Source organism: Paenibacillus sp. S-12 (assembly GCF_030363895.1).
In the GTDB taxonomy this organism is placed as follows: Bacteria; Bacillota; Bacilli; order Paenibacillales; family Paenibacillaceae; genus Paenibacillus_B; species Paenibacillus_B alvei.
This window is the reverse complement of record NZ_JASIUF010000018.1, coordinates 115343-173013: the sequence shown is the minus strand read 5'-3', so window position 1 is coordinate 173013 and position 57671 is coordinate 115343. Positions and strand designations below refer to the sequence as shown.

Annotated in this window: 49 protein-coding genes, 5 tRNA genes, 2 pseudogenes and 1 other annotated feature (2 of these 57 running past the window's edge); of the genes and pseudogenes, 42 read left to right on the top strand and 14 right to left on the bottom strand. The window is 44.4% G+C overall.

All coding sequences use genetic code 11. The annotated features are described in order from the left end of the window. Positions 1 to 941: the 5' portion of an ABC-F family ATP-binding cassette domain-containing protein gene (locus NO352_RS18190; RefSeq protein WP_005542544.1), read on the bottom strand. Its footprint begins 1030 nt before the window's first position; only the first 941 of its 1971 coding nucleotides appear in the window; the start codon lies at positions 939 to 941; its stop codon lies beyond the left edge, outside the window. Between the two features lie 320 nt (positions 942 to 1261). Between NO352_RS18190 and NO352_RS18185 the strand changes: the two genes are divergently transcribed. From NO352_RS18185 to NO352_RS18125, 13 genes are all read left to right on the top strand, one after another. Further along, positions 1262 to 1984 (top strand): 5-formyltetrahydrofolate cyclo-ligase, encoded by a 723-nt coding sequence (locus NO352_RS18185; RefSeq protein ID WP_005542543.1) that lies wholly within the window; start codon positions 1262 to 1264, stop codon positions 1982 to 1984. 93 nt (positions 1985 to 2077) lie between these two features. After that, on the top strand, positions 2078 to 2578 hold the full coding sequence (locus NO352_RS18180) for a MogA/MoaB family molybdenum cofactor biosynthesis protein (protein ID WP_005542542.1): 501 nt from the start codon (positions 2078 to 2080) through the stop codon (positions 2576 to 2578). A gap of 127 nt (positions 2579 to 2705) precedes the next feature. Continuing rightward, positions 2706 to 2975, top strand: a complete 270-nt coding sequence (locus NO352_RS18175; RefSeq protein WP_005542541.1) for a twin-arginine translocase TatA/TatE family subunit — start codon at positions 2706 to 2708, stop codon at positions 2973 to 2975. A gap of 77 nt (positions 2976 to 3052) precedes the next feature. Beyond that, positions 3053 to 3835 (top strand): twin-arginine translocase subunit TatC, encoded by a 783-nt coding sequence (gene tatC, locus NO352_RS18170; RefSeq protein WP_005542540.1) that lies wholly within the window; start codon positions 3053 to 3055, stop codon positions 3833 to 3835. Between the two features lie 301 nt (positions 3836 to 4136). Further along, positions 4137 to 4418 carry a co-chaperone GroES gene (groES, locus tag NO352_RS18165; protein ID WP_005542539.1) on the top strand — a complete coding sequence of 94 codons (282 nt, stop codon included), beginning with the start codon at positions 4137 to 4139 and terminating at the stop codon, positions 4416 to 4418. A gap of 127 nt (positions 4419 to 4545) precedes the next feature. Beyond that, positions 4546 to 6183, top strand: coding sequence for a chaperonin GroEL (gene groL / locus NO352_RS18160; RefSeq protein WP_005542538.1), 1638 nt, complete (start codon positions 4546 to 4548; stop codon positions 6181 to 6183). Positions 6184 to 6501: 318 nt separating this feature from the next. Then, positions 6502 to 6726, top strand: a binding site (T-box leader). A gap of 88 nt (positions 6727 to 6814) precedes the next feature. After that, positions 6815 to 8077, top strand: coding sequence for a tyrosine--tRNA ligase (gene tyrS / locus NO352_RS18155; protein WP_040735453.1), 1263 nt, complete (start codon positions 6815 to 6817; stop codon positions 8075 to 8077). Between the two features lie 56 nt (positions 8078 to 8133). Then, entirely contained in the window at positions 8134 to 8847 is a 714-nt protein-coding gene (locus NO352_RS18150) for a protein rep (protein ID WP_289356371.1), read from the top strand. Between the two features lie 1044 nt (positions 8848 to 9891). Next, a complete protein-coding gene (gene tyrP, locus NO352_RS18145; RefSeq protein WP_163975037.1) occupies positions 9892 to 11301 on the top strand; it encodes a tyrosine-tyramine antiporter in 1410 nt (469 codons plus the stop codon). Between the two features lie 77 nt (positions 11302 to 11378). Further along, complete coding sequence (tdc, locus tag NO352_RS18140) at positions 11379 to 13250, top strand: tyrosine decarboxylase (protein WP_289356369.1); 1872 nt, start codon at positions 11379 to 11381, stop codon at positions 13248 to 13250. Positions 13251 to 13326: 76 nt separating this feature from the next. Further along, the gene (pdxK, locus tag NO352_RS18135; RefSeq protein WP_289356367.1) at positions 13327 to 14154 is read left to right on the top strand and encodes a pyridoxine/pyridoxal/pyridoxamine kinase; all 828 of its coding nucleotides are present in this window, start codon (positions 13327 to 13329) and stop codon (positions 14152 to 14154) included. An 83-nt stretch (positions 14155 to 14237) separates the two neighbouring features. Beyond that, positions 14238 to 15614, top strand: coding sequence for a Na+/H+ antiporter NhaC (nhaC, locus tag NO352_RS18130; protein WP_005543959.1), 1377 nt, complete (start codon positions 14238 to 14240; stop codon positions 15612 to 15614). Positions 15615 to 15859: 245 nt separating this feature from the next. Next, the gene (locus tag NO352_RS18125) at positions 15860 to 16171 is read left to right on the top strand and encodes a YerC/YecD family TrpR-related protein (protein WP_163975031.1); all 312 of its coding nucleotides are present in this window, start codon (positions 15860 to 15862) and stop codon (positions 16169 to 16171) included. A 228-nt stretch (positions 16172 to 16399) separates the two neighbouring features. Here NO352_RS18125 and NO352_RS18120 read toward each other — a convergent pair whose 3' ends face one another. Beyond that, positions 16400 to 16504 carry a DUF6254 family protein gene (locus NO352_RS18120; RefSeq protein ID WP_005543954.1) on the bottom strand — a complete coding sequence of 35 codons (105 nt, stop codon included), beginning with the start codon at positions 16502 to 16504 and terminating at the stop codon, positions 16400 to 16402. A 281-nt stretch (positions 16505 to 16785) separates the two neighbouring features. Here NO352_RS18120 and NO352_RS18115 point away from each other — a divergent pair, with 281 nt between their 5' ends. Both NO352_RS18115 and NO352_RS18110 read left to right on the top strand, forming a co-directional pair. Further along, positions 16786 to 18474, top strand: a complete 1689-nt coding sequence (locus NO352_RS18115) for an alpha/beta hydrolase family protein (RefSeq protein WP_289356365.1) — start codon at positions 16786 to 16788, stop codon at positions 18472 to 18474. 134 nt (positions 18475 to 18608) lie between these two features. After that, on the top strand, positions 18609 to 19628 hold the full coding sequence (locus NO352_RS18110; RefSeq protein WP_005543948.1) for an alpha/beta hydrolase: 1020 nt from the start codon (positions 18609 to 18611) through the stop codon (positions 19626 to 19628). Between the two features lie 63 nt (positions 19629 to 19691). Here NO352_RS18110 and NO352_RS18105 read toward each other — a convergent pair whose 3' ends face one another. After that, positions 19692 to 21440: an ABC transporter substrate-binding protein gene (locus NO352_RS18105; protein ID WP_289356363.1), complete on the bottom strand. Its 1749-nt coding sequence runs from the start codon at positions 21438 to 21440 to the stop codon at positions 19692 to 19694. 116 nt (positions 21441 to 21556) lie between these two features. Between NO352_RS18105 and NO352_RS18100 the strand changes: the two genes are divergently transcribed. Both NO352_RS18100 and NO352_RS18095 read left to right on the top strand, forming a co-directional pair. Beyond that, entirely contained in the window at positions 21557 to 22096 is a 540-nt protein-coding gene (locus NO352_RS18100; protein WP_289356362.1) for a GNAT family N-acetyltransferase, read from the top strand. 142 nt (positions 22097 to 22238) lie between these two features. Next, positions 22239 to 24050: a flavocytochrome c gene (locus NO352_RS18095; RefSeq protein WP_289356360.1), complete on the top strand. Its 1812-nt coding sequence runs from the start codon at positions 22239 to 22241 to the stop codon at positions 24048 to 24050. Between the two features lie 72 nt (positions 24051 to 24122). Here NO352_RS18095 and NO352_RS18090 read toward each other — a convergent pair whose 3' ends face one another. Beyond that, positions 24123 to 24860 carry a GntR family transcriptional regulator gene (locus NO352_RS18090; protein ID WP_005543942.1) on the bottom strand — a complete coding sequence of 246 codons (738 nt, stop codon included), beginning with the start codon at positions 24858 to 24860 and terminating at the stop codon, positions 24123 to 24125. Between the two features lie 43 nt (positions 24861 to 24903). Then, the gene (locus NO352_RS18085) at positions 24904 to 25965 is read right to left on the bottom strand and encodes an oxidoreductase (RefSeq protein ID WP_005543940.1); all 1062 of its coding nucleotides are present in this window, start codon (positions 25963 to 25965) and stop codon (positions 24904 to 24906) included. A 323-nt stretch (positions 25966 to 26288) separates the two neighbouring features. Here NO352_RS18085 and NO352_RS18080 point away from each other — a divergent pair, with 323 nt between their 5' ends. The 9 genes from NO352_RS18080 to NO352_RS18040 all read left to right on the top strand — a co-directional run bounded on the left by NO352_RS18080 (position 26289) and on the right by NO352_RS18040 (position 35749). After that, positions 26289 to 27149, top strand: coding sequence for a MurR/RpiR family transcriptional regulator (locus tag NO352_RS18080; RefSeq protein ID WP_005543938.1), 861 nt, complete (start codon positions 26289 to 26291; stop codon positions 27147 to 27149). A 194-nt stretch (positions 27150 to 27343) separates the two neighbouring features. Beyond that, a complete protein-coding gene (gene murQ, locus NO352_RS18075; RefSeq protein ID WP_289356357.1) occupies positions 27344 to 28258 on the top strand; it encodes an N-acetylmuramic acid 6-phosphate etherase in 915 nt (304 codons plus the stop codon). A gap of 38 nt (positions 28259 to 28296) precedes the next feature. Next, a complete protein-coding gene (locus tag NO352_RS18070) occupies positions 28297 to 29724 on the top strand; it encodes an ABC transporter substrate-binding protein (protein ID WP_289356356.1) in 1428 nt (475 codons plus the stop codon). 90 nt (positions 29725 to 29814) lie between these two features. After that, positions 29815 to 30717 (top strand): carbohydrate ABC transporter permease, encoded by a 903-nt coding sequence (locus NO352_RS18065; RefSeq protein ID WP_289356355.1) that lies wholly within the window; start codon positions 29815 to 29817, stop codon positions 30715 to 30717. 20 nt (positions 30718 to 30737) lie between these two features. Then, positions 30738 to 31598 carry a carbohydrate ABC transporter permease gene (locus NO352_RS18060; RefSeq protein ID WP_289356353.1) on the top strand — a complete coding sequence of 287 codons (861 nt, stop codon included), beginning with the start codon at positions 30738 to 30740 and terminating at the stop codon, positions 31596 to 31598. Between the two features lie 336 nt (positions 31599 to 31934). Then, complete coding sequence (locus NO352_RS18055; protein WP_289356352.1) at positions 31935 to 32903, top strand: GNAT family N-acetyltransferase; 969 nt, start codon at positions 31935 to 31937, stop codon at positions 32901 to 32903. A gap of 2 nt (positions 32904 to 32905) precedes the next feature. Next, positions 32906 to 33610 carry a PIG-L deacetylase family protein gene (locus NO352_RS18050; RefSeq protein WP_289356351.1) on the top strand — a complete coding sequence of 235 codons (705 nt, stop codon included), beginning with the start codon at positions 32906 to 32908 and terminating at the stop codon, positions 33608 to 33610. Between the two features lie 34 nt (positions 33611 to 33644). Beyond that, positions 33645 to 34787 (top strand): exo-beta-N-acetylmuramidase NamZ family protein, encoded by a 1143-nt coding sequence (locus NO352_RS18045; protein ID WP_289356349.1) that lies wholly within the window; start codon positions 33645 to 33647, stop codon positions 34785 to 34787. Positions 34788 to 34828: 41 nt separating this feature from the next. Continuing rightward, on the top strand, positions 34829 to 35749 hold the full coding sequence (locus NO352_RS18040; RefSeq protein WP_289356348.1) for an N-acetylglucosamine kinase: 921 nt from the start codon (positions 34829 to 34831) through the stop codon (positions 35747 to 35749). 283 nt (positions 35750 to 36032) lie between these two features. Here the strand turns inward: NO352_RS18040 and NO352_RS18035 are convergent, their stop codons facing one another. Then, entirely contained in the window at positions 36033 to 36776 is a 744-nt protein-coding gene (locus NO352_RS18035; RefSeq protein WP_171419847.1) for a M50 family metallopeptidase, read from the bottom strand. Positions 36777 to 36950: 174 nt separating this feature from the next. On the opposite strand from NO352_RS18035, the gene NO352_RS18030 reads away from it, so the two are divergent. The 5 genes from NO352_RS18030 (at position 36951) to NO352_RS18010 (ending at position 43011) form a co-directional block, all read left to right on the top strand. Next, complete coding sequence (locus tag NO352_RS18030; protein WP_289356346.1) at positions 36951 to 38132, top strand: outer membrane lipoprotein-sorting protein; 1182 nt, start codon at positions 36951 to 36953, stop codon at positions 38130 to 38132. Positions 38133 to 38364: 232 nt separating this feature from the next. Continuing rightward, on the top strand, positions 38365 to 39564 hold the full coding sequence (gene alr, locus NO352_RS18025) for an alanine racemase (RefSeq protein ID WP_289356467.1): 1200 nt from the start codon (positions 38365 to 38367) through the stop codon (positions 39562 to 39564). A 264-nt stretch (positions 39565 to 39828) separates the two neighbouring features. Further along, on the top strand, positions 39829 to 40110 hold the full coding sequence (locus NO352_RS18020; RefSeq protein WP_019422582.1) for a CopG family ribbon-helix-helix protein: 282 nt from the start codon (positions 39829 to 39831) through the stop codon (positions 40108 to 40110). 3 nt (positions 40111 to 40113) lie between these two features. Continuing rightward, complete coding sequence (locus tag NO352_RS18015; protein ID WP_019422581.1) at positions 40114 to 40464, top strand: type II toxin-antitoxin system PemK/MazF family toxin; 351 nt, start codon at positions 40114 to 40116, stop codon at positions 40462 to 40464. Between the two features lie 318 nt (positions 40465 to 40782). Continuing rightward, the gene (locus NO352_RS18010) at positions 40783 to 43011 is read left to right on the top strand and encodes a Tex family protein (protein WP_289356344.1); all 2229 of its coding nucleotides are present in this window, start codon (positions 40783 to 40785) and stop codon (positions 43009 to 43011) included. A gap of 200 nt (positions 43012 to 43211) precedes the next feature. Here NO352_RS18010 and cmpA read toward each other — a convergent pair whose 3' ends face one another. Next, on the bottom strand, positions 43212 to 43331 hold the full coding sequence (cmpA, locus tag NO352_RS18005) for a cortex morphogenetic protein CmpA (protein ID WP_085981353.1): 120 nt from the start codon (positions 43329 to 43331) through the stop codon (positions 43212 to 43214). A gap of 233 nt (positions 43332 to 43564) precedes the next feature. Here cmpA and NO352_RS18000 point away from each other — a divergent pair, with 233 nt between their 5' ends. The 9 genes from NO352_RS18000 (at position 43565) to NO352_RS17960 (ending at position 49532) form a co-directional block, all read left to right on the top strand. Beyond that, positions 43565 to 44047 carry a SprT family protein gene (locus tag NO352_RS18000; protein ID WP_289356466.1) on the top strand — a complete coding sequence of 161 codons (483 nt, stop codon included), beginning with the start codon at positions 43565 to 43567 and terminating at the stop codon, positions 44045 to 44047. A gap of 87 nt (positions 44048 to 44134) precedes the next feature. Continuing rightward, positions 44135 to 44968: a uroporphyrinogen-III synthase gene (locus NO352_RS17995; protein WP_289356343.1), complete on the top strand. Its 834-nt coding sequence runs from the start codon at positions 44135 to 44137 to the stop codon at positions 44966 to 44968. A gap of 77 nt (positions 44969 to 45045) precedes the next feature. Next, positions 45046 to 45121, top strand: a tRNA-Asn gene (locus tag NO352_RS17990). A gap of 5 nt (positions 45122 to 45126) precedes the next feature. Continuing rightward, positions 45127 to 45215, top strand: a tRNA-Ser gene (locus NO352_RS17985). 338 nt (positions 45216 to 45553) lie between these two features. Further along, positions 45554 to 46936, top strand: coding sequence for a magnesium transporter (gene mgtE, locus NO352_RS17980; RefSeq protein ID WP_483311850.1), 1383 nt, complete (start codon positions 45554 to 45556; stop codon positions 46934 to 46936). 196 nt (positions 46937 to 47132) lie between these two features. After that, a tRNA-Glu gene (locus tag NO352_RS17975) sits at positions 47133 to 47207 on the top strand. A 49-nt stretch (positions 47208 to 47256) separates the two neighbouring features. Continuing rightward, positions 47257 to 47332, top strand: a tRNA-Lys gene (locus NO352_RS17970). 49 nt (positions 47333 to 47381) lie between these two features. Then, a tRNA-Leu gene (locus NO352_RS17965) sits at positions 47382 to 47467 on the top strand. A 613-nt stretch (positions 47468 to 48080) separates the two neighbouring features. Then, on the top strand, positions 48081 to 49532 hold the full coding sequence (locus NO352_RS17960; RefSeq protein ID WP_163975516.1) for a serine hydrolase domain-containing protein: 1452 nt from the start codon (positions 48081 to 48083) through the stop codon (positions 49530 to 49532). A 169-nt stretch (positions 49533 to 49701) separates the two neighbouring features. On the opposite strand, the gene NO352_RS17955 is transcribed toward NO352_RS17960, so the two are convergent. From NO352_RS17955 to NO352_RS17935, 5 genes and pseudogenes are all read right to left on the bottom strand, one after another. Beyond that, positions 49702 to 50082: a DUF6262 family protein gene (locus tag NO352_RS17955; protein WP_289356340.1), complete on the bottom strand. Its 381-nt coding sequence runs from the start codon at positions 50080 to 50082 to the stop codon at positions 49702 to 49704. Then, positions 50075 to 51854 (bottom strand): annotated as a pseudogene (locus NO352_RS17950) (tyrosine-type recombinase/integrase); the annotation flags it as partial. The pseudogene NO352_RS17950 and the gene NO352_RS17955, both read right to left, overlap by 8 nt. 129 nt (positions 51855 to 51983) lie before the next feature. Beyond that, positions 51984 to 53113: pseudogene (locus NO352_RS17945) on the bottom strand (tyrosine-type recombinase/integrase). A gap of 489 nt (positions 53114 to 53602) precedes the next feature. Then, positions 53603 to 54190, bottom strand: coding sequence for a chloramphenicol phosphotransferase CPT family protein (locus tag NO352_RS17940; RefSeq protein WP_268621373.1), 588 nt, complete (start codon positions 54188 to 54190; stop codon positions 53603 to 53605). 220 nt (positions 54191 to 54410) lie between these two features. Next, positions 54411 to 54539, bottom strand: coding sequence for a hypothetical protein (locus tag NO352_RS17935; RefSeq protein ID WP_289356339.1), 129 nt, complete (start codon positions 54537 to 54539; stop codon positions 54411 to 54413). Between the two features lie 554 nt (positions 54540 to 55093). Between NO352_RS17935 and NO352_RS17930 the strand changes: the two genes are divergently transcribed. Both NO352_RS17930 and NO352_RS17925 read left to right on the top strand, forming a co-directional pair. Next, positions 55094 to 55552: a hypothetical protein gene (locus NO352_RS17930; protein ID WP_005543897.1), complete on the top strand. Its 459-nt coding sequence runs from the start codon at positions 55094 to 55096 to the stop codon at positions 55550 to 55552. Positions 55553 to 55778: 226 nt separating this feature from the next. After that, on the top strand, positions 55779 to 56474 hold the full coding sequence (locus NO352_RS17925) for a BclA C-terminal domain-containing protein (protein ID WP_289356337.1): 696 nt from the start codon (positions 55779 to 55781) through the stop codon (positions 56472 to 56474). Positions 56475 to 56690: 216 nt separating this feature from the next. Here the strand turns inward: NO352_RS17925 and NO352_RS17920 are convergent, their stop codons facing one another. Both NO352_RS17920 and NO352_RS17915 read right to left on the bottom strand, forming a co-directional pair. Continuing rightward, positions 56691 to 57560: a polysaccharide deacetylase family protein gene (locus NO352_RS17920; protein WP_005543892.1), complete on the bottom strand. Its 870-nt coding sequence runs from the start codon at positions 57558 to 57560 to the stop codon at positions 56691 to 56693. An 88-nt stretch (positions 57561 to 57648) separates the two neighbouring features. Next, positions 57649 to 57671, bottom strand: partial view of a hypothetical protein gene (locus NO352_RS17915; RefSeq protein WP_005543890.1) — the 3' end only. The gene runs 196 nt beyond the window's last position; the window shows 23 of its 219 coding nt (coding positions 197–219); its start codon lies off the right edge, out of view; it ends in the stop codon at positions 57649 to 57651.

The window sequence follows — 57671 nt, the reverse complement described above, 5'->3', positions numbered from 1 at the left end:
TTCAAATCACCTAGCGGCTTATCGATCCGTTCCATCTTCTCAAGTGTTTTGCGGCGGCTTTGAGCGCGCTTTGTTGTGGAGGCGCGAACGATATTGCGTTGAACAAAGTCCTCGAGCTTGGCGATTTCAACCTGCTGCTTTTCGTATAGCTTTATTTGTTGCTCATACTCAGATGCCTTCAACTCAATATACTTCGTATAATTACCTGTATAACGCTTTGCCTGATGGCGTTCGATCTCGATTATCGTTGTTACCATCGCGTCCAGGAAGTAGCGGTCATGAGATACAACAAGGACAGCGCCAGGATAGGAACGCAGATAAGCCTCGAGCCATGTAAGGGTGTGAATATCCAAATGGTTCGTTGGCTCGTCCAACAGAAGCAAATCAGGCTGCTGGAGCAGGATACGAGCAAGTGCAAGTCTGGTCTTCTGTCCGCCGCTTAAAGTATGAACGTGGACGGCGTGAGGATCCATTTGGCCGAATCCCATTCCATGTAGCACACTGCGTACACGCGTTTCCATTTCATAGCCGCCATGCTGACGGAACCAGTCTTGCCGTTCCGCATAACGACGCAAGGTTTCTTCATATCGAGATTCATCCTCGGCTATCGCTGGATCTGCGATTAGATGCTCCAACTCCCGCAGTTCCTGCTCAGCCCCGGTAAGGTGAGCGAATACGGACATCATTTCTTCCCAAATCGATCGTTCCGAATGGAGACCGGTATGTTGGGCAAGATAGCCGATGCGAGTCTCCTTCGATTTGTATATGATGCCGTCGTCGGGTGTCAATTCTCCAGCAATCAGTTGTAGAAGCGTGGACTTGCCGGCACCATTTACTCCAACCAAGCCTATCCGCTCGCGTTCTAAAATTTGGAATGTAATGTTCGATAACACGGGGGTAATCCCGTAACTTTTACATATGCCGTTCGCTTGAAGCAGCATCGGTATCTCCTCCGTTTTGGGCAAACTAACATGTCTAAAGAGGTAGTTCAATCAATGAAGAATGTGGCATCCCAGACTGAACATATCCCTTTAAGTTTACATGAAAATGCGAAAAAGTGCGAAATCTTTACGTTTCCCAATATCTAATATAGAGTGGTGCGACAGTTAGTGCGAATGATTGTGTATAGCTGGCGGAAATGAAGCAAGGATGGTAAACTAAGGTTGAAAATGGTGAAAACAAGTGAAAATGCGAGTAAATGAGCATACATAGGTGATATACAAAACGAAGAGACTTTGCATTGTCCGAGGAGGGAGTTCAATTGGAGTCCACGGCAGATAAAGGCATACTTCGAGAACGATTCAAACAACGCCGTAAGGCGGTAATGGAGAAAGAATATTTTATATCCAGTACAGGGGCATGTCAGCTTGCTTCTGCTTATTTCATGCAGCTTCGAGCACAATTGAAGCGTCCACTTCGCATTTTTGGCTATTGGCCGTTTGGCAGGGAGTTGGACATAAAGCCATTGCTGACAGAATGCTTGCATGCCGGAGACAACATTTACTTGCCGCGCACGGTTCCATCTACTAGAACCATGACACTGCATCGTTGGGATAGCGAGACGAGGCTAATAGAAAGCAACTTTGGCCTTCATGAACCAGAACCCCAGTCAGGCTTGCTGCTAGTTGAAGAATGGGGAAGCCTTGACGTTATCATTGTTCCCGGAATTGCTTTTGACCGCACAGGGGGCAGACTCGGACTAGGGGCAGGCTATTACGATCGATTTTGGCAGACTTTTATGGAACAGGGTATGCATAATCAAAAAGACGAGGAGAATTTTTCTGTTGTACGGATAAGCTGCATCTATTCTTGGCAGATTACGGATGAAGTGCCAATGGAGCCACACGATATTGGTGTCGATCTGCTCATCTCCGAACAAGGCATTATTTTTTGTGAGCAAAGAAGGATTTTGGGGGAAGAACTCGAATTTGGATTGCAGCAGCAACCTGTTTACCATATAGAGCGGAAAGACGAACCCCTTTGAATAATGAAGAAATAGAGGGATATATCCAGTATATTGGTGAATAAAAGATGATTCCATAAACTTGGCGTGGCGATGGCGGAAGGAGGAGTGAACATGCTTTGGAAAGTGGCGATTTTAACAGCAAGTGATAAAGGTTCACGCGGCGAGCGAGAGGATACCAGCGCACAGGTTATCCGTGAACTGGTGGAAGAAGAGCTGCATGGTGAGGTTGTAGAGTACCGAATTGTGCCTGATGAGATTAACGATATTTCTGCATCATTAATTGAAATGGCAGACTATTTCCAAGCAGACTTAATTATTACAACGGGAGGCAATGGATTGGCTCCGCGAGATGTAACTCCTGAGGCGACAATGAAGGTCGTCGATAAAGAGGTACCCGGTTTGGCAGAAGCTATGCGATATGCAGCGATGCAGCGAACCCGCAAAGCAATGCTGTCTCGTGCCGTATGCGGGATTAGAGGAAAATCACTTATTATCAACTTGCCAGGAAGCCCTAAGGGTGTTCATGATCATTTGCTGGCGATTATTGATCAGCTGCCGCATGCTTTATATGCAGTAAGCGGGAATCTGAGCAGCGCGGATGAATTCGAGTGATTTGCCGAAACTGGAACGATTTTCATAAATTTGTTACAGTTCATTGGTATTTTCTACATATCTAGTATGTTATGATGAATATCATAGCATTTTATTTTATAGGGGCGATGAAAGGTGGAGTTACAAGGTGTTTAACGGAATCGGCGTTTCAGGTGTTCTGTTGCTGTTGATTATTGCCTTGTTATTGTTCGGACCGAATAAACTTCCTGAGCTGGGGCGCGCATTTGGCCGTACATTACGTGAGTTCAAAGCAGGTGCACGCGATATTATGGGGGATGACGAAGAGTCTAAGCCTGTGCGTAAGGAAGTGCAGCATGTAGAAGTAGAAAAGTCTGGACAGCCTTCGCCAATGGCTTCGACGACTAATTCCGAGTCTCAGCGGCGCTTGCCGGAGTAATGCTTCGTTGGTGTCACACCAATTGCTGTGACGCCTAATGAAGATTGCAACAATGAGATGAACAGGCTGGTGTAGGAATGTCGATTGAAAAGGAAGACCAAATGACGATAGTCGAGCACATTGTCGAACTGCGCAAGCGGATTGTTCTGATTCTAGTGGCTCTTGTTGTCGGACTCGTAGGCGGGCTTATCCTTGCCGATCCGATATATAACTATTTGCGAAGTGTCGAGCCAGCCAAAAATATGCCGCTGCATGGCTTCTCTCTATGGGATGGAATCAGCATTTATATGAAGTTTGCCTTTATTGTTGCTTTGGCAATTACGCTGCCGATTACGCTGTATCAGTTATGGGCTTTTGTCAGTCCAGGCCTGAAAGCAGCAGAGCGGCGCGCGGCACTTCGTTATGTGCCCTTCGTATTTTTGCTGTTTTTATTAGGGCTGTCATTTGCCTATTTTGTAGTCTTTCCGATGGCTTTTGAATTTACCTCATCGATTAATAAGCATATGGAGCTGCAAGCAACGTACGGAATTACGCAATATTTTTCGTTTATGTTTAATATTCTGCTTCCGATTTCGTTGTTATTTGAGTTGCCGGTAGTCATTATGTTTTTGACGCGAATTCGATTGTTGAATCCGCTGCGTTTGCGCAAGATGCGCCGCATTGCTTATTTTGTGTTGATCGTATTAGGTACGATGCTGTCTCCGCCGGATATTATCTCAGACATTTTGGTGTCGATCCCTCTTCTCGTACTGTATGAGTTAAGCGTGTTCTTGTCTTCGATCGTATATCGTAAGCAATTGGCAGAACAGCAAGCATGGGAAAAGGAATTCGATGAATCAGCAGACGCTACAATCGCCTAAGTCATAAATGCAGGCTAGAGAGAGTGTGATCAGAATTGCACTCTGTCTACCTGCATTTTTTGTTGGTAAAGACAGGACTTCATGCACTATGAGAGTAGGTTGCATATAAAAAGTTAAAAATTTTTAAGCGAATACCCCCTTGCATTCGAAAGTTAAAATCAGTATCATAAGAATTGTTATTAGCACTAACCACTATCGAGTGCTAACACATTACAATATTTGATGTGAAGCCATTGTCTGTACATAACGGGCGACGGATTCTTCACTTTATAACTCTTGTTTAAAAAGGAGGCTATTTTTCATGATCAGACCTTTAGGTGAACGCGTATTGATCGAGGCAATTGCGAAGGAGGAAACTACAGCTTTCGGAATCGTATTGCCGGACACTGCCAAAGAAAAGCCGCAAGAAGGCAAAGTTGTGGCAGTAGGTAACGGAGTGTGGAAAGACGGCCAACGTGTGGCTTTGGAAGTAAAAGAAGGCGACCGCGTGCTGTTCTCCAAATACGCTGGAACTGAAATCAAATTTGAAGGCAAAGAATATTTGATTATGAAAGAAAGCGACATCCACGCAGTAATCGGCTAATAGAGCCGTAGAGCGTATGCGCTCATTTTGCAATCACATGATCAGGTTCCTGAGTGGGAACCGCTGAATCACATACATGAAAATGAACGAATGAACATATTGATACGAATTGAGGAGGGTTTCACTAATGGCTAAGGATATTTTGTTCTCTGAAGAAGCACGTCGTGCGATGCTTCGCGGTGTAGATGCTTTGGCAAATGCGGTTAAAGTGACGCTTGGACCAAAAGGTCGCAACGTTGTATTGGAGAAGAAATTCGGTTCTCCGCTTATCACGAACGACGGTGTAACGATCGCGAAAGAAATCGAGTTGGAAGATGCATTCGAAAACATGGGTGCACAACTCGTTAAAGAAGTAGCTACAAAAACAAACGACGTTGCTGGTGACGGTACAACTACAGCGACTGTTCTGGCTCAAGCAATGATCCGCGAAGGCTTGAAGAACGTTACAGCTGGCGCGAACCCAATGGTTGTTCGCAAAGGTATCGAGAAGGCTGTGAAAGCAGCGGTTGAAGAATTGCACAGCATTGCGAAGCCAATCGAAGGCAAGCAAAATATTGCTCAAGTTGCGGCAATTTCTGCAGCTGACGAAGAAGTTGGTACGTTGATCGCTGAAGCGATGGAGAAAGTCGGCAAGGATGGCGTAATCACTGTCGAAGAATCCAAAGGTTTCAATACAGAGCTTGAAGTGGTTGAAGGTATGCAATTCGACCGTGGATACATCTCTCCATACATGATCACAGACACTGACAAGATGGAAGCTGTTCTGGACAACGCTTATATCTTGATCACAGATAAGAAAATTACGAACATCCAAGAAATCTTGCCTGTACTTGAGAAAGTCGTTCAACAAGGCAAGCAATTGGTTATCATCGCTGAAGATGTTGAAGGCGAAGCGCTTGCTACATTGGTAGTGAACAAATTGCGCGGTACATTCACTTGCGTAGCTGTTAAAGCTCCTGGCTTCGGTGACCGTCGTAAAGCAATGCTGCAAGATATCGCTGCATTGACAGGCGGCCAAGTGATTACAGAAGAGCTCGGCCTTGAATTGAAATCGACTACGATCGATCAATTGGGTACTGCTCGTCAAGTACGCGTAACAAAAGAGAACACAATTGTTGTTGATGGCGCTGGCAACAAAGCAGACATCGACGCACGTGTAAACCAAATCCGCACGCAATTGGAAGAAACAACTTCCGAGTTCGACAAAGAGAAGCTGCAAGAGCGTCTTGCTAAATTGGCTGGCGGCGTAGCAGTTATCAAAGTTGGTGCGGCTACTGAAACAGAATTGAAAGAGCGCAAATTGCGCATTGAGGACGCTTTGAACGCGACTCGTGCAGCAGTTGAAGAAGGTATCGTTGCTGGTGGCGGTACTGCGCTTCTGAACGTATATAATGCAGTTGCAGCTGTAAAAGCATCTGACGACGAGCAAACAGGCGTGAACATCGTCTTGAAAGCTCTTGAGTCCCCAGTTCGCACAATCGCTGACAACGCTGGCCAAGAAGGCTCCGTTATCGTTGAGCGTTTGAAAAACGAAAAAGTTGGCGTAGGCTATAACGCTGCTACAGGCGAGTGGGTTGACATGATCGCTCAAGGTATCGTTGACCCTGCGAAAGTTACGCGCTCCGCGTTGCAAAACGCAGCTTCCGTTGCAGCTATGTTCTTGACAACAGAAGCGGTTATTGCTGACAAGCCAGAGAAAGAAAAAGCCGGCATGCCTGATATGGGCGGCATGGGTGGCATGGGCGGAATGGGCGGCATGATGTAATAGAATCATTTTCGAAGTTAATTCGAAGATGAACGACCGCGCTTTAGCGGAAGATTCTATTTCTGATTGAATGACTCACGCTCAATGGGGTAACTTTATCGCATCGGGTTACCATCCCACCTTACAAGAGGCAATCTAGGTAACACACCGGATGAAAGAGGCTTCTCATACGTTCTTTTAGAACGTCATGGGAAGTCTTTTTTATAGCCTTCGTCCCGAGTTATTCATTTTCCGAACTCCTTCAATTTTTAAAATTACAAAAAAATGGTGTTGACAAACGGTTTTATAAGTTCTAAGATTGTCAGTAATCTAATATTGAATAACCCGATGAAAGAGCGAAGTAGCAATATTGTCCCTGTTCTCAGAAAGCCAGGGGTTGATGCGACCTGGTACACACAATGAATTGCGAATTACACTCTGGAGGTTCTTAGGTAACGCTAAGCGGATTGGCAATCGATATCATTGCCGAGAGTGGTATGAATAGTGGCTGCAGCACTGTTCATGCAAGCTGGGTGGTAACACGGTTAATTAATCGTCCCTATGTCTACAATAGACAAGGAGACGATTTTTTTGTTTTTCTAATCCATTTTTTATAACATATAAAATTACACCGAGGAGCTGAATCACAATGATGAACATTATCGATGAATTGGAATGGCGCGGCGCCATTAATCAACAAACGGATGCGGAAGGTTTGCGTAAATTAACAAGCGAGAAATCGATATCGTTATACTGCGGTGTTGACCCTACTGGCGACAGCATGCATATCGGACACTTGATTCCATTTATGATGCTGAAACGATTCCAGCTTGCGGGACACCGTCCAGTAATCTTGATTGGTGGAGCAACAGGCACAATCGGTGACCCAAGTGGCCGTACAACAGAACGTACCTTGCAGACGATGGATCAAGTACAGAATAACGTAGATGCGCTGACTGCACAAATGAAAAAGCTATTCCTGAACGAAGGCGAAACGGGTCTGCGCATGGTGAACAACTACGACTGGACTCATAACGTAACGATTCTTGATTTCCTTCGCGACTACGGGAAAAACTTCAGCGTCAACACGATGCTGGCAAAAGATATCGTAGCGAGCCGTCTCGACACAGGGATCTCCTTCACTGAATTTTCGTACCAAATTCTTCAGTCGATGGACTTCCATCACTTGTTCGTCAATGAAGACGTTCAATTGCAAATCGGCGGCGCGGATCAATGGGGTAACATTACAAGCGGTCTGGATCTGATTCGCAAAAAAGAAGGCCCAGAAGCCAAAGCATTCGGCTTGACGATTCCGCTCATGCTCAAAGCAGATGGTACGAAATTCGGTAAAACAGCAGGCGGTGCAATCTGGCTTGATCCGAACAAAACGACTCCATTCGAGTTCTACCAGTTCTGGGCAAACCAAGACGACCGCGATGTAATTAAATACCTGAAATTCTTCACTTTCTTGACGAAGGAACAAATCGACGAGTTGGAAGAAAAGGTGAAAACAGAGCCGCATAAGCGTGAAGCACAACGTGTGCTTGCTGAAGAAATGACGAAATTTGTGCACAGTGAAGAAGCATTGGTACAAGCTCAAAAAATTACAGCTGCTTTGTTCAGCGGAGATATCAAAGCGCTGACTGCAGATGAAATCGAGCAAGGCTTCAAAGACATGCCGACATTCCATGCTTCTAAAGAAGAGAAAAATATTGTAGACTGGCTCGTTGATCTTGGTATTGAACCTTCCAAGCGTCAAGCGCGTGAAGATATTACGAATGGCGCCATTTCCATGAACGGTGAGAAAGTAACAGATCTCGAGATGACAGTTACCGTAGACAATTCCTTCGACGGCCGCTTCATCATCATCCGTAAAGGGAAAAAGAGCTACAGCCTCGTGAAGTTGGGAGAATAGCTGCTACAGCTATTCTCTTTCCTTTATCTCCTTTATGTAGGGGGCGGGATAACCAAATGCCAGAATTATGGAAAAAATCGCTTCAAAGCGCTTATGTGAATCATCGCATTATAACAGCTGTTAATCGAGAAAAGCAGGTTAACTGGCTCATCGTCGAGCTTGGACTTGCTGATGTGGCTAGCGAACGGATAAATAAAGAGTTAGATCGGATGTTAATTGGATTCAATCGCTTGTGCAAGTACAAAAGTGTGAAGCAAGCATCGCTTGGTTACTTTCGTATGTTGGATATCGTGAGCGGGGAGAATGTATGCCATCCCACAATTCACATTTTGCTGCCAACGATTAAGAGTTACTTTCAAGGCAGATATTATATTAAGGCCGAGTCGTGGCTTGCCTTGTGGTGCAAGGCAATGGATATGGATTCTACGGATAATGTGACTGTGAACGTGAAGGTCGTAAGTGCGAAGGGAGAGCAACAGACGGTTATTCGTAAGATGGATCAAGGATTAAGCAGGCTGGTAGAGGATACAGGTCAACGAAGACAAATTCAGAACGAATCAAGTATCCATCTCGCATCGCGTCGGCTTATCGGGTATAGCAGAATGATGAAGGAATATATGGAAAGGCTGAATCCTGCTGTCGTGGTCGATATAAATCAGTATGATACAGAAGATACGATTGCGAATGCTGTATTTGAAATAATGCTCGATTGGTACCCAGGAATACGACATGAAAATGAGCGCATTCATCCATTCATAAACGGAATTTGAACGAGAATAGCAAAATGAGAAGAAGCAATTAGATAGAAGGATCGGATTTGAAATTTATCCGATTCTTTTTTTGTTCTATGGAGCATGTAACTGTTTAATAAAAACTGGATGTAGAGGGGGAACATTCAAATCAAGCTTTGCGCAACGAGCGTTTTTTTGAAAAAAACAAAAGAAAGAGATAAACAATCGAAAAGTTAGCTATGATTTATTTCACAACTAAAATATGACGATTGTCATATCAAACAAAGATTAGAGTTTATTTTAACGCATAGATCAGTCTATTTTTCAATGAAGGATTACCAAATTAAACCTGTTCGTATGTCTTCCAAATGATTCAATTGTTTCAATGGAAATTGATAAATATTTGAAATGGAGAAGGGATTATCAATTTCTGAGAGATTCACCTTTCTCTATCATCCATGTAAGCTTATCCTCCATGATGTATAAGTATTCCCTTTCGATTTTTCCTCAATCGCGATTTGCCATTCCAGATTTGTCCTCAATTGCGTTCAACCTTACGGAATAAGAACAAGTTCCACAACGCATGATAGTGATATCGCATGGTAGGCAACCAGCCCCTAGGTGTGATCTCATTTCATCATGGAAAGGATGTGGGGCCAATCACAAAAGATAGATAGTAGAATTGATGAAAAAGGAATCATATAAAAATACCACAAAACGCATTTATATTCATGAATTCACCCTGAAAATGCTTTTATCTATAGAAGCGCAAAACCTTTAAAGCCTTCATCGAATTGCTGGAAAAAGCTTTAAAGTATCTGTTAACAAGATTTTGGAAAATGACGAAAAAACCTTATGTGACAAGGTGTTGAATCGAATTGACAGAACAAAAAAATGAGGCGTATACTGACGGTGCAAGTTAATCGATTAACAAAACTATATAAATAATTCCATATGATCAAGGGGTGAGCTCGAAGCGTTTCAATTGATTTCCTATAGTTTCAATTCATACCTTATTCATTGATTTGAATAATTTAGGAAGATTGAAAAGGTTAGACAACTGAGAGAAAGAAGGATAGATCTATGGCCAATTCAAAAAAATTGACGCTGTTCGGGTTGATTGGTATCACGATGGCGTTCTTTGGTACTGTTCGTAGTGTGCCGACACTTGCCGCCACAGGCTGGACTCAAATCTTTTATATGTTGGTTGCAGCCGTATTATTCGCCTTGCCAATCGCGTTGATGTCAGCCGAGCTGTCAACAGGGTTCCCTGAAGAGGGCGGGCCGCAAGTATGGGTTAAAAATGCGTTAGGCGAGAAATGGGGCTTCGTTACCTCATGGCTCTTATGGGTACAAATGTTCTTCGGGATGGTAATGGTCGCATCCACAGTAGGTGTTCTATTCGGATACGTTATTAATGTTCCCGATTTATCATCAAACAATTACTTCATATTCGCAGTTATCCTAATTTCATATTGGGGCGTAACATTATTGAACTTAAAGTTCGATATGGTCAAAATTGCCGGTAACTGGGGCGCGATTATCGGGGTATATATCCCATTCGTTATCCTCGTTATCCTTGGCGTAGCGTATATGATGAAAAACGGCATTCGTCCTGAAGGATATTTGAGCAATTTCAAAGCAAGCGACTTGCTGCCGAATCTAAGTGATTTGGGAAGCTTGGCATTCTTGTCTGGTATCATCTTTATCTTCGCAGGTGTAGAGATTTCTTCTGTTCATGCGAATAACATTGAAAATCCGAAACGCAACTATCCGATCGCGGTAATCGCTTCCGTTATCCTGCTCGTTATTTTCAACCTGATTGCAGGTCTTACAGTAGCGAACGGTGTTCCAATGGGTAAAATGGAGCTTGCGAACATTACGCAGCCTTACCTGATCTTCTGTGAAGACTTAGGTATTCCATCCATCTTCGTTAATATTATTTCGGCCATGATTCTTATCGGTGTACTCGTTCAGTTGAGCGCATGGGTACTTGGACCAAGTAAATCGATGATCAAGGTTGCAGAGGATGGTAACTTGCCTCCATTCTTCCAAAAGAGAAATAGTAAAGGCATTCCGATTTCGTTCGTATTGATTCAAGCGATTGTCATCTCGTTAGTTTCCGTTCTTTATATTGTAGTACCAGATGTTAACAGTGCATTCTTGATTATCACGATTACAACAACAATTCTCTATTGTATCGTATACGCATTGATTGCAATGTCGGCAGTTCGTCTTCGTTACAAAATGCCGGAAGTCGAAAGACCTTTCCGACTTGGCAGCAAAGGCAATGGCTTGATGTGGTTCGTATCCTTGTTGGCCTTGCTTAGTGTAGGCATTACATTGGTTGTCAGCTTGATTCCGCCATCTGTCCTGGATCCAAGCCAAGCAACGGGTTACATCATTTATCAAGTTAGTGCAACTATCGTTATGGTGGGTATTGCCCTTATCATATATAAATTCAAGAAGCCAAGCTGGAAAAAAAGTGAATAATTTCACAGTTTGAACCTTCAGCAATCATTTTCAGTAATTCATTTATTCGATTTCATACACATCGGGAGGAATAGAACATGAACTATCAAATTCCGGAAGTTAACTTGAAAGCATTGTTCCTTGGCTCTAAAGGCGAGAACGTTAATCTTTTCAAAGAAGTATTGAATAAAATTGTGGACGAGCATGTTGGCTGGAGACAAAACTATCAACCGCAAGATTTGCCAGTCATCTCTCCTTTCGATAAAAGCTCTCAAAGCTTCCAAGATACTGCAGATCATATGCGCAGCGTATTCGACCAATTGTCTTCTAAGCTTCGTTCCGAATCGTTGCCATGGCATACAGCAGGTCGCTTCTGGGGTCATATGAACTCCGAAACATTGATGCCAGCGATTATCGCTTATACAGCAGCAATGCTGTGGAACGGTAACAACGTAGCCTATGAATCTTCTCCAGGTACATCCCAAATGGAAGAAGAAGTGGGACATCAATTGTGCAAAATGATGAGCTATCGCGAAGGACAAAGCTGGGGACACATCTGTGCTGACGGTTCCATCGCGAACTTGGAAGGTCTCTGGTATGCACGTAACATCAAATCTTTGCCGCTTGCTATTAAAGAAGTCGCACCTGAGCATGTAGAAGGCAAATCCGAATGGGAATTGCTCAACATGCCTACGCAAGAAATTATGGACATCTTGGACAAAGTTCAAGATAAATTGGACGATATCAAAGCAAAATCCGCACGCAGCGGCCGTTATTTGAACAAGCTTGGTAAATGGTTGATTCCACAAACAAAACACTATTCCTGGCTGAAAGCAGCCGACATTATCGGTATCGGCTTGGATGCAGTTGAAGCAATCGATGTAGACAGCACTTATCACATGGATATTGAGAAGCTGGAAACACGCATTCGTCAACTGGCAGCAGAAAATACGCCAGTCCTTGGGGTTGTTGGCGTAGTCGGAAGTACAGAAGAAGGTCAAATCGACCATATTCATAAAATGGTTGCTCTTCGCGAAAAATTGGCGAAAGAAGGCATCTACTTCTATATCCACGTTGATGCAGCTTACGGCGGATATGCACGTTCTATCTTCTTGGATGAAAATGATCAATTCATCGAATACAACAAAATCGATGAAGTATTCAAGAAACACAATGTCTTCACAGATATGAACTTGAAGAACGAATGGCTTACAGAAGACGTTTATGAAGCATTCAAGGCAATGAGCAAAGTTGAATCCATTACAATTGACCCGCACAAAATGGGCTATATCCCATATTCTGCAGGTGCAATCGTTATTCAAGATATCAGAATGCGCGACGCGATTTCTTACTTCGCAACCTATGTATTCGAGAAGGGTGCAGACATCCCAGCATTGCTTGGTGCGTACATTCTCGAAGGTTCCAAAGCTGGTGCTACAGCAGCGGCTGTATGGACAGCGCACAAAGTATTGCCGCTTAACGTAACAGGATTTGGTAAGTTGATGGGCGCAAGCATCGAAGGTGCTTACCGCTTCTACAACTTCTTGATGGACAGAACATTCAACGTGAATGGCAAAGTGATTAAACTTCATCCGTTGACTAAACCAGACTTCAACATGGTTGACTATGTATTTAACGAAGAAGGCAACACAGATTTGGAGAAAATGAACAAATTGAACCATGACTTCTTCGACTATGCTTCCTATGTGAAGGGCGGATTGTACAGCAACGAATTCATCACTTCGCATACAGACTTCGCAATTCCTGACTATGGCAATAGCCCATTGGAATTCGTCAACAGTCTTGGATTCAGCAGAGAAGAATGGGATCGTGTTGAAAAAGTTACAATCCTTCGTGCTTGTGCCTTGTCTCCATATGCTCATGACAAAGACGTATTTGAAGAATATGCGCTTAAGATTGAGAAAGCGATTCAAGACAAGCTTGAAAAAATCTACATGTACGAAATGTAAGATTCAAATTTATAAAATGGGATGCGTAACAATCTTAGGTTGTTGCGCATTCCTCTTTATCCAAGGGGTGCCGGATATGACAAACATCAAAAAGGTATTAACGGTTGCAGGTTCGGACTCTAGCGGCGGCGCTGGATTACAAGCGGATCTTAAGACTTTTGAAGAATACGGAACATTTGGCTTCTCAGCTATTACATCCATTGTAACCATGGATCCAGATAAGAACTGGCATCACGCTGTATATCCTATCGATCCAGAACTGGTGCGCGACCAGATTAAAACCGTACTCTCTGGGGGCAAACTAGATGCGATGAAAACAGGCATGCTCGGCTCGATTCCCGTAATCGAGTTGCTTAGAGAAGTTATTGATCAACACGATATCGCGAATGTCGTCATTGACCCTGTTATGGTGTGCAAAGGCGAAAACGAAGTTGTGCAGCCGGAAAACAGCCAAGCCATTCGAGAGCTTTTACTACCTAGAGCAACGGTTGTGACGCCGAATTTGTTCGAAGCGGGACAATTGGCAGGCATGCGCAAGGTAAGTACCTTGGACGACATGAAGGAAGCCGCGCATAAGATCTTCGAACTTGGGGCAAAACACGTTGTAATTAAAGGCGGCAAGGCGTTAGAAGATCAGAAAGCAATTGATTTGCTGTTCGATGGTAAAGATTTCACGCTTTATGAGGCGGATAAACTGGCAGCAAACCATAATCATGGGGCAGGCTGTACGTTTGCAGCAGCGATAGCGGCTGGTTTAGCCAAAGGTATGCTGGTCAAGGACGCTGTAGCAGCAGCCAAGCAATTTGTTACAGAGGGGATTCGAGGCGGATTTGCCTTCAACCAGTATGTAGGCCCTGTATGGCATGGTGCGTACAATAAGGCTGAACAACGCATGAATCGCTAAGACAGCATGATATATGTCCAATCTATAGACCCCATTTGCGAGCGCAGCATTGCAATAGATGGTCATGAAGGAGTTCGGCTTATATGAAAAAGGAAGAGGTTACACTGAAAGAAAGCTTATTTCTTTTAGTTGTTTTATTAGCCATTATAGGATTTTGCATTATCGGCTTAAGCATGGATCCACAAATTCCGATATTATTCTCCTTGGGAATTATTATCGTCTTCGCTAAAATAAAGGGCATATCTTGGGATCGCGTTCATAAAGGAATTTCGAACGGTATTACGCCCGGATTAATCCCTATTCTCATCTTTATGCTAATTGGAGCCTTAATCAGCGTGTGGATTGCAGCAGGAACAATTCCAACGATTATGGTTTATGGCTTTGGCATCTTGTCCGCTAAATATTTTTTGCCTTCTGTTTTTATCATTTGTGCAGTCGTTGGCATTACAGTAGGGAGCTCCTTCACTACGATCTCGACTGTAGGTATTGCCTTCTTCGGAATGGGGCAGATTATGGGATACCATCCCGCCATTACGACTGGGGCAATCATTTCAGGTGCATTCTTGGGAAACAACGTCTCGCCTTTATCAGATACAACGAACCTGTCCTCGGCTATTGGTGAGGTTGACTTGTTCGAACATATCCGTTATATGCTGCGGGTTGTCATTCCCGCCTTTCTGATTTCACTTTTATTCTTTGGAATTGTAGGTCACGCGAAGGTGCTGACGACAGGCGAACAAATTAATGAACTTGTTCAAACCTTAAATTCGTCATTTACTGTTTCGGCTTGGACCCTAATACCAGTGTTAGTACTTTTTCTATGTGCCTGGCGGAAAATTCCGGCCATTCCGACTTTGCTCCTAAGCATTGTCTTTACAATTGGAATTCTGTTCATTTATCATCCAGAGACAAGCTTGGCTAGTTTGTCTAAGCTTATGCAGGATGGTTATGTAGCGAACACAGGCGTTGAGAGTGTGGACAAGCTATTGTCTCGCGGCGGTATTCAAAGCATGATGTGGTCTGTTTCACTTATTCTGCTTGCCTTGTCTTTAGGTGGATTATTAGTGGAAATGAACATCATTAAAACAATTATTTCTCGTATTTCTTCCTTTGTCAGCACAAAAGGAAAGCTCATTCTAATGACAGCAGTTAGCTCCATGGGGATTAACCTGCTGCTTGGGGAGCAATATTTGTCCATTATTTTACCAGGTGAAGCGTTCAAGTCACAATATGATGCGATCAATGTCCAGCGCAAGGAAATGACAAGAATCCTCGCAAATGGAGGAGCGGCCTTTAATGCGCTTATTCCTTGGGGGGTTAGCGGAGTATTTATTACGGGGACGCTCGGCGTATCTACACTTGAATACTTACCATTTGCAATATTCTGTATTGCAGCACCACTGCTCAATATTCTTTATGGTTTCTTGAGAAAGTCTAAACAAGCGTCTAAAACGCTCTAATCGAAAAGTCGAAGAGAAAAAGTTGGTGTGCAGCCAGCTTTTTTTCTGCGATAGAGCACATCGCTTCTGTGAAATGCGTGGAATTAATTACTAATGAAAATCAATGCTATAATATGTTATACCTATTTCAGAATATCTGGAGAAAAAAATCACAAAACTGGATTCTGTCACATGAAAATGACCTTCTAATCCCACCTTCACACACGATGAGATTGGAATCAGCCATGACTCAAGGAGGTTAACATATGTTAATAGAAGAACTGCAAGGCAAATCATTAGATGAATTTTTCCAAGGAATTCTGTCTTTAGAGACAATTGAGGAATGCTATGCTTTCTTTGATGATTTGTGTACAGTGAATGAGATCAAGACGATGGTTCAACGCTTTCAGGTTGCCAAGATGCTGTACAACCATAACACTTACAGTGAGATTGAAGCAGAAGCAAACGCAAGTACAGCTACCATTTCCCGTGTTAAGCGTTCTTTGAATCACGGCAACCATAGCTATGAATTGATGTTCGCCCGGATGAAGGAACAAGCGGACAAAGGTTCAAAATAAGCTTACCAATCATCATTTCTTACGAATATATGTATCTTCGTACTAGGAAAACCTCTCCATACAGGCTTGCGCACCTTGAAGGTTCAACTTTCACATCAATTACTTTCTAGTTACATGTAAAGCAACTTCCATGCCCAAAAACCAATTAGGGGAGAAGGAGGGGGAGACTTAGCTTCGCTCAGTCATATGAGTAAGCGGATTGCTCTAGTCACCCCCAACCAATGCATGCTACTCCTCAACGAGCTCCTTGAATGACTTCACCTTGCCATGCGCATGCGGAGTTTGCTTGCGAATTTTATCGGCGTTTTCCCGGCGATGTTTCGGAATGGACATGAATGATAGCCTCCTCCTGAGATTAGCCAATCAGGCATCATAAGATCATGGCTAGATAGATACAAGCATCTGTCTAGCCAGCAGCATTCGATTTGAATGTGAACCGAATGTGTCATTAATATGAGCTGTATTGACAGCGGCTATCCCCGCCAATGTTAGGTGGTGAACGCATGTGGATTGTTTTGACAGAGGAATAAGTTGTATGATATTCTTTATTTAGATGTTTATCTAAATATCTAATGTTGAATGATCAGTATTCCAAGGGTCGGGGGATGATTCAGGTGAATAAATCAGCATGGAAATGGATGATGGCAGCATGCTTGCTGCTTGGAAGTGCCGTGCCTACTGCATTTGCAGAAGAGATGAAGCATGAAGCAGCAGTGTCTGAGAAGAAGGATGGGGCTATTATGGTTCCGCTTCGTCAAGCAGCGAATGCAATTGGTGCTTATGTAAAATGGGATCAGGGTACAAAAGAAACAACGGTTGCCTTTTCAGATCGAGTATGGATAGTGCGCAGTGGAAGTGTTGAATCTACGGTGAACGGGCAATCTTGGAAGCTGTCAGCGGCACCTAAATTGGAGCAGGGAATGTTGCTTGTTCCTTTGGACAGTATGCGCGAAGCGCTGCAAATTCAAGCAGAATGGATGAATGGGGAGATGCAAGCAGACAAATCGGATTGGAAGACGCTTGCTTCCCAATTCGTTATGCAGTTTGCTGCAGCCGCGGATCATCCAGAAGCGGCAGAACAGATTCAATCACACCTTACTCCCGCGCTTCAACAGGCAGGACAGGTTCATCCAATTGGCATGTTCGCTAAACAAGTCACAACCATGCTCGGAAAGCCAACCCAAATGATTCAAGCCTTGCAAAGCGAAAATGAAGTGCATCGCAATGTTACTATCTCATTCAAGACTGATAAAGGTGCGGTATTATCCGTGGTGCTTCGTTATGCCAATGATGGTTTGGTGGATGATATGTACTTCAACTTCACGCCGCAAGGTCAATATCAAGCCCCGTCCTACGAGGATAAGAACGCGTATCGGGAAGAGTCGATTGTAATTGGAGAAGGGCAATTCAAGCTGCCAGGCACATTAACCTTGCCTGTATCGGGTGAAGGCAGCTATCCAGTACTTGTGCTCGTTCATGGATCGGGTGCGAATGATCGCGATGAGTGGATCGGCGGAACCAAAATGTTCCGTGACTTGTCCGTTGGCCTTGCCAAACAAGGAATTGCAACGATTCGGTATGAGAAGCGAACACGCGAATACCCGTATCAGTCGAGTGCGATTCCGCGTTTTACAGTGAAGGAAGAGTCGACAGATGATGCCCTGCATGCGGTTGCATGGGCAGCCCAAGATAAGCGGCTAAACAAGCAGCAAATATTTGTGCTTGGCCATAGTCAAGGCGGGATGCTCGTACCTAGAATTCTTGCTCAGGATACGGCGAAGTCGATTCGAGGGGCTGTTATTGCAGCAGGCCCTTCAGGTCCGCTTGAAGATCTTATGTTGACACAATTCGAAGGACAAGTGGCTCGTGCGAAGGAAGCAAAGCTGCCTGAACAATCGATTGCCCAACTGGAAGCGCAAGTAGCGGCTTGGAAACAGTCGCTTCAAATCATTAAAAATAAAGAATACACAGTAGACAACTACCCGGCGAATTTGCCTCTGGGGACGCCTTCCTGGTGGTTTGATTTCCGTGACTATTACGGCGGGGAAATTGCAAAAAATCAACAGGTTCCAATGTTGCTTATTCAAGGGGACAATGATGTTCAAGTAGGCAAGGAGCATTTGGACGGCTGGAAGAAGGCGCTAGCGGCTCGCACCAATGTAGCGTATAAGCTATATCCAAAGCTGAACCATGTTTTTGTACCGTATGATAAGCCCTCTACGGGAGAAGAATATATGCTGCCGGGCAATGTGCCGCTTGAGGTTATCAATGACCTGTCGAAATGGATAAAATCTCAATCCTAATGTAATGTTCATTACACACGCATTTAGTATTGATTATTATGAACAAGAGTGCACTGTCTGATTCAAGGCGGTGCGCTCTTTGTACGTTGTACGTCATTCTGGATAAATGATGTACACAGAGGAGGATTTATAGCATGAGGCGTACGAAAAAACCACGAAAATTTATAATCAGTATTTTTATTACCTTCGTTCTCCTTATTTTTATTCCCTACATATTGGTGAACAGCACACCCTCATTAACCGCCCTATTCGTGAGAAAGTTATTTGAAACCCCAATTGCAACCCAGCCTGAAGGGTATGAATCGTTCAGCAGCCAAGTGCAGGCGCAGCGTGATTTGACTTATCCATCGAAGTATAAGGATAACCGATTCGATATATACTTGCCGAAAATGTCCGAAAGAACGAAATCATATCCGACCATTATCTGGGTGCATGGTGGCGCGTATGTGGGAGGGGATAAGAAGGATCTTGCGATTTTCTCCACTATGTTAGCAAGTCATGGCTATGCGGTATTGACGATGAATTATGAGCGAGCGCCAGAAGCCAAATATCCTACGCCTATTTTGCAGCTGGATGAATTTTATCAATATGTAAAGGCAAATCCGGAGCATTTCCCGATTGATGCCAATCGGCTGTTCTTTGCCGGAGATTCGGCAGGAGCACAGATTGCCAGCAATTATACAGCCATTCAGACACACTCAGATTTGGCACGTCAAATGGGAATGGAGCAAGCAGTACCGCGAGATACTATAAAAGGAGTACTGCTGTATTGCGGCCCCTTTGATTTAGAGAAGTTTCACAGTGCGGAATACGCATTGCCCATTCAATTTTTCCTGAATCAAATCGCTTGGAGCTACATTGGAGAGAAGAAATGGCACGAAGTCGAGAAGGTGAAATTAGCCTCAGTCGTCAACTTTGTGACCAAGGATTATCCACCAGCCTTTATTACAGACGGGAACAAAAACTCGTTCGAGGAGCACGGAAAAGAGTTGGCTGCGCGGCTCGAAGCTGTAAATGTTCCCGTTCATACCCTATTCTTTGCTAAGAATGAAGCCATTACTGAGCATGAATATCAATTCAAGCTGGATACGGAGCCTGGAATGATGGCATTGGAACAGAGCTTATCCTTTTTGAAACAATACGCAAGCAAATAAAAAAACAGGAGACAGTACAAATGAATAAGACAGTGCGCACTGTGCTCCTGGTGTTTATTTTTACTATTTCTCAACTTGTGGAGTCCATAATTTATATAAATCAGCAAATGCAAATGAATCATATTGAATATGCTGCAGCATAGGATGGATAGGATGCTCGTGCTGCGGGTGGTGCATGAACCCGATGCAGGCTTCGTCAACTAAGTATTGAACGATACAATCAATCCTTTTTTCCCTATCTTCTGTATTTTCATGCTGGAACAAAAATAACTGGGATTCAATCCATTCCAGTTGTTCAACACTCAAATAACGACGGAAAGCCAATGCCTCACTGCGGAAAGCAGCCAGCACCGAAAGATGCGGATCAAGCGAAGAGACCTCACCGGACAGGATGATATCCATGTCTTGATCGTTTGTCGGATTATGGACATCGTCGAAAGAGTAGGGGTGAAGTTCGATATAAATCCCGATACAAAGCGCTCTTTGTTGAATCCAGGCTGCTTCCTCCCATGCTTCTGGGACATCCAGCATATATAACCGCAGCTTTTCGCCGTTATAGGAGCTGTCGGTAAGCCAACTTTTTGCTCTAGCTAGACTTTTCCTGATCAGAGTGCTTTTCCACGGGAAAAAATGAGAGGCAGGGAAAAGCTCAGTTCGATCTAGCTCCTTCCACATAGCCTCCATGTCCAGCAATTCGATCAATGCTAATCGCAACATTCGATCCCGCATGATAGGGGAGTGCTTCGCATTGAAAATAGCAAACCGATATCCGAGCTCCGCGGTACGATCATTTGCTGGATTGAACTGAACTGTTCCAGTGCTCGGAATGTCATATTGGATAAGATGAGCCCGTTCCGGCGGCATTTGCCAACAATGAATCTCGTCTATATAAGCGCGCTCGCGAAAATACGGATCAAATGCATGCAGCACAATTCGATTTTGCTGGCTGGATACGATTCGATAAGGTCCAGTGCCAATAAACAGCCTATCCGCAGTCGCACTATTCTCTGGGAGGATAATCATCGGCGTTGACGCTAGATAGCGTCCGAACAAAGGATTCGAGCGTTGAAGCACAATGCGAACCATGAGTGGCGAAGGACAATCTATGGATGCGATATCCTGGACTAGCCAGCGATTGGGACAGGCTAGATGCATGAGCCGTTCCATGCTAAACTTGACATCCCGACTTGTCAAAGCGCGATGGTGATGGAACCATACCTGCTTGCGCAAATAGATCGTCCATGTATGCCTTTGCTCATCAACCTCCCATCCAATAGCCAAATGAGGCACAAGCTCATTCTGATCTGCATCAAAACGGAGCAGCGTATCTCCGATTAACGAGGCAAGCATTGAATCATAGGTGATTGATACGAACGCAGGATCAAGATTTGTTACTGGATAGGTTGTAATGGCATGTAACACATCTTTGTCTGCCGTTGCAGGTCGCAGCCCTAACTGCTCTTGAATAGGCTTTTGCAAATCACCGATCCACTGCCTTGGAAAAGGAAGTTGGAGGACATGAAGTAGTTGTTCCATGTCTTGATGCTGAAGGCTGTGCTGGATGGAATCAAGCAAATCATCATAAAAATCCGTAACAAAGCATATCTCGGATTGATTTCCCCTGCCTCGTCCAGGAGTATAAGTACAGTAATGCTCAGAAACTAGCTTATGCAGCTTTCGCTTGGCATTTTTGCGGCTGCAATGCCATACATGTTCCAGTTCTTGCAACCGCAGCGCTGCGGTACGGTTACGTTCACGCTCGTAGAGATAAGCGCGTAATGACAAATAATCCAATTGAAGCAATTCGCTCACCTCACTCTAAAAGGGGACATGTAAGCAAGGATTATACCCTTTTTTCCTCTTTTTGCAAGACTGATAATAGGGATAAGGCAATTATCTACTAAGAGGAAATGGGAGGAGACGTTCCTATGTTCACAACGCAAAGAATCCGATTGCGCAAAATGACAGAGCAGGATGTACAGGTGTATCATAGCTGGAGAAACGATGCAAGGGTGATGGAGACCACAAATCCATGCATGGATTTATATACCCCTGAGGATACCGATGCATTCGTTCGCAGCGTTATCCTCGGATCAGCGAATTCGAAATCATACATCATTGCTGATGCAGACACTGAAAAGCCCATCGGAATTATGTCACTTATTTCAATCGACTGCAAAAATCGCAATGCAGAGCTCATTATCGATATCGGAGAACCGGATTATTGGGGGAAAGGATACGGACAGGAAGCATTGCAGATTTTACTGCAATATGCCTTCTACGAGTTGAATTTGCATCGGCTATCCTTACGAGTGTTCGGTTTTAACGAAAGAGCGATTAAGCTGTATACGAAAATAGGTTTCAAGCAAGAGGGGATCGTGAAAGAAGCCCTATTCCGCAATGGAGCTTGGCACGATGTTATTCATATGGGACTGCTGCAATCGGAATACACAGTAAAATTTACATAGAAAGTGAAAAATATAACTATTCATTTGGTGAAAGTGATAACTTTCACTTTTAAAAATCAAAGTATATGCTACCATTATCCATGTACGGTACATCTTTCGCATGCGCAGCGAACCAGTATACACAGACGAGGGGTATCACAACATGAAGAGCATTCGCAAGGCTGGAACCTGGCTGCTGATTTTATGTCTTATCGTAATGGTAGCAGCTTGTGGTAATGGGAATGGAAGCAAGGGAGCGCAAGGCTCGGATGCGGCATCTCAGCAAGAACAGCAGGGCAAGACCATTACATCTGTCGGGGAAGGTGATGGGAAGCACGGTGCGATTAAGGTAGAAGTAACTTTTGAAAATAATGAAATCAAAGATATTAAGGTACTCGAACAGAAAGAGAATGAAGTTCTGGCCGAACCTGTATATAAACAGCTTAAAGAAAATATGATCAGCACCAATACGGCTGAAGTAGATGCGATCAGCGGCTCCAGTATGACAAGCCATGGTTTCATTGATGCAGTTAAAGATGCCGTATCCAAGGCAGGACTTACGCTAATTGCGAAGAAAGCCGATTCCTCCAATAAATCCGAGGAGCCTGCAGAACAAACCTATGACATCGTCGTAGTTGGTGCAGGCGGAGCGGGATTCAGTGCGGCCATCGAAGCGAAGAAGGCTGGTGCTTCCGTCGTCCTGTTGGAAAAGATGCCTACAGTAGGCGGCAACACGCTAATTTCCGGCGGGGAAATGAATGCAGCGAACACATGGGTTCAACAGAAACTTGGCATTAAAGATGATGTCGAATTGTTCATTAAAGATACATTGAAAGGCGGCGACAACGTCGGCGATCCAGAGATGGTGCGCACGATGGCTGAGAATGCTACCCAAGCAGCCGAATGGCTGAAGGATGAGATAAAGGTTGAATTTTTGCCGGATCACCTCTTCCAATTTGGTGGGCACTCGGTAAAGCGAGCGCTTATACCACAGGGACATACAGGAGCAGAACTGATTACGAAGCTGAAGAAGCACTTAGACGGAGCAGGCATTCCGTTGAAAACGAATACAAAGGCAGATAAACTGTTGACCGATGCATCCGGCAAGGTGATTGGCGTCGAAGCAACGGGTGAGAACGGCAGCAAGCTGACGTTCCATGCGAACAAGGGCGTTATTATTGCATCCGGGGGCTTTGGCTCCAATGTAGAAATGCGTAAGCAGTACAATCCAGAGTATGATGAGAAATACATGACAACAGACGCCCCAGGTTCTACGGGTGACGGTATTGTAATGGCACAAGCTGCAGGGGCGGCACTGACCAATATGGCGAGCATTCAAACGTATCCAATTTGCAATCCGAAGACCGGTGTAATTTCACTGGTAGCGGACAGCCGTTTCGATGGCGCAATCCTTGTGAATCAAAGCGGCAAACGTTTTGTAGAAGAGCTTGAACGTCGCGACGTTATTTCCAAAGCAATTTTGGCGCAAGAGGGAAAATACGCTTACCAGTTGTGGAATGAAGATATTGCGAATATTAGCAAGACTCATGAGGTACACAAGGACGAGTATGATATGCTTGTAAAAGAAGGCGTATTGTATAAAGCAGATACATTGGAAGAAGCTGCGAAGTTCTTCAATATCGATCCGGCTGCATTGAAGGCGACGATTGAACGTGTCAATGGCTTCGCGAAGGCGGGCGATGACAAGGACTTCCATCATCGTGCAGGTTTGAAGGATATGAGTAAAGGCCCTTATTATATTGAAAAAGCAGTTCCATCCGTTCACCATACGATGGGCGGTGTTGTCATTAACAAGACGACCCAAGTATTGAATGAGAAGGGACAGCCGATTCCAGGCTTGTTCGCTGCTGGTGAAGTAACTGGCGTCATCCACGGCAAGAACCGTCTCGGCGGCAACGCAGTAGCGGATGCCATTACGTTCGGTCGTATTGCAGGACAACAGTCTGTGAAGTAGCTGTAATAGATGAACACAAAAAAGGAAGCACTTCTCATTTACCAAAATAGGTGGAGAGTCGTGCTTCCTTTTTTATGACTCTTTATAATTCTTTGCGGTAATGACGGTTTCAAATTCAAAGGTTTCCGGCAGATGGTCGGCGTAAGAGTACTCAAAGGTGCGTCCGTCAGTCAGGTAGGCTACCTGTTCGACTCGCATCAGGTAGTCCTGATCCGTTACGTCCAGAAACTGCTTTTCCCTATCATCTGGACGAATTCCCTTGACTCGTACAATCGATGTTCCCACTTGAAGACCAAGCTTATTTTGAATGTGCGAGTATATCGACTGCTCTAATACCGTAACATCAACACCAGGTATGACCGAAATGGGCATCCATGTATGCTCCATTATCGTCGGGATACCGTGAATAATACGGAGGCGGATGATTTTATAGATAAAATCGCCGGCTGCAATCCCCAATTTTCTGGCCATAGTTTCGTCCGCACCGATAATCGCGAATTCGATGATCTTGCTTTCTACCTCACTGCCGTACACAGCTTTGGTACCGATTAAGGTCTGAATCATTCGCGCCTTTTCCTGCTGATGCCAGTCTTGAACCACCGTTCCGCTGCCGCGCCGGCGGATGATGTAGCCATCACGAACCAGCAGATCCAGTGCCTTTTTGATGGTAAGAGACGCAACGCCGAATTTTTCAGCAAGGATTGGGCTGCTTGGGATTTTTTCGTTGATTTTATACTCGCCGTCTAAAATCTGCTGTTTGATTTTTTGGTAAATGGCGAGATATTTTACTTGAGTTGACCCGCTTGCCATTTCCCTGCCTCCTTTGAGCTGGACTTCCTTTCTTAACTGCCCTCTAGTAGTTCACATGTAGAGCCTCAAGCTTGTAAACAGAAGGTGATGGTGCAGCAAATCCGTTTTCCAAGATTTCAATATTCGTTATCGCTTCTTCGTCTGTTACAAGTTTTGAAGCGCCATTTACGATAGTTTCATACGCTGCATCATAGAAACGGCCGTAATCGCCAAGTGGAGTTTTGATTTGTTTTTCAATCCAGTCACCGTTTGCGTTGCGGTATTTAGCAATACCATAGTACATCGGCGAATCTTCACCAAAGCCTGCACTTTCAGGCATAATGCCTGCTTTCAGATCATTTTCCTGCTGATCTTCACCGTATTTGATGAATGAGCCGTTTGTTCCGTGAACGATAAAGCGCGGATAATCTTTTGCTACAACATGGTTGGTTTTAAGTTTAATTTTTAATTGATATCCGTAATGAAGATCAACATCGAAATAGTTATCAACCGCACCTTCCACTTCATTATTGCGAATATCGTAGGTCACCGTATCCGGACGGCCAAATAGTGAAATCAAGCGATCCATCATATGAATCCCTAAACCGTAGAATGAACCTTCTTCTTTCGAACCTTCACGGCTGATTGAACCAGGACGGAAGTAATCAATATGCGATTCAACTTCAAGTATGTCACCAAGGAAACCTTGTTCAATAACCTGCTTCACAGCTAAGAAATCACCATCGAAGCGGCGGTTTTGGTAAGGCATAACGACCACACCTTTTTCGTGGCCTAAAGCTAGTAATTCTTTCGCATGTTCAACTGTATCGCAAAATGGTTTTTCAACGATAACTGATTTTCCAGCAAGTATCACTTTTTTCGCCAATTCGTAGTGCGTATGTGCAGGCGTACAGATCGTCACTAATTGGATTTCATTGTCGTTCAATAATTCGTCCAAATCAGTGGTGAAATTAACCCCCTTTTTCCGATATGGAGCAGCTAATGCTTCGTTCACGTGCCGAGCAAAAATTGTTTTTACCTTTATATGCTCACGCGTGTTCACGTAAGGTAAGTGATAACGGTTGGCTGATTTACCAAACCCGATAAAGCCCATTGTTAATGTCATGTTGTGTAACTTCCTTTTCGTAAATATTATTTATGTTTATTATATATATATATTTATAAAAGTATATAGTTTTGTTTTTGAAATTATATAAATAAGGTAAACCTAATTATTTTGGTTACTTAAAACGATATAAATGGTGAACAAGGCAATGGATGAAAAAGGCTACCTTTTTTTGAAACCTTTACCTGTATAAATTTTGGAAATTTTACAATTGTGCGATGAAAGTCATTGCATTCTGGTTGGATGCAAGCTAGAATAAAATATAATACCAAAATGATAGATTTATTTTGAAATAAAATTTCCGAATAAGTAGGGATAGACATATGTCGATACATGATAATATTTTAATCAAAATCCGTGATATGAAGGATAGCCTTACACCAGTAGAACGAATCGTGGCTGAGTATGTACTCGCTAACCTAGAAGAAATACCGCATTTGTCGATCAAGAACTTGGCTCAGCTGACGAAGACGAGTGATGCTTCCGTGCTCCGTTTCTGCAAAACGATGGGGTACTCGGGCTACCGCAGCTTTATTGTCAGCATCTCCGCATCGATTGGATCGATGGATGATGAACAAAAGGATCAGTATACGGACATTCAACCAGGGGATGATTTAGATACGATCATCTCGAATATTTCGCGCAACAATAGTAAATCCATCGAGGATACGCTTTGCGTAATTGATCGGAAAGAAATCGCCCGTGCCGTGCAGGTGCTGCGCGAGAGCAATCGGGTTGTGTTCTTCGGTATTGGCGCATCAGGACTTGTCGCAATCGACGGCGAGCAGAAGTTTTCGCGCATCAACAAAATGTGCCATGCTTATACAGACGGGCACAGCCAATTAACAGCGGCTACACTGCTTGATAAGGGCGATGTTGCGATTTTTGTCTCGAATTCAGGCGATACGATCGAGATCTTGGATACCTTAGAGATTGCCAAGAAAAATGGCGCCTGCGTTATCGCAATAACCAAGTATACGAAGAGTGAGCTGGCAGAGAACGCCGATATCGTGTTGAGCATCTCAACACCCGAGGTAACGATTCGCAGCGGTGCGATGGGATCGCGGATCGCCATGCTGACGGTAATCGATATTCTCTTTGCGGGAGTAGCAAGTGCGGAATATAAGAATGTGAAGAAATATTTGACGAAAACACATAATATATTGGCCAGCAAACATCGTTGATGCAGCATCAGGATGTAATGACAGACATCGGAAGGGGATAACCGCCGGTGTCTTTTTTTGTTGAAAAACAAAAATAAAACACCAATAATTTATTTTATAATAAAATTTTATTTCAAAAACTGTTGACCATGATGAAAATTAGGTCTAAGATGGGTGTATAAGAAAGTTATACAAAACAGGATAGGAGGATGGCTATGGATGAGTATCTGGCGGGTCTAACGACAGAAGAAATCAATCCAGAGACATTGGTGATAGACGAGTGCACAACCGATCAGATGCTGCGCCTAATGAATGAGCAGGATTCGAAAGTTCCGCAAGCGGTTGCAGCAGAGATTCCGCAAATTTCGAAAGCGGTTGACACCCTGCACCATGCGCTCAAAAATGGCGGTAAAATGTTCTATGTCGGGGCTGGATCTTCCGGCAGAATCGGCGTCCTCGACGCTTCAGAATGTCCACCCACTTTCGGAACTGACCCTTCGTTAGTGCAAGGACATATCGCTGGGGGAGACACTGCACTGAGATGGGCCGTTGAAGGCTGCGAGGATGATGCAGAGGAGGGAATGGCGTTAATTGAGAGATGCGGCGTGACGGACAAGGATGTGGTTATTGGCATCACAGCGAGCGGAAGCGCACAATTCGTCATAGCGGCCCTAAGAAAGGCGCGCGAAATTGGAGCGGCGACAATTGGCGTTGTGAATAATAAGCAATCCAAGCTAGAGAGCGTCTGCGATGTATGCATCTCACCTGTTGTAGGACCGGAAGTCATTATGGGATCGACAAGATTGAAAGCGGGTACAGCCCAGAAGTTGGTGCTGAATATGCTGACAACTTGCACGATGGTTAAACTCGGTAAGACTTTTAATAACTTGATGGTGGATCTTAAAGCGAGTAATATCAAGTTGCGTGATCGTTCTGTTCGGATTATCCAAGCGGCTACAGGGGTTGATGCGAAGACAGCGACCAGCTATTTAGAAAGCGCTTCCATGAGCTGTAAGCTTGCCATCATGATGATTAAGACAGGACTTGACGCTGCTGAAGCGGAACGGGCATTAGAGCAAAGTGAAGGCAGCTTAAAAAAAGCAATTGGCACGTTTACAAAAGCGGTATAGAAATCATTCATTCGATATCCTTGAGGGGGGCTTTATCAATGAGAAAAAGAATGCGTGTATTGGCGTCCATCTGTGCTTTTACCTTGGCAATTTCCCTACTGTCGGCATGCGGAAGTTCCAATGATGCAAAATCGGGAGAACAGGCGAATGGAGGCAAGGGCGGCAAAGACACAATTACAGCTTTGCTTCCGCCAGTATCCGGTAAGTTCCAAGACAACTTCAAGCAAATGGAGAAGGAGTTTAGCGAGTTGTATCCTGATCTGACGCTGAAGATAGAGCCAGCAAGCTGGGAAGATGTGACGCAAAAGCTCGATACACAAGTTAATGCGGGCAGCCCGCCGGATATTGCATTCATCGGCTCTGCCAGTATTCCAAAATATATCCAGCAAGGAATGATGATGGATATTAAGGATGTAGCAACGCCTGAAATGATCGCGGATTATGATAAGGTTCCGCTTGAATACATGAAGAACGGAGACGGACTCTATGGCTTCCCGGCATATATGGAGGTTCACGCATTGGGCGGCAACAGAGAGTTCTTGGAGAAAGCCGGAATCGACTGGAAGAAAGTTCAGCAAGAGGGCTGGACGTTTGATGAATTCCGCGAAGCTGTGAAGAAAGGTGTCGTAAAAGAAGGCGACAAGACTTCCCGCTATGGCTTCGTATTCGCTACGGCTGGCGTAGCTTCAAAGGACTACTTGGGGATTCTGGTTAAGAATGCAGGCATGCCTGATCCGTTCGATAAAGATTTGAAGTATGCATACACAAGCAAGAACTTCTTGGAAGTACTGAAGGATATTCGCACGCTCATTGATGACGGCTCTATGCCGAAAGAGCTCAGCTCTGTAGACGCAGGTAAGCGCTGGAACATGTTCCTGACAGGGCAAACCATGATTACAGGTAAAGGTCTTGCAACTTTCGAAAATAACGCGAACGAAAACAACGAAAAAATTGCAAAAAAAGATGGCAGTGAAGTAAAAGGCAGTATTCCGGTTCAATATACCGTTCTGCCGGTTCCAACCTTCTTAGGGCAGAAGCAGCAATCTACTGTCGCGGTGGATGGTTATGTAACCTTCCGTGGAAAAAATGAGCCAACGCCTGAGCATAAAGCGAACGTAGTAAAAGCTGCATACTTCCTTGCAAGCGGTAAAGTTGCAGCGACAACGAATAATGATCTCTTTGCAGCGCACATTACACAATCGGCAAGAAAAGAAGCAGAAAAGATGCCAATCAAGAGAGACGAGTTCAATGAAAAGGCTGTACAAACATTGCTTAGCCATGCAGCGCCTGCACGTCCAGACATCCCAACAGACCTGGGTGCAAAAGCGATTAAAATGGAAACGGAAGTCATTGTGCCTAAGCTTCAAGCGTTGATTGCCAATGAAATTACACCTGAGCAAATGTATGATGCTGTGAAATCAGCAGCCATTTCAACATTTGGTGAAGACGGCATTGTGAAGGACTAAGAATGTAGTCAGCTTCGGATCGCTGCATGGATCAACATACGGCGATCCGAAAATGTTTATGACATTGCGTATTGAAAGGGGTTTCGCATTATGGCCCAATTAGCTAAGCCGTTGAAAAGACGGAAAATTAGAGGGGATTCCGGTTGGGGATATGCGTTTATCGCGGTAGCATTGGTTGTATTTGCAGTCTTTACCGCATATCCGGTCGTAAGTGCCTTTATCATCAGTTTTCAGGATTATAAACCGCTTGGATCTACATGGATAGGATTCGATAACTATATTTCTTCCTTTAAAGATCCGCTCTTTTGGAAGTCTATCAAGAATACGGTTGTATATACGATACTCACCGTTCCCGTTGCATTGATGATCTCGTTTGCGGTCGCCATTCTCATCTTGCCGCTTAGCAAGAAGCTGCAAACGACGTTCAAGGCCGTTTACTATTTGCCGGCAGTTGCATCAGGCGTTGCCATGTCCGTTGTATGGCTGTGGATCTTCGATCCGATGGAAACCGGTATTATGAACCAGCTCCTAGGCCTGTTCGGCATCAGCAATTTGAATTGGCTCGGCTCAAGCTCGACTTCGATGTTCTCTTTGGTTTTGATGTCCTGGCTGGCAAGCCACGGTACAAGCATCATTATTTATTTGGCAGCATTGCTCGGTATTGATGATAGCTATTATGAAGCAGCAGCGCTGGACGGGGCTTCCTTCCTGCAGAAGCTGTGGTACATTGTCATTCCTTGTTTGAAGCCAACAACCTTGTTCTTGTTGGTAACTGGCGTTATCGGCTCTTTCCAAGTATTCCAGAACGCTTATCTGATGACAGGCGGCGGCCCGGACAACTCGACAACAATGGTCGGATTGCTCATCTTTGACAACGCATTCAAATATTTTGAATTCGGTAAAGCTGCGGCACAATCTCTCGTGTTGGCTGCAATCATTGCTATCATCTCGTTCATGCAATTTAAATTTATGGGTAAAGACGTGGAGTATTAAGGAAAGGGGAGAAGCCAACGATGTCACTCTACAATCCGCATAACGGACAACCGGCGGCTAAACATACGAGAAACGCTGCCATCATATTCATACTTTTGTTATTTGCTTTGGCCACGATCTTCCCTATTTATTTTATGATTATTTCTTCCTTCGGGGATCCCGTCGAAGCAGGGGCGATGAGCTACTCGCTCTTCCCATCTAAAATATCTTTTGAATCGTATAAGTTTTTCTTCGATTACAGTGAATACTCACTGCGCTGGTTATTGAACTCATTATTTGTAGCGGCTGTTGTTACAGTTTCGAACGTGTTCTTTGCAAGTATGGCCGGCTATGCCTTCTCTAAAATTAAGTTCAAGGGCAGAACCGCATTGTTTACATTGCTTCTCGTTGCGATGATGATTCCGTATCAGGTAACACAAGTGCCGTTGTACATCTTGATCGTTAATATTTTTCAAATCCAAAACACGTACAGCGCTTTGATTTTGCCTGGTCTCGTTACTGTATATAATATTTTCCTTTCGAAGCAGTTCATGAGCAGCATTCCGAATGAAGTATTGGAATGTGCGAAGATCGAAGGCTGCAATCAGTTTCAAGTGTACTTCAAAATTATTCTGCCGCTGTCTAAGACTGTACTCGCGGTAATGGCGATTCTTACATTTATGGATAGCTGGAATACGTTCTTCTGGCCATTCTTGGTTACGAATACAATGGATATGCAGACGATTCAGGTAGGCCTTAAAAACTTCAGATTTGCCAACACGACATACTTTTCGCCGATGATGGCAGGTGCTACAATCTCAGCGCTGCCTATGTTTATTCTCTTCTTCAGCTTGCAGAAGTACTTCCTGCAAGGGGTAACCGTAGGTGCGGTGAAAGGCTAATAAAGAGGAATTTCAAAAAGGTCGCCTTTGATCACGAAGGTGTATGGAAAGTAATTCGGCATCGAATCGTGCACTCACTCTCGAATAGTGTCTGCTTTCGAAGTATGTTTCCTTCGGAAACATCTTAGCTGCTCATGTAGTCTCGCCTACACTGCGCTGCTCCTTACAAGTTTTTCTTAGCAAAACTCACTTCGGAAGCATTAGCTTCGAGTTCCTGACAATCTTCTCGGTGCTGAAAACCGACCTTTTTGAACTGGATTATAGTCTCCTGCAATCTAATCCTGAACCTTCATCGCTGCGATGAAGGTTTAATGTTTAAATGGAGGTCCTGCGATCATGCTTGTCACATGGGATAACAAATATAGGGAAGACGTTATTGCATTATGGAATGAAGAGGCAGTTCGCGATGGATATAAAGAGCTTACTGTAGTGAGTTTCCAGGACATCTTTCGTTCTAACCCTTACTTCGATTCGGCGAACACATTCGTTCTACTTGATGATGAAGGCAGTGTACAAGGCTTTGCCTGCGGTTGTACTGGGGATGACTTGCCGCTTGGCGATACAGCCGGATATATCACATGCGTTGTATTGTCCCGCAAATGCAGTTCAGACGATCATTACAAGCAACTGCTGGACGCGGTAGAGCATCGTTTTCGTGAGCTTGGGAAGAAGCAGGCAGATATCCTGTTCTTCAACCCGATGAAGCTGCCTTGGTATATTCCAAATACGCTGCATCATGAGCATAACAATGCGCCGGGAGTACCCATCGGCAGTGAATTCCATCAATTTCTGCTGCGGCAAGGCTACATGGAACGAGCTGTTCAACAAGCGATGTATCTGCCTTTGGCTGAGTTCGAAATCCCTGAGCAAATCGTTACTAAGGAGCAAGCGGCAGTGGCAGATGGTTATACCGTCGGTTTGTATGATCGGGTACGTCATAATGGGATCGCAGCCATGCTGAATGAGCTGAACAACCCGCTGTGGCGCAAGGAGATTGGGCAAGCAACTGCGGATGGTGTTCCCGTAGTGATTGCAGCGCATCAAGGCCAAGCAGTTGGCTTCGCAGGTCCAGTCATTCGCCAGAAGAGCGGTCGGGGATATTTTGCTGGCATTGGCGTGAGTCCCCATCATAAAGGACATGGACTTGGCACCATTTTATTCTTCAAGCTTTGTGAAGCATTCCGCAGCATTGGGACGGAATACATGTCGTTATTCACAGGAAGCACCAACCCCGCGCTTCGCATTTACGAGAAGGCGGGATTCCAGACCGTCAAACAATTTTCAATCATGAGAAGGGAGTTGTAGGTATGAGCGAGCAGCAACGAACGATTTTAGCAATTGGTGGTCATGTGGGAGATATGGAGTTGACGGCGGGTGGTGTATTGGCAAGCCACGCACTCAAGGGCGACCGCATTGTAACCTTGGCTTTGACAGCAGGGGAACGAGGGGTTCCGGCCGGACAGAATATGGCGGAATATCGCGAGCAGAAGGTGAATGAGGCGAAGGCGTTCGCGGAAATGCTGGGCGGTGAAGCGATTGTATTCGATATTCCAGATGGCGAGCTGAAGGACAATGAAGAAATGCGTCTGAGAGTTTGCGACGTTATTCGTCAGATGTGTCCGAACATCATTATTACGCATTTTAAAAACAGCATGCACAAGGATCATATGACGACCCATCGCATCGTGAATGATGCGCGCTTCTTCGCTGGGCTGGCATCGCTCGAGCGGGAACTTCCCGCATTCTTCGCTTCTACACTCTATTATGCAGAAAATTGGGAAGATGCGGTTGATTATAAGCCATATGTATACGTCGATTTCTCGCAGGAGGCTTATGATCTGTGGATCAAGGCAGTTTCCCTGCATTGGTTCGTGACAGGCAGCAAATCATTCCCGTATCTGGAATACTACAAGCATTTGGCGCGGGTACGCGGTATTGAGGCTCGGAAGCAATATGCGGAGACGTTTATGGTTCCAGCAGAAACGATGTGCATACGGAAATCGGAATTATAAATTGACTAGTAATCGCACATATAAGGAGGCACCTATGATCCGCAACGGTATTGATTGTATTGGAGAATATTCTGAAATATTCAAAGGCAAACGCGTCGGCCTTATTACCTCCCCAACAGGATTGAACAATCAATTTGAATCCACAATTCAAATTTTACATGACAACTTCAACCTAGTGGCGATGTTCTCGCCAGAGCATGGGGTTCGCGGTGATCTAGCGGCAGGGGTACAGGTTGAGACCTATACAGATCCATTTACAGGCGTGCCTGTATATAGCTTATATCGCAAAGATTCCAAGCGTCTCAGTCAGGAGATGCTGGACGAAGTCGACTTGGTCGTCTACGATATACAGGATGTTGGCGTACGCTATTATACGTTCATATACACGATGCTCTATGCGTTGGAAGACTGCGCGAAGGCAGGCAAAGAGTTCGTCGTATTGGATCGAATCAATCCGCTTGACGGTAATACAGTAGAAGGAAATATTCTGAAGGCGGGCTTTCAGTCGTTTGTTGGTAATTATCCATTGTGCGTTCGTTATGGCTTGACTGCAGGCGAGGTTGCCCTGATGGCGAACGAGCAGATGAACTGGAACGCCAAACTGCATGTCGTTCGCTGTGATGGCTGGGAGCGGTCGATGCAGTTCCCGAATACAGGAAGAACATGGGTTATGCCATCTTTAGGGCTGCCGCGCTATGATTCAGCACTTCTCTATCCAGGTACATGTGTATTTGAGGGGACGAACATATCGGAAGGCCGAGGTACAACAGCGCCATTTGAAATCATCGGGGCGCCTTTCATTGAGGCAGAAACGCTGGCAGATGAAATGAACCGCCAGAAGCTGCCGGGCGTTATTTTCCGGCCTGTTTATTTCAAGCCGTCCTTTTCGAAGTTCGAAGGCGAGCAGTGCGGCGGGGTGCAAATTCATGTGCTCGACAATCGCGCGGTTCAGTCATTTGAAGCTGGCGTTAAACTAATGTTCACGATTAAGAACAACTATGAGCAGTTTGCCTTTTTGCCGCCAGTGAAGGAGAATTCCAGGCCTTTCATCGATTTGCTCTGCGGAGACAAGCTGTATCGAGAGGAATCTTTGGATGTACCAGCGATGCTCGAGCAATTCCGTGAGGAAAGTCGGGAATTTGCGATGCTGAAGCAGCAGTATCATTTATATAAATAGAGAACAGTTTTTACAAGGAAGATGAAGGATGTGAGCGTACGTTGACATACGTAGCAGGCTTAGACGGCGGCGGTACGAAGACAGCAGTAATGATTGCGGATGATCGAGGAACGGCGGTGCATGCCTTTACATCTGGAGCTATTAATATTAATGGTCAGGATGAAGCGAGTGTACGTGCAAGTCTGCAAGAAATATTCGAGACGATCGCAAGCGTATGCGGCGGGCTTGGGAACTGTGCGCAGGTGTGCATCGGAGCAGCCGGAGTCAGCAATCCGACAGTCGTAACTCGGCTCGAAGCCATTGTCCGCGATTGCGGATATGAAGGCGGACTCATCATTACCGGCGACCAAGAGACGGCATTGTACGGCGCCCATAACCGTGAATATGGCATCATTCTCATTGCAGGCACGGGATCTATTTGCTATGGGAGAAATGAAGTGGGTCAGTCTCATCGCGCTGGCGGCTATGGCCATCTCATTGATGATGAGGGTAGCGGCTACAGCATCGGACGTGACTTGTTATCCATCGTTGTACGGGCGTACGACGGGCGCATACCTGCAACGCCGATTACAGATAGGGTAATGGAGCAGTTGGGGATTGAATCGATGCAGCAATTAATTCGATTCGTATACGACAAGCAGACAAATAAGAAGGATATTGCAGCTCTTGCTCCGATACTATCGCAGGCATGTGAGCTAGGTGATTCTGCAGCTCTAGAGATTGCTCGTAAGGCGGCAAGCTCTCTCTGTGAGCTTGTTATCCCGGTGGTAGAGAAGCTGTCTCTACAGTCAGGGACGGTCGCCATGGCAGGAAGCGTGCTGCTGAAGAACAGCAATGTGCGAGATGCTTTCGTAAACATACTAAAAGAACGTTATCCGAATATGGATTGCATTACACCGAAGAAGGATGCTGCGCATGGCGCAGTAATGATGGCATTATCCAAGCTTGCGGCCTGCTCCTAGGAGGGTGAGTTTATTAGAAATGCAACATATGCAATCGTATCAAAATCGCGGTGAATCGTGTCTTCTATTAATGAGAGGATGCAAGCAGCTGCGATTTTCTATTGTTGTATGTGGCAATGTGGACGCGGCGGGGAACCACCGTGCTGTTCGTTCAGCTAATTTCAAGAAAGATCCAAAATATTATATGTAAACAGAACGGTCAGGCAGCAATTTAATGAAAGAAAGGAGCTTTCCTGCATCGAGTTCTACTCATGCTTGGAAGCTCCTTTCTGATTGAAATAGATTACATGCTTCCTTTTCGTGTGCCGCGGAATAAGATGCTCATGGACCATCTGGCACACCATAACGATATAGCAGCAAACAGCAGTGCCCACACAATGGCTGGAATGTAGGTGACATGGCTGAGATTGGCGGCATCTCCTGCCCCATTCGGCATTCTTATGGACAAGAAGACCAGATATACGGAGCTGATGACCGATTCCACTAGACAGATGAACGCGATTAGCAAATAGTAGCCGCTTCTAAGCCATGGGGGAGCGAACTGCCAGATGAGGCCTGTCAGTGCAACGAAGCCTGCGCACCACATCATGCCATACCCATTGCGAACGAACAGAATTAGGCTGATTAGCGCTAAGGATGCAATTGCGATAAGCCCCGCGGCCTCCTGCTTACGAGCATGCAAATAGAACAGCAGTACAGCAAATAACGAAGCGCCGATGTAGCCGGCGAGCGATATCGGAATCGCCTTCCATGTTGACGTATATGCGGAATAGGTAACACCGCTTTGATTGCTGAATAAATGAATGTACATCACTTTACCAGAGAGTACAAGCGTAACGAGTGCATGAGACAGCTCATGAATTAACGTATCTACATTGCGAAAGAAGCTTGAGAAAGGTATAAACCGGGTCAAGCAAGCGGTAGCAGCAATAAATAAGATGACTTTTGTCCAAGAACGTATGGCGATCCCTTCTCCCTGAATCTTCAATTGATCCTGCATGATTTTCTTCTCTTTATCCTCCTTCATGATATTCGACGCCTGATTCTGTATTCCTTGAACCGCAAACGGAAATTTCATGTAGATAACTTGTCACGCTTGTCATGCTAGTCTGCATAATCGGTCAAGTTCCCACATAGACATGTTATCAGTGATGAGGAGTACACCGAATCGAAGAATATTGATGTCAGAGGGGATGATCTCATGCGTCGGATCACATGGGTATTGGCCATCGTGATGAGCGTAGCGATCCTAGTAGCTGGTTGCGGCAAAAAGGATGCGTCTGCGGTGGTTCAAGATCTGGACAAGGTAATGAGCAAATTGGAAAGCTATGCAGGCATCGGCACGATGACGCTGCACTCAGGGCAGCAGCCGCTTGAATACCGGGTTGAGGTATGGTATCAAAACCCGTCGTACTACCGGATCGAGCTGAAAAATGAAAAGAAGGATATTACGCAAATTGTACTCCGCAACAAAGAGGGCGTCTTCGTTTTGACACCAAGCTTGAATAAAATTTTCCGCTTCCAAAGCGATTGGCCGGAAAATCAAGGCCAGGTATATCTGTATCAAACGTTAGTACGCAGCATCCTGTCCGATAACGCGCGTCAATTTACTGCAGATGGAGATAACTATGTATTCGAAGTGGCCGCCAATTACCAGACGGATTCTCTTGTTCGCCAGAAAATATGGCTGAGCAAGGACAGTTATGCACCGAAGCAAGTACAGGTGACGGATTCGGAAGCCAAGGTTGTCGTGGAAATGAAATTCAATCAATTCGACTTCAGCAAGAAGTTCGATCAGGATTCCTTTGATATGCAGCGCAATATGACGAGTATGAAAAATTCCTCGCTTCCAGACACGACTGTAGACGCAACAAAGATTCCGGATGGAAATACAAAGGAAACGACTGCGAAAGTGGATGATTCTAAACAGCAGCCTCAACATCCTGGAGATGAGCCTTCATCTGGGACGACAGATGGAACAGGTTCGGAAACGACAGGTTCTGATGCAGGAGCGAGTGATCGCAGCAATGATGAGGCTGAGCTTGGTCCGTTCGGTATTATTGAGCCATCTTATTTACCGGAAGGGGTAACAAAGAAGGATGAACCTGCAATTCCGGACAGTAAGGAGCACGCTGTTGCCATTCGATATTCAGGAACTTACAACTTCACGATTATGGAATCCCGTCCGAAGGATATGGAAACCGGTATGCCAATTGGCGAAGGTCTCAACCTTGGCTTTACGGTTGGACAGCTGTCAGGCGAGGAGCAAAAGGCTCTCACATGGATGTATGACGGCGTCAAATACCGCATCGTAAGCAGCGATCTCCCGGCATCTGAAATGGTAAAAATAGCACAATCCATGGTTGACCAGCCAGGAAAATAGGCGAATGTATTGAGGTGCGCGGTCCGTATTCTAATTGATGGAATAGGGGCCGCGTTCATGCGTATCGGCCATTGCAGCAGAGGAATCGGATGATTCTGACTAGACAAGTGTTTATTTCCTTAGAAAAGGGTGGTAATCGCCGTCTGCATTGGTTGACAGTCTTCCGAACGGCAAGTAACATAGGATATTGACGATTGAACGGGAGAAACGAGAGACGGTGAGGGTGGTTGACTTGGAGACGTATTTTCGCCCGACGCGCGCAGAAATTTCATTAGACGCATTGCGCCGGAACTTGCAAGCATTCCGCAGCACAGTACCTGCTTCTACAAAGCTTAGCGTATGTGTGAAGGCAAATGCATATGGACATGGTGCGGTAGAAGTTTCTCGTGCCGCAGAACAATTTGGTGTTGATTATTTGAATGTGGCATTTATGGAGGAAGCGATTCAACTGCGCAAGGCAGGCATCCATACGCCGATATTGATACTTGGATATACGCCGCCCGAAGCAATCGAAGCGGCATTCAGGTATGATATAAGCTTGAATATATTCTCCGAAGAATGTATCCAAATGCTGGAGCAGCATGCAGCAACATGGTCGGTGAAATATGATGACCGTAAATTGAAGGTTCACGTCAAGGTCGACTCCGGCATGGGTCGCTTAGGCATTCGCAATCCAGAGGATGTTGTCCAAGTGATAAATCGGCTGAGAGCGATTCATGGTGTCGAGGTAGAAGGGGTATTTACTCACTTCGCGACAGCGGATGAGGCAGATAAGTCGTATGCGCAAGTACAGCGCGATCGTTTTGCCTTGGTTATTAATTTATTGAAGGAACACGAAATTCCAGTTCCGATCATTCATTCTAGCAACAGTGCAGCCACCATTGATATGCCGAATTGGGGCGACAATATGGTGCGTGTAGGTATTAGTATGTACGGTCTGTACCCATCCGCTGAGGTGAATCAGAAGTATATTGCACTGGAGCCGGTGCTTAGCTTGAAAAGTGCTGTCAGCCACTGCAAAGAAGTCCCTGAGAAAGAGGGAATCAGCTATGGAGTGAATTACTGGACGAAGCAAGGGGAATGGATTGCAACGATGCCAGTCGGCTACGCGGATGGTTATTCACGCTTGCTGCAGCGCAAAGCCTTAATGCTGATTCGTGGGCAGCGAGTTCCTGTTGTGGGCAATATTTGCATGGATCAATGCATGCTGTCCTTGCTGTCTTTAGGTCAAGAGGCATCTACAATTGAAGCCGGCGAGGAAGTTGTGCTTATTGGCCGTCAGGGTGAAGGCTGTATATCAGCAGGTGAGGTAGCGGAATGGTTTGGCACGATACACTATGAGGTGACATGCATGATTGCACATCGTGTACCGCGCGTATATATTGAAAATGGTCAGGTTGTGAAGGTGTTGAATCCGCTCCTTATCGGATAGATACAGCCGATTGCAGAGCTGTATATCCAATGATTCGGCATATGGAACCATTTACCGCGAAACTTTTTGCGGAACTTGAAGGATTTTGGTGTATCAAGGGCGAATGAAATGGAGAGGCTCTCTGTGGATGATTATAGAGATGAACATGTTGCAGGCTGCAACATACTTCGTCTGCATTGGGCATATATATTCTTTTGTATAAATTTTCTACGGAATCGACATAATGGTAACTAGGCAGGAAAGGTTTTGGGGGTGCGAGGACAGGTGGCTAATATTCAGAACACCAAACGGATCATGATCAGCTTGCCCGACCAATTATTACAAGAAGTGGACGGCATCGTCGCTATGGAGAAATCCAATCGGAGCGAGTTCATCCGACAAGCGATGAAATTATATTTAAACGAACGCAAGAAGCGGCACATTCGTGAATCGATGCAGCGCGGTTATATGGAAATGGCTAAAATCAATCTCACAATGGCATCGGAGGCTTTTTATGCGGAAGAAGATGCGGATGGCACTCTCGGCCGTTTGGTTAGCGGGGTGTAAACATTGATTGTGAAGCGCGGCGACGTTTTTTTTGCGGATTTATCGCCCGTCGTTGGATCGGAACAGGGAGGAGTTCGACCTGTCCTCGTCATACAGAACGATATTGGCAACCGATTTAGTCCAACGGTGATCGTTGCGGCGATTACAGCCCAGATCCAGAAGGCGAAATTGCCGACCCATGTCGAGATTGATGCGGAAACCCACGGCTTTGATCGTGATTCGGTCATATTGCTGGAACAGATTCGTACGATCGATAAGCAGCGTTTGACAGATAAGATAACGCACTTAGATGAGGAAACGATGCGCAAGGTTGATGAAGGGTTGCAGATTAGTGTAGGCTTGATTGATTTCTAACATCTATAGTCGGAATGAGTGAAGGACGGGGATTACCTCGTTCTTTTTTGCTTTGCTTGGAAGATACCCTAATAAGAAGATATTCTAACTGGAGGACATGGTGAAAAGTGAACTTGTGCAGCGGAACGGGGGAATTGGCCGATGCAAGCTTTGCTCTGGAAAATAGGGCTCATTTTTGCGACAATAAGAAGAAGCAGAATGAACAAACACACTCGAGAACAGGAATGTAGGACAAGTTCCATTCCGGCGATACATAATATCTGGATGAGTCTTGCAAGAGATAAAGGGCAGATTCAGATTGCAGAAAGGATGTAACGAATGACAGGACAAGAAACCGTTATCGATATTACTGCATTGGAACCCTTGCTTGAACAGATGGCTGCAGAACAGCCGAAGCGGCTGCGCAAGCAATTGGTTCAAGAATTAGCGCTTAGCCCGAAACAGGTAGATGCTACGATTAGTTTGCTTGATGAAGGCAATACGATTCCGTTCATCGCCCGCTACCGTAAGGAAATGACAGGTGAACTGGATGAAAATCAGATTCGCTCGCTCGAAGAGCGGCTTGGATATGTCCGTGGGCTGGAGGATCGCAAGCGTGAGGTGCTGCGGCTTATTGCAGAGCAGGGCAAGCTATCGGCTGACCTACAGCAAGCGGTTGTCAGTGCTTCTAAGCTGCAAGAGGTCGAAGACTTATACCGTCCATACCGCCAGAAGCGGAAGACGCGGGCGAGTGTAGCGAAGGAACGAGGATTGGAGCCACTAGCGAGCTGGATTATGACATTTCCGAAGCAGGGCAGTGCGTTAGCTGAAGCAGCAGCTTATGTGAATGAAGAAGCCGGTGTTCCGACACCGGAGGATGCAGTTCAAGGCGCACTTGATATCATTGCGGAAATGATTGGTGATGAACCCAATGTAAGAGTTTGGGTGCGCAAATTCACATTTGACCAAGGCGTGGTTCGTACGGAAGCGAAGGATAAGGATCAGGAATCGGTATACGAGATGTACTATGACTATACAGAGCCGGTTCGGAAGCTGCCTTCACATCGGATATTGGCCATTAATCGCGGTGAGCGCGAAGATATATTGAAAGTGTCATTAGATGTGCCTGTGGAGCAGGTATTGGCTTTTATGGAGCGGAAAGTCATACAGCGGGACTCTGTCGTGACCTCGTTGTTGAAGACGACAATTGAGGATGCATATAAGCGTCTTATTGCACCGTCAATTGAGCGTGATGTTCGTAATGAGTTGACTGATAAAGCGGAGGAGCAAGCAATTCAAGTGTTTGCACAGAACTTGCGAAGCCTGCTGCTGCAGCCTCCAGTGAAGGGAAAGACTGTTTTGGGTGTTGATCCCGCCTTCCGGACAGGATGCAAGCTGTGTGTCGTGGATGATACCGGCAAGCTACTGGAGGTGGCTGTGACTTATCCAACTGCCCCTCACCACAAGACAGCCGAAGCTGAACAGATATTCAGCCGACTTGCAGACAAATACGGGGTAGAGCTAGTCGTGATTGGAAACGGAACCGCGTCTCGTGAAACCGAGCAATTTGTCGCGAATTGGATGAAGTCTCGTCCAGGCGGAGGAGCGGGGATACAATATGTTATCGTCAATGAAGCTGGTGCGAGTGTGTACTCAGCCTCTAAGCTGGCTCAGGAAGAATTCCCGGCGCTGGATGTTGCGGAGCGAAGCGCTGTCTCCATTGCTCGCCGCATGCAGGATCCGCTTGCAGAACTCGTTAAGATTGAGCCTAAAGCGATTGGTGTAGGCCAATATCAACATGATGTAGCGCCTAAGCGGCTTGAAGAAAGCTTGGGGGCAGTCGTGGAATCGGCGGTTAACCATGTCGGTGTCGATGTAAATACAGCTTCACCGTCCCTGCTGTCTTATGTATCTGGCATTAATGCGACACTGGCTAAGAATATTGTGAAGTATCGGGAAGAGAACGGGAAGTTCACGGTTCGCAAGCAGTTGCAGAAAGTGCCGCGCTTGGGGCCGAAGGCATTTGAGCAATGTGTAGGATTTCTACGTATTCCGGATGGCGATCTTCCGCTTGATAGGACGCCGATTCACCCCGAGTCGTATGGTGTAGTCGATCGTCTGTTCGCGCTTACCGGGCTCCGAGCAGAAGACATTGGCACGCCTGCGCTTTCTCAAGCGCTAAGTGGGGCGAATGTAGAAAAACTGGCGGAGAAGCTGGAGGTTGGTATCCCTACCTTGAAAGATATTATTGACAGCTTATTGCGGCCAGGACGCGATCCGCGCGAGGAGCTGGCGCCTCCTATATTCCGCACAGACGTGCTGCAAATCGAGGATTTGAAGCCGGGGATGGAGTTGAAGGGAACGGTTCGCAATGTCATTGATTTTGGCGCGTTCGTCGATATCGGCATCAAAAATGATGGACTTGTGCATATTTCACAGCTTAGCGACCGCTATGTGAAGCATCCGCTGGATGTTGTGTCTGTTGGCGACAACGTTACAGTATGGGTACTTCAAGTGGACACGAAGAAGGGCCGTGTCGGTCTTACGATGAAGGGGCCGCAGCAATAAACAGACAGACACCGCAGCATTGCAATGAAGTATAAATTGGTAACAACATGATGATTAGCCCCCGATGAGAGAAATAGGACAGTATCAGCTTTTGCAAGCAGACGTCGTTTTGTACTCGATCGGGGGTTTTTGCATATAGGCGATGGTAGGTTTAGGGCTTGGCTTTCTGTTTCGGCAAGTTACGTAAAGAACGGAGCCATCTACATATGCGTACGCGGCTTCGAACGGTAAAAAAACCAACACTCATTCAACAGTTTAATTTGACGGCGATCCTTCTTATTGAAGGCGCGCATTAACTGGTTGCATAACCATTGCGGCATGAGTATCCCTCCTTCGACCGGGACGAGAGATTCGTCGTTGTAACGCTATCTTATGGGCGAAGGCCACGTTTGGTGCAGGTCCGCAATTTGCACCTAGGATGTCATGCTTCGGTCTTCTTGTTGTGGAGCACCTCCATTCTCGATACAATGTAGGCATACCCCGAAGCAAATTATAGATTTTAGCTAGCTTAGGAACGATACAGATGATCGGCAAGCTGAAAGGGAGAATGGAGATGACAGATGAGAAGCTGCAAGCATGGGTTGAACTCATATCGCTTCGTGATTTTGGGAAACCCTTTCGGCATAAGGCGCGTTACAATTCGCGCTTGAAATCAACAGGAGGCCGTTACTTGCTGCGTACGCACGATATTGAGATTAATCCAAAGCAGCTGGAGCAAAATGGCACAGATGAGGTAGAACGTATTATTAAGCATGAGTTGTGCCACTATCATTTGCATATTGAAGGGAAAGGGTACAAGCACCGGGATGCAGACTTTCGCCAACTGCTGCAAGCGGTAGGTGGCTCAAGATTTTGCAAATCGCTTCCGGATGTTGTACGCAGGCGTCAAGCCCCTTATCGATACCGACTGGAATGTGTGCAGTGTGGACAGGCTTATATGCGCAAGCGGAAGGTTGATATTCGCAAGTATGTATGTGGTCGCTGTCATGGCAAGTTGAGGCTACAGCCTCTCACGGAACAAGCGAAGAAGCGGTAATCGAGGTATATAGACCTATAATGCGATCGGAAGCTTGAATGACTTGTGGATTCATAATACAGATTCAGATTCTGAGGAGGTATTGCCGTGCCGAAATGTGAGGGAAAAGTAATTGCACTTACAGGCCCACGCAAAGCGGAGGAAATGTCTTTGCTTATTGTCAAGCAAGGAGGAACGCCGCTCGTTCGACCGACGCAGGGGACGATATTCGAACAGTTTGAGCATTTAGCTGCTGAAGTGGATAAGCTGCTGGAGTCGCCAATACAATGGGCAATCTGGACGACCGGCATGGGGCTTGATAAGCTGCTGGAGGCTGCGCGTGAAGCCAAGAAGGAAGAGGCATTTCTAGCTAAAATGAGGCAAATTCAGCATGCTGCCCGCGGTTATAAGACCGTTAATGCACTGAAGCGGCTTGGGATCGTGCCTGACGTGCGCGACGATGACGGATCTACGGTCGGGTTGGTACGAGCGATGACTGCACATGGAGTAGAGCAATGGCATGATTCATGCGTTGCACTGCAGCTTCATGGCGATCCTGCACCTCTGCTTAATGAATTTCTACATCATGCGGGCGCACAACCCATAGAATTGATGCCTTACCGTCATATTCCGCCGGATGAAGCGGTGTTGAAGCAGTTCGCCTCGGAGCTGCTGGAGGGTCGGATTGATGCAGTTGCTATCACGAGTGCTCCTCAAATTCGTTTCCTGTTCGCCTATGCGAAGGAAGCGGGGATCGCTGATAAGCTTCGCCAAGTGTTTCAAGAGCGGACCTTGCTGGCTATGGTGGGCAAAGTGACAGCAGCAGCGGCAGCAGATGAGGGGATAACACGTATGTTAGTTCCAGAGGAAGAGCGAATGGGAGCTTTAATCGTAGCCTTATCTCGTTGGTTTGATTCAAATGAACGGAGTGTAAATCCTTAATTCAAGATATTGGTGCTATAATTTTTTTATTATGTGTTGACAGGTTACTGAATTCATGATAAATTAATATATGTCATTCCCTGATAGCTCAGTTGGTAGAGCACTCGACTGTTAATCGAGTTGTCACAGGTTCGAGTCCTGTTCGGGGAGCCATTTCTGGAGAGGTACCCAAGAGGCCGAAGGGGGCGCTTTGCTAAAGCGTTAGGGTGTAACAGCCGCGAGGGTTCGAATCCCTCTCTCTCCGCCATAATGGTACAGACAAGATCCCGTAAGGGATTTTTTTTGTTTTATAATACCTAAACCTAAATTGAATCGTTGAATTGATATGTATAAAAGCAAGGAATAATCGTGAATATTCACGTTTATTCCTTGCTTTTTTTCATACACTATTAAGGCTATGGGAGTGCGCAGATGAACCAATCATGTTTCGGTCGATGAGCGGAGCGTTTATTGTAGTTAATAGCGGATGAGGTGCATCCGATCGAATAACACCATATACGGCTTGAGGTTGTGGGGGGTGAGGTAATGGCAAACAAACGAATGGGTAACAAACGTAATAAACAAGCTTGGGATGAAAAGAAAAATATGAAGCCTGATTCGGGAAAAGAGAAGGATTCTGCATCGTATAATATTGATGAGATCATAGATGAAGCAGCACGCATTTTGCAAGGATCTGTTGATGAAGTGAAATATGCGCTGCGTTATTGGCACCCGTATGACTTGGCGGTTGTCTATCGCCATGTGGATTTGTCACAGCGCTCGCGGCTGCTTGAGGCACTTGATGTCGGCCAGCTAACCGAGATGATTCGTGAATTGACTCCGGAGCTTCAATTGGAAGCGTTCCAGATGCTCGGCCGTCAGCGTGCGGCAGATGTATTGAACCGGATGGACAATGACGACTTGGCGGACATGATGGCTGCGGTAAGTGTAGAAGAGCAGGAATTCCTGTTGTCGCTTATGGAGCGTGAGGAGAGCGACACTGTACGCCGTCTGATGACCTATGAGCCGGAAACAGCCGGCGGTTTGATGACGAACCGCTATGTTTGGTTCTATGAGCGTTATACAGTGCGTGAAGCGGTCGAAAAGGTAAAAGCGTTCTCGGAGATGACAAAGAACGTCCACTATCTATATGTGGTTAATGAGCAAAAACAGCTTGTCGGCACGCTGACCTATCGCGAGCTGGTACTGGCGCCTGAGACAGACACGATTCAATCGCTTATGAATGAGAAGGTTATCTCTGTCACCGTGGATACGGATCAGGAAGAAGTGGCGAGACTTTTCGAGCAATATGACTTCTTGTCGATGCCTGTTGTAGATCCGGATGATAAGTTGCTCGGGATTGTAACCGTTGATGACGTCATTGATGTTTTGCGTGAAGAAGCGCATGAAGATATTAATAAGTTGTCCGCGACCGATAAGACGATCGATTTCCGCACGAATCCACTCACTGCGGCCAGGCGTCGGCTTCCCTGGCTTATCATGCTACTGTTTCTGGGTCTTGTGTCAGGAAGCATTATTAGTTGGTTTGAAGGGACACTGCAGAAGGTTGTCGCATTGACTTTCTTTATGCCGATGATTGCGGGGATGACAGGGAATACGGGAACTCAATCGCTGGCGGTCGTAATTCGGGGACTTGCCTCCGAGCATTTAGATAAGGGGACAGTTACGAGGCTGTTGTGGCGTGAGCTGTTTGTTGGTCTTATTATTGGAACCGTCTGTGGTTCGGCTGTTGCGCTAGTAGCGGGGATATGGCAGGGAAGCTTATCGCTTGGACTTGTTGTGGGCTGCTCATTATTTCTGACGGTCATTATCGGTACAATGGCGGGAACCGTCATTCCTATCTTGTTGTACCGACTGAAGTTGGATCCAGCTGTGGCGTCAGGGCCGCTTATTACAACATTGAATGATATCTTTTCACTGACTGTATATTTCGGAACAGCTACCTTGTTTTTGTCATATTTACTTTAAAAAAATGGGAACAGTAAAAGGGTGACCAGCTTCCCTTTTGCTCTTAGAAATAAGCTGCAAAACCCAGCAAAAATCATACCTAAATGTGGTAATAAAATTTTTTTTGAAAAAAGGCTTGTCAACGGTCGTATCGTTTGATATACTCTTAATTGTCGCCGAGAGGTGATGAGAAAAAAGTAAGAAACAATAACGATATGGCCCGTTGGTCAAGGGGTTAAGACACCTCCCTTTCACGGAGGTAACAGGGGTTCGAATCCCCTACGGGTCACCACTTCAATCTTGTTGGAGTGACATGGCGAACAGCAATGTTCTTGCACCATGAGCCATTAGCTCAGTTGGTAGAGCACCTGACTTTTAATCAGGGTGTCGAAGGTTCGAGTCCTTCATGGCTCACCAGTTTTATTCCTCGGTTGAGATGTCGGTAGACATCCTTCCCAAAATACGTGCGGTAGTGGTGGAATGGCAGACACGCTATCTTGAGGGGGTAGTGGGCGTACGCCCGTGGAGGTTCGAGTCCTCTCTACCGCACCATAATCTAAGAGCTACAAACCCTTGATACATAAGGGTTTTTTTGTTTGTCTAAGAAGAAATGCGGCTAATCACATACCGCTATGATCTTATATTTTTTACGTTTCAGATTCGAGTGTCAGAAGAAAATAAAGATTTAGACTGAAAATTATCAAGACCTAAACTTAAGGAAATCAAATAAAATAAAGGGTTCTACATATTATGCATGACTAATATGTGGAACCCTTTATGTTTAACTAACGTTTCCCGTTAGCTTAATTAATTACCGGTGCAATTCTAATGGCCAAACTGCGAAGGTATATATGTTGAGGATTAAAGATTGTATGTATAATATTATAAATAAATAGGATTTTGTAACGAAACAGATTGAAGAGATCCAGTTAACCTTTGATGAGAACGTTGAGGAATACTTTCAGACAATTGACCCTTCTGCTGATGAAGCAGATGGGTCTTTTTGTGTTCCTAAAAATAATATCCATAAGAATGTGAAGTTTACAATAGTAATCTGATCATTGAACATCTATATTAAATATAGTGAAATGACACATTTTGCGGATAAGGCGTACTACGGGTTGTTTATATTATCCTCGCATAGATTTTTCGAAATGGAGAGTTTATGAAAAAGACTATTGTTTTTGTATTAACGATACTTATATTATTCTCAGGATTCGCAACACAAAGTTATGCGTCGTTGTCAGATACGCAATCTACGGCAATACAAGCGTTGCTGGATGATGCCTCTCGTATATCAGGTGTGCCGGGAATGTCAATCTCAATACTTGCTGATGATGAAGTGTTCTACTTTTCTTCCGGGTATGCAGACCGTGAAAGTGGGTTGTCTGCAAGTGAAAATACACTATATGAGTTGGCCTCGGTCAGTAAAGCTTTTACCGGCATGGGTATTCTGCTGTTGGAAGAGCAAGGGCTGCTGTCAATGACTGACACTGTCCAAAAATATTTACCTTGGTTTACGTTAAAGTATCAAGGGAAACCTGTTGATATGCAAAGCCTTACACTCAATAACTTTCTTCACCATACTAGCGGCCTAACAAATGGTAGGCATACTCAAAATATTCCACAAGGCAATACGCCAGATTTGCTGCAAAAGACTGTGGAAATGCTGGTAGATGCTGAGTTGGCGTTCCCTCCCGGTGAACAGTATAACTATGGAACCGTTAATTATGACGTATTGGGTTTGGTTATTGAGATTGTGTCGGGACAAAGCTATGAAGACTTTATGAGGGAACAGGTATTTCAGCCGTTAGGTCTTCACCAGACGTATGTTTATAAAGAAGATGCTCAAGCCACCGGACAGTTGGCACAGGGCTACCGTTCTTCCTTTTTTATGACAACTCCATATAACGCGCCGGATTATTCCGGGAATAAACCCGCAGGCTACATTATTTCTTGTACAAAAGATATGGCGCGTTGGATGGGCATACAGATGGGTATTGTGCAGGACATACCCGAAATATTCCATACGGTTATCGAAAAATCACATCAGGGTGATATGTCTGTTCCGGCTGTCAACGAAATGTATTATGCGGCGGGCTGGTCGGTAAACGCCAACCAAACGATTATAGAGCACCCAGGGGGCAATCCCAATTTCGGAACCGAAGTGGCCATACTGCCAAATGAACGAACAGCCGTCTGCTTGCTGACCAACGGCGCAAATATCAATAGAAGCATGGTACTAAAAGTTAAAGATATATTAGACGGCAATCTAACGCAGTCATATGAAATAAGCGGCACACAGCTTTTGGACATCATTTTATCGTCCACCACAATTATTCTTTGCCTATTGGCCGTTCTGTTCTTTCTCTTAGGATTACGCAGAAGGAAAACGAATGAGCGGCAGCCAATGACAAAAAAGCGAATAATGGTAACAGTTATTTTGCTGATTGCTACGATTGCCCTGTGTATAATGTGCTGTGCATTAGATTGGTCAACGATACTTATTTGGCAAACATATAGTGTTCTTACAGCTTTGATTTCGTCGGCATTATTAACAGCAAGCATTACATGGTTTGTATACACTCACCGATATAATGCCTCGCTCCGAAAATAAGCATTTTGTTCGTTCGCCTTATTGGCATAATGTGAAGTAAACATTTGATAAGATACAATACCAGCTAGAAGGGAGTGCCCGAGCACTCCCTATTTTTCGTCGTTACTTATGGTAGGGTTCACCGCAAATGATCTCAAACTATCCTGCCCGTTAGCTCAATGAAGTGCAACTAAAATTTTTCGTAAATCTGAGCATAAGCCTTTTTCATTTCTTCTCGTATTTCTTTGTTCTCGTTCTCCAGTGCTTTGATTTTGCGTTTTAACGTTTCGATGAGTATATCCTTATTCGCATCATTCATCTCACGCTTTATTTGCTTTGGGATAGGTGCTTGTGATTGTTGACGGCGTAAGGATTCGATCCTCTCGCGGATATCTGAATGGTTATATAAACTCGCTTTCGATACACCCGATTCTTCTGATACGCTATTGAAATTGATGCTCTTGTTGGCTCGTAAGAGGCGTTTAATCGCCTGATCTACCTTCTCTAGGGTACTCGCCTTCCGTTGGGCATGGATTCTCTTCAGATGAGCTGTACGGTCGTAATTAGCCATTTCCAGCACTCACCTTTCTTTTTATACGGTCTTGTCTACCGAAAATGATATTGCCTTCTTGAAGGTTAGTTAGAATCCCCTGATAACGTAGTAGATTTTTCTCATTCTTCTCAGCCATATCTTCACGACCGTGTTGTTTTGCTGCCTCAATAGCCTTTGATGTGGTTTTAATATGCAGTTCATATTTCTGTACATCCAATTCAGAGAAGCCTATGGCTAAATCTTTACATGGGCTTCCTCCATTACACGTTAAGCAAGGTGGTGCTTCCATGTGAGGGCATTCACCTTTTAAACGAGCGTGGCATGTCCCATAAGGGTTATCCATTGCATTCAACTTATGGTCTTGCCATAACGCATTTAAGATCTCTGCAGGAATGTCTTCTCCCACTTTAATTTCCTGCACATCACCGTTAAGGTCAAAGCTAAAAACACCTTGAGTGATTACAGTTTCAAAAGCCTTTCTTTTCGTATCGTCCAACAACTTTGCATACCGCAAGGTCATTTCAGGAGAAGCATGGGCTAACAACTCTTGGACAGTCAGAATGTCCGCTCCACCATTTAGCATCTTAACTGCATAAGTATGTCTAAACTGATGGGTTTTAAAGTGAAATACATTCCCATTTTCATCGGTGATATTCTTTTTCATAGCCAGTTCATTTAATTGTCTCAGAAGCCAATGCTGGTTGAATGGCCTTCCTTTGCGAGCACCACGATAACGAACAAAAATTAATCCTTCTGGATTATTATCTTGATTGCTTCTTTCTTTTGAATGTTGAATGAGAACTGCAAGAATATCCGCCAACTTTTCGTCAATGGGAATTCGATGACCTTGAACATAAGTCTTTTCAATATCCGTTACAATGGAGTATTTGCCGTTTAGTTTTACTAAGCAGTCCTAAGTTAAGCCTAACACATCGGAAACGCGCAGCCCTGTTTTAAAGGCAACCCATACGATAGGAGTTATCTCTTTAGGTAAATAATTAATATGGGTGAATAATTGCTCTAAAACATAATCTGGAATGTAGTCAATTTGGTCAATAGATTTTTTTCGAAGCTTGGGCTTATCCTCTGGAAAAAGGAGCCTTTGTACAGGAGTTTCAGGAGCGATGTCATATTCGTAACGGTGAAGATCCTCCAGAAACTTGCCGACAACTAGAAATCCTTTGTTTATATAACGTTCAGGATGTGTATTTCTGTGCTTTATACTTCCCTTGGCATACCCGTGTAACCATTGAATATATGTTTCCATGTGAGTGCGTTTTAAGCCTCTTAAATCGTTCCAATTTGGTTCCATTAAAGACACACAAGAAAGAAAATTCTTCACGGGTGTCTGTTAATTGCACGAACTTTGAAAGAAACAATCGCAAATAGCCCGCCAAATGTGTTTTTCGTGTAACTTCGGCACGAAATGCATGTTTTTGAATCTCTTGTGTCTTATATTTCTGTTCATGCAACCAAAATAGCCATTCACGCTCTACTTTATCAATACCTAAGTCAAGCAGGGAAAATAGAGTAGGATACTTTTCATTTAGGAATTTTGTAAATACGCTCCAGCATTGTCCCACAAAAATAGTGACGAGAGCTTTCTCAGCATAAAATAGCTCGTGATACCAAAAGTATTTTGCTTCTAAATTAACCGTAGAGCTTTTGATTCGAAAATGGATATTTTGAGTTGAGTGATTATAATTCTCCGCCAGCTTTTTAAACTGTTTGATATCTCCGATAAAATCAACATTCCATTTATCATTGACCAGGAAATAAGGATTATTTACATGCTTCACGTTTATAGATCCATCAGTATGAATGGTCTTCTCAGGTTAAGCAGAAAGCTCTTGCTCTAATCTCTCATGAAAGCTTAATTCCTCACGGTATGTACGTAGACTGATTTTTTCCATATTCAATCACCTTGAATCCTTTATATTGATCTGAAATGCTGTCTGTGCTTTCTCCCAATCCTTACGAATGTCATCTTCTGAAAGATGTAGGTATAGATTCATCGTGGTCTGAATCTGCGAATGTCCTAAACGTTCCTGCACTTGCTTTATGTCTTTGGTTTCTTGGTAATACATCGTAGCGTGTGTGTGTGTCTAAAAAGGTGGGGGTGAAGTTTGCGAATTCCCGTTTTCTCCCTTAAACGCTTAAAAAGAGCTTCTACAGCGGTAAGTGTCAGGGGCTTACCTTTATTTTCACCTCGAAGAATTACAAAAACGAAATTGGAACGAAAGTCCAACTCATCAAGAACTTCATATAATTAGTCATCAAACAAGTCCATTAACGCCTGGGACACATATATTCCACGCTCACCTGTTTTGAGCATGGCTCCGTTTTCTAATTCCCCTCGATCCTTTAGAAAAATCCGATGGCCTCTGTAATCAAACTTAAAATCTTCCAAATAGAGTGAGAGGACTTCACCAATTCGCAAACCTGTTTCAAATAACACTTGGATGAGAAACTGATCTCTGATGTTTGTTGTTGCGTTTAGCACTTGCTGCACTTGTTCTTTTGAAAGTGTCTCAACATTCTTGCGTGGCTCTTTAATTTTTAATATATTTCTTATAGACGGCTTGTCCTTATGAACGTGATGCAGAAAGCTTTTATATCGTGATCTTCCCCCAGTAAATACCTGCCGCATTAACTTCTCGGACATACCATTGATAAGCTCTTCATTTCGATACAAATAATCATAAAAGTTTGTAACAGCTGTTACTGTTAGATTAATGGTCTTTTCTGTCCTCTTTGTTTGAATCGGTTTAAGTGGAGTTATCTTGTTGCTTTCAAAAGGGCTGCGCAACCAACCAACGAATTCCACCAAGTCTTCTAATCGAATATTATTGTGATCTTTATTCGTCTCTTTTAAGTACGCAAAATACTGCTTTAACGCATAACAATACGTTTTCTGCGTATTTCTACTTTTTCCCGTATTGTCTAAGTATTTTAGGTATTTCAAAACAGGGATCACAGGTAAACCATTTCCATCTATCAACATGTAACGTTTGTTGTTATCCTTTAGGATAACTTCTTGTACTCTCAACGACTTCACCTTCCAATATTAATTGATTACGCTCGGTTTTTAACCTCGCTACGCCTCCCGCTATGGGCTACGCCCTCCACAAATAGAATCATACGTTGCATTTAATCTTTACATTATATACATTGTAAACAGTAACTTCGACGTCTAAATAATGAATCTATCATATATAAATATAGTGGATATATGCTCATAAATTGAACATAGTATCCACTATTTATAATAGTCTAATCAAAGAAAAATAAAGTATTAGACTACGTGTCTTATTCCATGCGACTTTAGAATTGTATACCACCAGACTCCATAAAATAAGTTTTAGACTGACCTGAGAAATTGGAACAGCGACAGCTTAGGACGAGAAAATAAAGTCCTAGACTGTCGCTGTTGCATTGAACTAACGTGTCCCGTTGCTTAATTCCGAAATCCCTCGGGCAGGCCGAGGGGCGATAGCCCCAATGCTTGAATATGGGTGTTATCTAATGGATACGGCATCTAGGAAACACTAACATTTCTTTTACTTAATTTCTTAAATACCGAGTATTCCTGATTGGACTTAATAAAACTTAATATCTTTTCGGCACATTCTATTGGATTCATCTCTTCAGTATTTACTTCGAGGTCATATTCATCTATGCAATATACTTTGCTGAACTGTGAAGCTGCTAGTCCAATTTTTTTATCTCCTCTTGTTTGCTCTCTTCTTATGAGCTCTTCTTTCGAGCATATTACACCTATAAATAATGTAGGCTGATCGAAAAATAGATCAAGACACTCATTAAACGACTTGTCATTGTCGATTACAGTATCTACTATTACATTCAACCCCATTTCTGAAAACAATTTAATTGTCGAATAGTACATTGAGGTTAAGGGATCAGACATTATTTGTGCGATAACTTGCTCATCTACTTCTCTTGTAGGTTCAATATCTGAGAATTTATTATTAAAAAAATCCTTGACAAAATCATCTATTGATAAATGATGAAAAAGAATCTCTTTCTGATTTAACAGTTCAATAGAAATACTAGTCTTTCCTGAACTAGAAGTTCCGTTCATCAACACAATAATTCCTTGCTTCAAACGAATCACCCTCACATGTAAGATTTGCGTATCTTTCAGATAACGTTATATTAACAAAGTTCACAAAATTATCCAACCCAGAAAATATTAAAAAAAATGACTCCTTATAAATACGAAGCCACCCTATTAGATAAGACTTTCATCGGTCAAAATTTTCAAACTATAAAAACCTAAGAAATAAAAACTACTTCTAAGTAGATGCCGCAGGTTCTGTTTCACTTCACATTTCCTCTTCTGTAATTTGTTGTAGTACTGTCTGCATTTCTTCCTGTTGCTCCAATACCATCCCTATTGCAAAAAATAAAACTGCTGACGCAGCTCCACTAACCCACCATACCAAAGCTGGCATAAATTCGAACCTTCCACCGAGCTTTTCGAAAACACTCCCTGCTTCATACCCTATTAATATGCAACACAGAATAACGCCAATACCCAGCATTCTTAATAGCATAGCGATACACTGTTCACCCCTAGTTATGATATAAGCATGTATTCGACATCATAATCCCTTATCCTTCCATAAAGGTTGATTCCAATTGGGCTTCAAAAGTAATCTGTCCCCATGGGGACAAAATGGGGACAGACTCAACGGAGTTATATAGAATAGAGGGAATTAGATGGCATGAGAAAAAGAATCATAATCTGAATCTCAGCTTCTTTTTTTGATAACAGGGCGAACATAGAAAAAAAATAAGTAATAACAAATGAGAGAGGGCACATATCGCTCTCTCTTCTTTATTTGGAGGATATAATGACAAAGCCAAAAAAAGTAGCAAAGATACCAATCGGTTCAGATAAAAGGTTTCCATTAAAAATATATAGTTTACAAATATAACCTCTCAATGTAATATATTGGTATAGAGGCAAATGCCTCTATACATACCAAGAAAGGAAAGTGATACTATGAAAGCGAGAAAAATGTTTATTGCGTTTCTAGTGACAGCCTTGATGGTAGTAGCTTCTCCTTCAGTCTTTGCAAAACATGGTTTTGCAGATACTATCGCAGACGCAGATTTGCTGTGGAGGCCTGGTACGAGTGCCGCATCTGCAACACAACCGATCGAAAGTTTTAATGACAATGATTTTTATTTGGTGGACAATACTCACGGTGACTATTTAAGTTACGCCGTAATTTTGAAATCACCTCCCGGACTTAATTATGATTTACAGCTTATTATTCAAGATGGACGTGGACAGATTGTACAAGTAAAAAATGTGTACGATACAGGCACAGGGGGGACAGATGGTTTATCATCACATCTTGAGGCTGGGTATAAGATGTATATTAGAGTACAATCGCACGGATACAATGATTATAGTTCTTCACAATATTACAACTTGATTTTTGAAAAACATAACTAGGTTCATAAATAAGAGCCGTAGAGGAAAGAATCCTCACGGCTCTTGTTTTTTATATCGGTAAACTCATAGTCATATTTCTCGTGAAAACCCCCATCAGTCTAAATCTATTTGTTTAGGATATAGCCAAATCATTTTGAAAGAAGTTTCAATATTATGAGTATATGAACTAATAGAGTATATTTTTACATGATGGTAAGTTGATGGCGTCTAAAAAAGGGGTTTGGTTATGAACAATAATTTAAACTCTCATTCTTTTTCTTCTTGGCTTGCAAAAATATCTGGCATCATTGTACCTGTATACCCAAAGGGGGGAACAGGTGCTACTGGAGTTACTGGAGCAACTGGGATCACTGGAACGACAGGCATGACAGGAGCTACGGGAGCGACAGGCCCAATTGGAGTAACTGGTGACACTGGAACCACTGGTTCTACCGGCGCTACAGGGGCTACCGGAGTAACTGGAGTGACAGGTGCTACGGGCGATACTGGCATTACTGGGGCCACTGGAACGAGTATTACTGCGACATCCTCATATGCTGCAAATACAACCGGAGCAACCATTGCGGTCGTATTAACAGGTACACTCGTTCCACTTCCTAGCGCTCAAAACATCGGGTCAGGAATAACCGTAAACGGTTCAAACGACACCTTTACCGTATCAACAGCGGGAAGATACTATATCACGTACCAGATCAATTTAACGGCGGGATTGTTGCTAGGCTCCCGATTGCTGATCAATGGCACAGCGAATGTAGCATCATCGATAGCTCCCGTTCTGACGTCATCTACATTTAACAATGACGTTATTCTTACATTGGCGGCCAATACGACAATATCCCTACAATTGTACGGACTTTTGGGGTCAGCTACGCTTATTAACAATGCTGCTGGTGCGGCGTTAACCATTATTCGATTGAGTTAAAAGTCCATTTGTGTTTTCTGGACGCCTCCAAGAGCCGTTAAGGAAAAATTCCTACGGCTCTTGTTTCATTCCTGAACTCCGTCTTGGAACCACTTAAATTTAGTTCTGTCTTCTTCAGTGTTGGGCGTAGGGCATACGGCGCTTCAAACAAATGATCACCGATTGTGATTTTTCGCACCATCAGCCGTCCTTAGTTTGTACGATTTTTTAAGGGGATTATTTCCGATATGCTGGTTTATCCAACAGCTTGTCCAGCGTCACCATTTCGATGGCTTGACGATTCAGTTCCTCAATGATGCGCGGCAGTGCCTTGATGGTTCCGCTCAAGTCATGATCCTTGCCGCCAGCAGCATGCTGAAGCACGATAGCGCCTGGGGTAAGGTGGGACATAATATTTGCTTCAATCTGTTCAGCGGTAAGTCCTTTCCAATCCAAAGAATCGACATTCCAATTCACGATCAGCATGCCTTGAGAGGCTAGCCATTTGATTTGCTCCTCGTTTATATTGCCGTAAGGAGGTCGGATGAAGGTAACGGTATGACCAGTTGCGGCTCGCAGAATATCCTGTGTTCGATTTATCTCGTTGTGAAAGGCTTCATCTGACAGATTAGGCAGGTTGGCGTGATCATAGCAGTGGTTGCCGATAATGTGTCCTTCATCCAATATGCGTTTCAAGATGTCAGGATATTTCTCGGCACGATTGCCAACCACGAAGAACGTCGCCTTAACACCATACTGTCGCAGCACATCGAGAACCTGTGGGGTAAAGTGATTGTCCGGAACATCATCGAACGTCAGTGCAACCCTTCTTTGGTCAGATGGGCCTTGCATGATGAAATGGGAACGGTATTTTCGACGCAGCTCAGATAGAGTAAGCGGTTTAGGCTTGCGGACATCGCTTTCATTGCCATCAACGAAGGAAGGGGCTTCCTTCGTTGCGACGTGCACTTGTCGTTGTTGAATCGAATATCCTTCATGCGATTTTTTCGCTGTAGGGGGTTGAGGGGACGTGCTTGCCGTGCTGCAGCCCGATACGTATACGCTTAGCATGGTACATAATCCAAGCAGAACTAGACGTGTAATCATGATAGAACCTCCTGAACCAATATTCATCGAATTAAGTATGAATATAGGGTTCGGAGGAAGTGCGTAAATTATCCATCTGACACGACTTTTATTCGTACAACGCATCCTTTA

Coding starts and splice junctions, on each gene's coding strand:
- tyrP (WP_163975037.1), top strand. CDS start 9,892: ATGGCCAATTCAAAAAAATTGACGCTGTTCGGGTTGATTGGTATCACG.
- NO352_RS18030 (WP_289356346.1), top strand. CDS start 36,951: ATGCGTCGGATCACATGGGTATTGGCCATCGTGATGAGCGTAGCGATC.
- NO352_RS18090 (WP_005543942.1), bottom strand. CDS start 24,860: ATGGCAAGCGGGTCAACTCAAGTAAAATATCTCGCCATTTACCAAAAA.
- pdxK (WP_289356367.1), top strand. CDS start 13,327: ATGACAAACATCAAAAAGGTATTAACGGTTGCAGGTTCGGACTCTAGC.
- NO352_RS18120 (WP_005543954.1), bottom strand. CDS start 16,504: ATGTCCATTCCGAAACATCGCCGGGAAAACGCCGATAAAATTCGCAAG.
- NO352_RS17955 (WP_289356340.1), bottom strand. CDS start 50,082: ATGGCTAATTACGACCGTACAGCTCATCTGAAGAGAATCCATGCCCAA.
- NO352_RS18000 (WP_289356466.1), top strand. CDS start 43,565: ATGACAGATGAGAAGCTGCAAGCATGGGTTGAACTCATATCGCTTCGT.
- NO352_RS18070 (WP_289356356.1), top strand. CDS start 28,297: ATGAGAAAAAGAATGCGTGTATTGGCGTCCATCTGTGCTTTTACCTTG.
- NO352_RS18085 (WP_005543940.1), bottom strand. CDS start 25,965: ATGACATTAACAATGGGCTTTATCGGGTTTGGTAAATCAGCCAACCGT.
- tdc (WP_289356369.1), top strand. CDS start 11,379: ATGAACTATCAAATTCCGGAAGTTAACTTGAAAGCATTGTTCCTTGGC.
- NO352_RS18060 (WP_289356353.1), top strand. CDS start 30,738: ATGTCACTCTACAATCCGCATAACGGACAACCGGCGGCTAAACATACG.
- NO352_RS17960 (WP_163975516.1), top strand. CDS start 48,081: ATGAAAAAGACTATTGTTTTTGTATTAACGATACTTATATTATTCTCA.
- NO352_RS18100 (WP_289356362.1), top strand. CDS start 21,557: ATGTTCACAACGCAAAGAATCCGATTGCGCAAAATGACAGAGCAGGAT.
- NO352_RS18095 (WP_289356360.1), top strand. CDS start 22,239: ATGAAGAGCATTCGCAAGGCTGGAACCTGGCTGCTGATTTTATGTCTT.
- NO352_RS18065 (WP_289356355.1), top strand. CDS start 29,815: ATGGCCCAATTAGCTAAGCCGTTGAAAAGACGGAAAATTAGAGGGGAT.
- NO352_RS17925 (WP_289356337.1), top strand. CDS start 55,779: ATGAACAATAATTTAAACTCTCATTCTTTTTCTTCTTGGCTTGCAAAA.
- murQ (WP_289356357.1), top strand. CDS start 27,344: ATGGATGAGTATCTGGCGGGTCTAACGACAGAAGAAATCAATCCAGAG.
- NO352_RS17920 (WP_005543892.1), bottom strand. CDS start 57,560: ATGATTACACGTCTAGTTCTGCTTGGATTATGTACCATGCTAAGCGTA.
- mgtE (WP_483311850.1), top strand. CDS start 45,554: ATGAAGCCTGATTCGGGAAAAGAGAAGGATTCTGCATCGTATAATATT.
- tatC (WP_005542540.1), top strand. CDS start 3,053: ATGTCGATTGAAAAGGAAGACCAAATGACGATAGTCGAGCACATTGTC.
- NO352_RS17935 (WP_289356339.1), bottom strand. CDS start 54,539: ATGCCAGCTTTGGTATGGTGGGTTAGTGGAGCTGCGTCAGCAGTTTTA.
- NO352_RS18110 (WP_005543948.1), top strand. CDS start 18,609: ATGAGGCGTACGAAAAAACCACGAAAATTTATAATCAGTATTTTTATT.
- NO352_RS18035 (WP_171419847.1), bottom strand. CDS start 36,776: ATGAAGGAGGATAAAGAGAAGAAAATCATGCAGGATCAATTGAAGATT.
- NO352_RS18045 (WP_289356349.1), top strand. CDS start 33,645: ATGATCCGCAACGGTATTGATTGTATTGGAGAATATTCTGAAATATTC.
- groES (WP_005542539.1), top strand. CDS start 4,137: ATGATCAGACCTTTAGGTGAACGCGTATTGATCGAGGCAATTGCGAAG.
- NO352_RS18055 (WP_289356352.1), top strand. CDS start 31,935: ATGCTTGTCACATGGGATAACAAATATAGGGAAGACGTTATTGCATTA.
- NO352_RS18080 (WP_005543938.1), top strand. CDS start 26,289: ATGTCGATACATGATAATATTTTAATCAAAATCCGTGATATGAAGGAT.
- cmpA (WP_085981353.1), bottom strand. CDS start 43,331: ATGCCGCAATGGTTATGCAACCAGTTAATGCGCGCCTTCAATAAGAAG.
- NO352_RS18010 (WP_289356344.1), top strand. CDS start 40,783: ATGACAGGACAAGAAACCGTTATCGATATTACTGCATTGGAACCCTTG.
- NO352_RS17930 (WP_005543897.1), top strand. CDS start 55,094: ATGAAAGCGAGAAAAATGTTTATTGCGTTTCTAGTGACAGCCTTGATG.
- NO352_RS18180 (WP_005542542.1), top strand. CDS start 2,078: ATGCTTTGGAAAGTGGCGATTTTAACAGCAAGTGATAAAGGTTCACGC.
- NO352_RS18150 (WP_289356371.1), top strand. CDS start 8,134: ATGCCAGAATTATGGAAAAAATCGCTTCAAAGCGCTTATGTGAATCAT.
- NO352_RS18050 (WP_289356351.1), top strand. CDS start 32,906: ATGAGCGAGCAGCAACGAACGATTTTAGCAATTGGTGGTCATGTGGGA.
- tyrS (WP_040735453.1), top strand. CDS start 6,815: ATGAACATTATCGATGAATTGGAATGGCGCGGCGCCATTAATCAACAA.
- nhaC (WP_005543959.1), top strand. CDS start 14,238: ATGAAAAAGGAAGAGGTTACACTGAAAGAAAGCTTATTTCTTTTAGTT.
- groL (WP_005542538.1), top strand. CDS start 4,546: ATGGCTAAGGATATTTTGTTCTCTGAAGAAGCACGTCGTGCGATGCTT.
- NO352_RS18125 (WP_163975031.1), top strand. CDS start 15,860: ATGTTAATAGAAGAACTGCAAGGCAAATCATTAGATGAATTTTTCCAA.